At 71.9% G+C, this 55,781-nt stretch carries 54 protein-coding genes and 1 pseudogene (2 of these 55 only partly in view); 23 read left to right on the forward strand and 32 right to left on the reverse strand.

The window, feature by feature from the left end:
• The 3 genes in view from ACFV88_RS11745 to ACFV88_RS11755 are tightly spaced (each overlapping or abutting the next) and all read right to left on the reverse strand, a layout consistent with a single transcriptional unit that may run on beyond the window.
• A protein-coding gene (locus ACFV88_RS11745) for a putative T7SS-secreted protein (protein WP_385488905.1) crosses the window boundary here: on the reverse strand, positions 1-530 show its start. It extends 1,138 nt beyond the left edge of the window; the window shows 530 of its 1,668 coding nt (coding positions 1-530); it begins with the start codon at positions 528-530; its stop codon lies beyond the left edge, outside the window.
• Entirely contained in the window at positions 530-1,150 is a 621-nt protein-coding gene (locus ACFV88_RS11750; protein WP_385488908.1) for a hypothetical protein, read from the reverse strand. Before ACFV88_RS11750 ends, ACFV88_RS11745 begins: the two co-directional genes overlap by 1 nt.
• Complete coding sequence (locus tag ACFV88_RS11755; RefSeq protein ID WP_385488911.1) at positions 1,134-1,592, reverse strand: SseB family protein; 459 nt, start codon at positions 1,590-1,592, stop codon at positions 1,134-1,136. The genes ACFV88_RS11750 and ACFV88_RS11755 overlap by 17 nt, the downstream gene beginning before the upstream one ends.
• A gap of 341 nt (positions 1,593-1,933) precedes the next feature.
• Between ACFV88_RS11755 and ACFV88_RS11760 the strand changes: the two genes are divergently transcribed.
• A complete protein-coding gene (locus tag ACFV88_RS11760) occupies positions 1,934-2,476 on the forward strand; it encodes a cupin domain-containing protein (protein WP_385488914.1) in 543 nt (180 codons plus the stop codon).
• Complete coding sequence (locus tag ACFV88_RS11765) at positions 2,473-4,350, forward strand: NHL domain-containing thioredoxin family protein (protein ID WP_385488917.1); 1,878 nt, start codon at positions 2,473-2,475, stop codon at positions 4,348-4,350. Before ACFV88_RS11760 ends, ACFV88_RS11765 begins: the two co-directional genes overlap by 4 nt.
• A gap of 13 nt (positions 4,351-4,363) precedes the next feature.
• Here the strand turns inward: ACFV88_RS11765 and ACFV88_RS11770 are convergent, their stop codons facing one another.
• The 5 genes from ACFV88_RS11770 to ACFV88_RS11790 all read right to left on the reverse strand — a co-directional run bounded on the left by ACFV88_RS11770 (position 4,364) and on the right by ACFV88_RS11790 (position 8,720).
• Positions 4,364-4,585 (reverse strand): DUF6458 family protein, encoded by a 222-nt coding sequence (locus tag ACFV88_RS11770; RefSeq protein ID WP_385488920.1) that lies wholly within the window; start codon positions 4,583-4,585, stop codon positions 4,364-4,366.
• A gap of 348 nt (positions 4,586-4,933) precedes the next feature.
• Positions 4,934-6,118, reverse strand: a complete 1,185-nt coding sequence (locus tag ACFV88_RS11775; protein ID WP_385488923.1) for a methyltransferase domain-containing protein — start codon at positions 6,116-6,118, stop codon at positions 4,934-4,936.
• Entirely contained in the window at positions 6,115-6,720 is a 606-nt protein-coding gene (locus ACFV88_RS11780) for a hypothetical protein (RefSeq protein ID WP_385488926.1), read from the reverse strand. Before ACFV88_RS11780 ends, ACFV88_RS11775 begins: the two co-directional genes overlap by 4 nt.
• 90 nt (positions 6,721-6,810) lie before the next feature.
• Complete coding sequence (locus ACFV88_RS11785) at positions 6,811-7,956, reverse strand: methyltransferase domain-containing protein (RefSeq protein ID WP_385488929.1); 1,146 nt, start codon at positions 7,954-7,956, stop codon at positions 6,811-6,813.
• The gene (locus ACFV88_RS11790; RefSeq protein ID WP_385488932.1) at positions 7,953-8,720 is read right to left on the reverse strand and encodes an ATP-grasp ribosomal peptide maturase; all 768 of its coding nucleotides are present in this window, start codon (positions 8,718-8,720) and stop codon (positions 7,953-7,955) included. The genes ACFV88_RS11785 and ACFV88_RS11790 overlap by 4 nt, the downstream gene beginning before the upstream one ends.
• Positions 8,721-8,748: 28 nt before the next feature.
• Between ACFV88_RS11790 and ACFV88_RS11795 the strand changes: the two genes are divergently transcribed.
• Positions 8,749-8,928, forward strand: a complete 180-nt coding sequence (locus ACFV88_RS11795; protein ID WP_385488935.1) for a hypothetical protein — start codon at positions 8,749-8,751, stop codon at positions 8,926-8,928.
• Positions 8,929-9,011: 83 nt separating this feature from the next.
• Here the strand turns inward: ACFV88_RS11795 and ACFV88_RS11800 are convergent, their stop codons facing one another.
• Positions 9,012-9,383, reverse strand: a complete 372-nt coding sequence (locus ACFV88_RS11800) for an ATP-binding protein (RefSeq protein WP_385488938.1) — start codon at positions 9,381-9,383, stop codon at positions 9,012-9,014.
• Positions 9,384-10,212: 829 nt separating this feature from the next.
• Here ACFV88_RS11800 and ACFV88_RS11805 point away from each other — a divergent pair.
• Positions 10,213-10,389, forward strand: a complete 177-nt coding sequence (locus ACFV88_RS11805) for a hypothetical protein (RefSeq protein ID WP_385488941.1) — start codon at positions 10,213-10,215, stop codon at positions 10,387-10,389.
• Positions 10,390-10,613: 224 nt separating this feature from the next.
• Here ACFV88_RS11805 and ACFV88_RS11810 read toward each other — a convergent pair whose 3' ends face one another.
• Entirely contained in the window at positions 10,614-11,906 is a 1,293-nt protein-coding gene (locus tag ACFV88_RS11810; RefSeq protein ID WP_385488944.1) for a M18 family aminopeptidase, read from the reverse strand.
• Positions 11,907-12,056: 150 nt separating this feature from the next.
• The gene (locus ACFV88_RS11815) at positions 12,057-13,883 is read right to left on the reverse strand and encodes an acyl-CoA dehydrogenase (protein WP_385488946.1); all 1,827 of its coding nucleotides are present in this window, start codon (positions 13,881-13,883) and stop codon (positions 12,057-12,059) included.
• 195 nt (positions 13,884-14,078) lie between these two features.
• Between ACFV88_RS11815 and ACFV88_RS11820 the strand changes: the two genes are divergently transcribed.
• Positions 14,079-14,561 (forward strand): SseB family protein, encoded by a 483-nt coding sequence (locus ACFV88_RS11820; protein WP_385488949.1) that lies wholly within the window; start codon positions 14,079-14,081, stop codon positions 14,559-14,561.
• A 112-nt stretch (positions 14,562-14,673) separates the two neighbouring features.
• Positions 14,674-14,934, forward strand: a complete 261-nt coding sequence (locus tag ACFV88_RS11825; RefSeq protein WP_385488951.1) for a hypothetical protein — start codon at positions 14,674-14,676, stop codon at positions 14,932-14,934.
• A gap of 77 nt (positions 14,935-15,011) precedes the next feature.
• Here ACFV88_RS11825 and ACFV88_RS11830 read toward each other — a convergent pair whose 3' ends face one another.
• On the reverse strand, positions 15,012-16,526 hold the full coding sequence (locus ACFV88_RS11830) for an MFS transporter (protein ID WP_385488954.1): 1,515 nt from the start codon (positions 16,524-16,526) through the stop codon (positions 15,012-15,014).
• Between the two features lie 241 nt (positions 16,527-16,767).
• Positions 16,768-17,367, reverse strand: coding sequence for a TetR family transcriptional regulator (locus ACFV88_RS11835; protein ID WP_385488957.1), 600 nt, complete (start codon positions 17,365-17,367; stop codon positions 16,768-16,770).
• A 331-nt stretch (positions 17,368-17,698) separates the two neighbouring features.
• Here ACFV88_RS11835 and ACFV88_RS11840 point away from each other — a divergent pair, with 331 nt between their 5' ends.
• Together ACFV88_RS11840 and ACFV88_RS11845 are read left to right on the forward strand one after the other, a co-directional pair.
• On the forward strand, positions 17,699-18,595 hold the full coding sequence (locus tag ACFV88_RS11840) for a Scr1 family TA system antitoxin-like transcriptional regulator (protein ID WP_385489394.1): 897 nt from the start codon (positions 17,699-17,701) through the stop codon (positions 18,593-18,595).
• On the forward strand, positions 18,480-18,722 hold the full coding sequence (locus ACFV88_RS11845) for a DUF397 domain-containing protein (protein WP_385488960.1): 243 nt from the start codon (positions 18,480-18,482) through the stop codon (positions 18,720-18,722). The genes ACFV88_RS11840 and ACFV88_RS11845 overlap by 116 nt, the downstream gene beginning before the upstream one ends.
• Here the strand turns inward: ACFV88_RS11845 and ACFV88_RS11850 are convergent.
• Positions 18,700-19,041, reverse strand: a complete 342-nt coding sequence (locus ACFV88_RS11850) for a hypothetical protein (RefSeq protein ID WP_385488962.1) — start codon at positions 19,039-19,041, stop codon at positions 18,700-18,702. The two genes, ACFV88_RS11845 and ACFV88_RS11850, sit on opposite strands and share 23 nt — an antisense overlap.
• 179 nt (positions 19,042-19,220) lie before the next feature.
• Here ACFV88_RS11850 and ACFV88_RS11855 point away from each other — a divergent pair, with 179 nt between their 5' ends.
• A complete protein-coding gene (locus tag ACFV88_RS11855; protein WP_385488964.1) occupies positions 19,221-19,646 on the forward strand; it encodes a hypothetical protein in 426 nt (141 codons plus the stop codon).
• A gap of 45 nt (positions 19,647-19,691) precedes the next feature.
• Here ACFV88_RS11855 and ACFV88_RS11860 read toward each other — a convergent pair whose 3' ends face one another.
• Positions 19,692-20,957 (reverse strand): PP2C family protein-serine/threonine phosphatase, encoded by a 1,266-nt coding sequence (locus ACFV88_RS11860; protein ID WP_385488967.1) that lies wholly within the window; start codon positions 20,955-20,957, stop codon positions 19,692-19,694.
• Positions 20,958-20,982: 25 nt separating this feature from the next.
• Positions 20,983-21,432, reverse strand: coding sequence for a hypothetical protein (locus ACFV88_RS11865; RefSeq protein ID WP_385488969.1), 450 nt, complete (start codon positions 21,430-21,432; stop codon positions 20,983-20,985).
• 289 nt (positions 21,433-21,721) lie between these two features.
• On the opposite strand from ACFV88_RS11865, the gene ACFV88_RS11870 reads away from it, so the two are divergent.
• The 8 genes from ACFV88_RS11870 (at position 21,722) to ACFV88_RS11905 (ending at position 29,540) form a co-directional block, all read left to right on the forward strand.
• Complete coding sequence (locus ACFV88_RS11870) at positions 21,722-22,798, forward strand: ATP-binding cassette domain-containing protein (RefSeq protein ID WP_385488972.1); 1,077 nt, start codon at positions 21,722-21,724, stop codon at positions 22,796-22,798.
• The gene (locus tag ACFV88_RS11875) at positions 22,795-23,646 is read left to right on the forward strand and encodes an ABC transporter permease (RefSeq protein ID WP_385488975.1); all 852 of its coding nucleotides are present in this window, start codon (positions 22,795-22,797) and stop codon (positions 23,644-23,646) included. Before ACFV88_RS11870 ends, ACFV88_RS11875 begins: the two co-directional genes overlap by 4 nt.
• A 159-nt stretch (positions 23,647-23,805) precedes the next feature.
• On the forward strand, positions 23,806-24,927 hold the full coding sequence (locus ACFV88_RS11880) for a hypothetical protein (RefSeq protein ID WP_385488977.1): 1,122 nt from the start codon (positions 23,806-23,808) through the stop codon (positions 24,925-24,927).
• 70 nt (positions 24,928-24,997) lie between these two features.
• The gene (locus ACFV88_RS11885; protein WP_385488980.1) at positions 24,998-26,023 is read left to right on the forward strand and encodes an endonuclease/exonuclease/phosphatase family protein; all 1,026 of its coding nucleotides are present in this window, start codon (positions 24,998-25,000) and stop codon (positions 26,021-26,023) included.
• A gap of 63 nt (positions 26,024-26,086) precedes the next feature.
• Entirely contained in the window at positions 26,087-27,139 is a 1,053-nt protein-coding gene (locus ACFV88_RS11890; RefSeq protein ID WP_385488983.1) for a Gfo/Idh/MocA family protein, read from the forward strand.
• Between the two features lie 162 nt (positions 27,140-27,301).
• Complete coding sequence (locus ACFV88_RS11895) at positions 27,302-27,550, forward strand: hypothetical protein (RefSeq protein ID WP_385488986.1); 249 nt, start codon at positions 27,302-27,304, stop codon at positions 27,548-27,550.
• Entirely contained in the window at positions 27,547-27,948 is a 402-nt protein-coding gene (locus ACFV88_RS11900) for a DNA-binding protein (RefSeq protein WP_385488989.1), read from the forward strand. The genes ACFV88_RS11895 and ACFV88_RS11900 overlap by 4 nt, the downstream gene beginning before the upstream one ends.
• 152 nt (positions 27,949-28,100) lie before the next feature.
• Positions 28,101-29,540 (forward strand): WGR domain-containing protein, encoded by a 1,440-nt coding sequence (locus ACFV88_RS11905; RefSeq protein ID WP_385488992.1) that lies wholly within the window; start codon positions 28,101-28,103, stop codon positions 29,538-29,540.
• 102 nt (positions 29,541-29,642) lie between these two features.
• Here the strand turns inward: ACFV88_RS11905 and snpA are convergent, their stop codons facing one another.
• Positions 29,643-30,347: a snapalysin gene (snpA, locus tag ACFV88_RS11910; protein WP_385488995.1), complete on the reverse strand. Its 705-nt coding sequence runs from the start codon at positions 30,345-30,347 to the stop codon at positions 29,643-29,645.
• Between the two features lie 309 nt (positions 30,348-30,656).
• On the opposite strand from snpA, the pseudogene ACFV88_RS11915 reads away from it, so the two are divergent.
• Positions 30,657-31,607: pseudogene (locus tag ACFV88_RS11915) on the forward strand (LysR family transcriptional regulator); the annotation flags it as partial.
• A 221-nt stretch (positions 31,608-31,828) separates the two neighbouring features.
• Here the strand turns inward: ACFV88_RS11915 and ACFV88_RS11920 are convergent.
• Positions 31,829-33,928, reverse strand: a complete 2,100-nt coding sequence (locus tag ACFV88_RS11920; protein WP_385488998.1) for a PhoX family protein — start codon at positions 33,926-33,928, stop codon at positions 31,829-31,831.
• A 234-nt stretch (positions 33,929-34,162) separates the two neighbouring features.
• Here ACFV88_RS11920 and ACFV88_RS11925 point away from each other — a divergent pair, with 234 nt between their 5' ends.
• A complete protein-coding gene (locus ACFV88_RS11925; protein ID WP_385489001.1) occupies positions 34,163-35,713 on the forward strand; it encodes a VWA domain-containing protein in 1,551 nt (516 codons plus the stop codon).
• 210 nt (positions 35,714-35,923) lie between these two features.
• Positions 35,924-37,642, forward strand: a complete 1,719-nt coding sequence (metG, locus tag ACFV88_RS11930; RefSeq protein ID WP_385489003.1) for a methionine--tRNA ligase — start codon at positions 35,924-35,926, stop codon at positions 37,640-37,642.
• A 177-nt stretch (positions 37,643-37,819) separates the two neighbouring features.
• On the opposite strand, the gene ACFV88_RS11935 is transcribed toward metG, so the two are convergent.
• From ACFV88_RS11935 to ACFV88_RS11945, 3 genes are all read right to left on the reverse strand, one after another.
• The gene (locus ACFV88_RS11935; RefSeq protein ID WP_385489006.1) at positions 37,820-38,407 is read right to left on the reverse strand and encodes a Uma2 family endonuclease; all 588 of its coding nucleotides are present in this window, start codon (positions 38,405-38,407) and stop codon (positions 37,820-37,822) included.
• A gap of 199 nt (positions 38,408-38,606) precedes the next feature.
• On the reverse strand, positions 38,607-39,374 hold the full coding sequence (locus ACFV88_RS11940) for a GntR family transcriptional regulator (RefSeq protein ID WP_385489008.1): 768 nt from the start codon (positions 39,372-39,374) through the stop codon (positions 38,607-38,609).
• A gap of 1 nt (position 39,375) precedes the next feature.
• Positions 39,376-39,918, reverse strand: a complete 543-nt coding sequence (locus tag ACFV88_RS11945) for a GntR family transcriptional regulator (RefSeq protein WP_385489011.1) — start codon at positions 39,916-39,918, stop codon at positions 39,376-39,378.
• A gap of 186 nt (positions 39,919-40,104) precedes the next feature.
• On the opposite strand from ACFV88_RS11945, the gene ACFV88_RS11950 reads away from it, so the two are divergent.
• Positions 40,105-40,614, forward strand: a complete 510-nt coding sequence (locus ACFV88_RS11950) for a hypothetical protein (RefSeq protein ID WP_385489013.1) — start codon at positions 40,105-40,107, stop codon at positions 40,612-40,614.
• A gap of 213 nt (positions 40,615-40,827) precedes the next feature.
• Here the strand turns inward: ACFV88_RS11950 and ACFV88_RS11955 are convergent, their stop codons facing one another.
• Positions 40,828-41,370: a dihydrofolate reductase family protein gene (locus tag ACFV88_RS11955; protein WP_385489016.1), complete on the reverse strand. Its 543-nt coding sequence runs from the start codon at positions 41,368-41,370 to the stop codon at positions 40,828-40,830.
• A gap of 211 nt (positions 41,371-41,581) precedes the next feature.
• Positions 41,582-43,345 (reverse strand): aspartate--tRNA ligase, encoded by a 1,764-nt coding sequence (gene aspS, locus ACFV88_RS11960; protein WP_385489019.1) that lies wholly within the window; start codon positions 43,343-43,345, stop codon positions 41,582-41,584.
• 210 nt (positions 43,346-43,555) lie between these two features.
• On the opposite strand from aspS, the gene ACFV88_RS11965 reads away from it, so the two are divergent.
• Positions 43,556-45,742, forward strand: a complete 2,187-nt coding sequence (locus ACFV88_RS11965; protein ID WP_385489021.1) for a SpoIIE family protein phosphatase — start codon at positions 43,556-43,558, stop codon at positions 45,740-45,742.
• A gap of 11 nt (positions 45,743-45,753) precedes the next feature.
• On the opposite strand, the gene ACFV88_RS11970 is transcribed toward ACFV88_RS11965, so the two are convergent.
• The 7 genes from ACFV88_RS11970 to ACFV88_RS12000 form a co-directional block, all read right to left on the reverse strand.
• Complete coding sequence (locus ACFV88_RS11970) at positions 45,754-46,635, reverse strand: GNAT family N-acetyltransferase (protein ID WP_385489024.1); 882 nt, start codon at positions 46,633-46,635, stop codon at positions 45,754-45,756.
• Positions 46,636-46,861: 226 nt separating this feature from the next.
• The gene (locus ACFV88_RS11975; protein WP_385489026.1) at positions 46,862-47,953 is read right to left on the reverse strand and encodes an AI-2E family transporter; all 1,092 of its coding nucleotides are present in this window, start codon (positions 47,951-47,953) and stop codon (positions 46,862-46,864) included.
• 88 nt (positions 47,954-48,041) lie between these two features.
• Positions 48,042-48,989: a hypothetical protein gene (locus ACFV88_RS11980; protein WP_385489029.1), complete on the reverse strand. Its 948-nt coding sequence runs from the start codon at positions 48,987-48,989 to the stop codon at positions 48,042-48,044.
• Positions 48,986-50,320 (reverse strand): protein phosphatase 2C domain-containing protein, encoded by a 1,335-nt coding sequence (locus tag ACFV88_RS11985; protein ID WP_385489031.1) that lies wholly within the window; start codon positions 50,318-50,320, stop codon positions 48,986-48,988. Before ACFV88_RS11985 ends, ACFV88_RS11980 begins: the two co-directional genes overlap by 4 nt.
• Positions 50,321-50,328: 8 nt before the next feature.
• On the reverse strand, positions 50,329-50,994 hold the full coding sequence (locus ACFV88_RS11990; protein WP_385489034.1) for a VWA domain-containing protein: 666 nt from the start codon (positions 50,992-50,994) through the stop codon (positions 50,329-50,331).
• A 116-nt stretch (positions 50,995-51,110) separates the two neighbouring features.
• The gene (locus ACFV88_RS11995; protein ID WP_385489036.1) at positions 51,111-51,611 is read right to left on the reverse strand and encodes a hypothetical protein; all 501 of its coding nucleotides are present in this window, start codon (positions 51,609-51,611) and stop codon (positions 51,111-51,113) included.
• The gene (locus ACFV88_RS12000; protein WP_385489039.1) at positions 51,608-53,065 is read right to left on the reverse strand and encodes a methyl-accepting chemotaxis protein; all 1,458 of its coding nucleotides are present in this window, start codon (positions 53,063-53,065) and stop codon (positions 51,608-51,610) included. Before ACFV88_RS12000 ends, ACFV88_RS11995 begins: the two co-directional genes overlap by 4 nt.
• A gap of 296 nt (positions 53,066-53,361) precedes the next feature.
• Between ACFV88_RS12000 and ACFV88_RS12005 the strand changes: the two genes are divergently transcribed.
• The gene (locus ACFV88_RS12005) at positions 53,362-54,105 is read left to right on the forward strand and encodes a tellurium resistance protein (RefSeq protein ID WP_385489041.1); all 744 of its coding nucleotides are present in this window, start codon (positions 53,362-53,364) and stop codon (positions 54,103-54,105) included.
• Positions 54,106-54,129: 24 nt separating this feature from the next.
• Here ACFV88_RS12005 and ACFV88_RS12010 read toward each other — a convergent pair whose 3' ends face one another.
• Both ACFV88_RS12010 and ACFV88_RS12015 read right to left on the reverse strand, forming a co-directional pair.
• A complete protein-coding gene (locus ACFV88_RS12010) occupies positions 54,130-55,158 on the reverse strand; it encodes a serine hydrolase domain-containing protein (RefSeq protein WP_385489044.1) in 1,029 nt (342 codons plus the stop codon).
• A protein-coding gene (locus tag ACFV88_RS12015; protein ID WP_385489046.1) for a DUF6895 family protein crosses the window boundary here: on the reverse strand, positions 55,155-55,781 show its 3' portion. The gene runs 318 nt beyond the window's last position; 627 of the gene's 945 nt are visible here — the last part of the coding sequence; its start codon lies off the right edge, out of view; it ends in the stop codon at positions 55,155-55,157. The genes ACFV88_RS12010 and ACFV88_RS12015 overlap by 4 nt, the downstream gene beginning before the upstream one ends.

Here is a 55,781-nt window from a genome sequence, read left to right on the forward strand (position 1 = left end):
GCCCGCTGGGCCTGGTCCTGCGCCCACTGGACCACGTCCGCGTAGCGGGTCAGGGCGAGGCCCGCCCCCTCGAACGCGTCGGCGGCCCGCAGCCAGTCGGGCGGGTGCATCGCGAACTCCGCCCGGAACGCGTCGGCCGCCTCGCCCCTCCAGCGGTCCGAGCCGAGCCCGCGCATCCCGTCGCCGACCCGGTTGAAGGCGCCCTGGAAGTCGGCAAGGTGACGCGCGGTGTTCCGGATGTCGCCGGGTTTGCCGTGGACCAGTTCGCCCGCCTCCTCGGTCTCGCCGAGCCGCTGTTCGCGGACCGAGGCCCCGAGCTCGGACGCGAGGTCGTCGCCGAAGTCCTCGACGGTGTCCGCGAGGTCCTCGGCGCCGACGCGGTCCAGGCCGTCGCCGATGCGGTCGGTGGTCCAGTCGACGCCCTCGCCGACCGCCTTCTTGCCCGCGTCGATGCCGTCCTCGATGCGGCTCAGGCCCTGGTCCGCGAGGTCCTTGAGGCCGCCGAGGTTGATATCGGGTCCCCAGCCCATCAGCGGTCGCCTTCCCGGGGCGCCGGCTCGGTCGCGCGGTCCACCGCGCCCTGCACCTCGTCGCGCACGCCGACCGCGTCCAACAGCTGGTTCTGGAGCAGGTGATCGGCGCCGAAGACGTCGCGCGTCGCGCCCTTCCACGCCTCCTGCGAGGCGTGCCGTGCTTCCTCGAAGGACTCGCGGCCGTAGTCGGCGTCCCGGACGTGGGTGTACGGGTTGCTGGACAGCACCTCGCCCCAGTCCTTGCCGGTGATCTCGTCCTCGGTGGCGTACGGGTTGCCGATGCCCGCGTTGACCACGACCTTCAGGCTGCCCTGCACGTACTGGTCCACCTCGTGCAGCACGCCCGCGGACAGTCCGACGTCGGCGGCGAACTCGTTGCCCTGTTGGACGAGTCCGCGCACGCCCCACTCCCAGCGTTCGCAGAAGTTCTCCAGGGTGGAGCTGAGGCCGTCGTGGCCGGTCTGGAGTCCGGTCAGGGCCAGGTCCGAGAAGCCGCGGCCGGTGCTGGCCCGGCCGACCATGCCGAGTTCGTTCAACTCCCCCAGGACGTCGGTGATGCCCTGCGCGATCTGTCCCAACGCCGCTTTGGACGAAGCCAGATCAACGTGGTCGGTCATGCGAGTGCCCCTCCGTGGTGCGGGTGCGGTCGTGTGCGGGAGGCGGATCGGGGTGCGCGGCGTCGAGAGCGGCGCGGTCCGGCACGATGCCCCGGACCGGTGGCAGGACCCAGCCGTCCGGACCGGCCGCGTCCAGTGCCACTCCGCACGGGAACCCGGCCGCCCCCGCCACCTCGTCCAGCAGCCAGAACCCGTACGTCCTGCGGTACGGCCAGTCGCGCGTCTCCTCGCCGCGGGCCGTCGCGAACCGGCCGAGGGCCTCCTCGTCGGTGAACGCGCAGATCCAGGCCAGCCCGCCGAAGGCGAGGGTGAGCGGGTCGCCGTCCCCGTCGAGCGGGACGAGCACCAGCGACTCGCGGAACCCGGCGATCCGCTCCAGCACCGCGACCCGGGCCGTTTCCGACGACACCGATGTCGGGGCGCCGGCAAGGGCCGCGGGCACACGTGTTTCTGACGACGTCTCATCAGTGGTTCGTGGAGCGGACTGCGCGCCGGGGGGCCCGCCTCCCGGCTCCGCCGGTGCATCCGTCTTCCGTTCGGCGGTCCGTGCGCGGCGGGCTGCCGCTTCCTTCAACTGCCGCCACTCCTCGGTGAAATCCACCTGGACTCCTCGTGCCGCTCACGCGCTCCGCGCGCTCGATCGGACCGAACCTACCCGGTGGGCCGCTTCGGCCGGCGGCCAGTAACCCCGGGGCGGCCACGGACGTTGTACCTACTCGGCAGGACACCCGGGGCTCCGCAGCCCGTCCGGAGCGGGGGCCGCCACGATCCCGGGAGGGCACCGTGCGCACGGCACAGCACTGGATCGACGCCCTCGGCCTGGAGGCCCATGTGGAGGGCGGGTACTTCCGACGGATCTTCCAAGCGGACCACCGTCCCCGGGTCCCCACGCCCGGGGGCGACCGCTACGCCCTGACCGCCATCCACTACCTCCTCACCCACGGGTCACCGATCGGCCACTGGAACCTGAACCGGTCCGACATCCTCCACTTCCACCAGCACGGCGAACCCGTCACCTACCACCTGCTCCACCCCGACGGCCGGCACCGCACCACCGTCCTGGGCCAGGACCTCCGGCGGGGCCACGCCCTCGCCCTCGCCGTGCCAGGCGGCGTGTGGAAGGCGTGCCACCTCACCGCCGGCGACCACGCCCTCATCGGCGAGGCCGTCGCCCCCGGTTTCGACTACGCCGACATGGCCCTCGGCCGACCCGGGGAACTCACCGCCCGCTTCCCCGACCACTCCGAGCTCGTCCACCGGTACTGCCGCCCGGACCGTCCGCGGGAGCAGCCGCGCCCCGGACCGAGTGGCAAGCTTGAAGCATGAACGATGCTGCCCCGGCGCCCGCCCCCGAGCCCACCGCCGCCCCTGCCCCCGCGCCCCGTCGCCGTGCCCGGGTCCGCGCCCCCGAGCTGGTCGGCGCGGGTGGCTGGCTCAACACGGGCGGCAAGGAACTCACCCTGGCCGACCTGCGGGGTCGCATCGTGATCCTCGACTTCTGGACCTTCTGCTGTGTGAACTGCCTGCACGTGCTGGACGAGCTGCGGGAGCTGGAGGAGCGGCACCGGGACACCGTGGTGATCGTCGGGGTGCACTCGCCGAAGTTCGCGCACGAGGCCGAGCACGCGGCCGTCGTGGACGCCGTGGAGCGGTACGGGGTGGAGCACCCGGTGCTGGACGATCCGGAGCTGGCCACCTGGAAGCAGTACGCCGTACGGGCCTGGCCCACGCTGGTGGTGATCGACCCCGAGGGGTACGTCGTCGCGCAGCACGCGGGCGAGGGGCATGCGCACGCGCTGGCCCGACTGGTGGCGGAGTTGGAGGCGGAGCACGGGGCGAAGGGCACCCTGCGGCGCGGTGACGGCCCGTACGTGGCGCCCGAGCCGGTGGCGACGGAGCTGCGTTTCCCGGGCAAGGCGCTGCTGTTGCCGTCCGGCGGGTTCCTGGTGTCGGACACCACCCGGCACCGGTTGGTGGAGCTGGCGGCGGACGGCGAGACCGTGGTGCGGCGGATCGGCTCCGGGGTACGGGGCCTGGTCGACGGGCCGGCCGAGGTGGCCGCGTTCAGCGAACCGCAGGGGCTCGCGGCGCTGCCGGACGGTTCGGTGGTCGTCGCGGACACGGTGAACCACGCGGTGCGCCGCGTCGACCCGGCGACCGGTGCGGTGAGCACCCTCGCGGGCACCGGGCGGCAGTGGTGGCAGGGCTCGCCCACCCGTGGCCCGGCGCGGGAGGTGGACCTCTCCTCGCCGTGGGACGTGGCGTACTTCGACGACCGGGTGTGGATCGCGATGGCGGGCGTCCACCAGCTGTGGACGTACGACCCGGCGACGGGCACGGTCGCGGTGGCGGCCGGGACCACCAACGAGGGTCTGGTGGACGGGCCGGCCGCCGAGGCGTGGTTCGCGCAGCCGTCCGGGCTGGCGGCGGGCGCCGACCGGCTGTGGGTGGCGGACGCGGAGACCAGCGCCCTGCGCTGGATCACCGCCGACGGCGCGGTGGGCACCGCCGTGGGCACCGGACTGTTCGACTTCGGGCACCGGGACGGCCCGGCGGCCGAGGCGCTGTTGCAGCACCCGCTGGGGGTGACCGTGCTGCCGGACGGTTCGGTCGCGGTGAGCGACACGTACAACCACGCGCTGCGCCGCTACGATCCGGCGAGCGGTGAGGTGACCACCCTGGCGACCGATCTGCGGGAGCCCTCGGACGCGGTGGTGGTGGACGGGGACGTCGTCGTCGTGGAGTCGGCGCGGCACCGGCTGACCCGGCTGCGGTTGCCCGAGGAGGCGGTGCGGGTGGCGTCGGTGGCGCACCGCACCCGGCGGGAGCCGACCGAGGTGGCGCCGGGGGCGTTCCGGTTGGACGTGGTGTTCCGGGCGCCGGCGGGACAGAAGTTGGACACCCGGTACGGTCCGTCGACGCGGCTGCTGGTGTCCTCGACGCCGCCGGAACTGTTGCGGGCGGGCGCCGGCGCCGGTACGGAGCTGTCCCGTGCGCTGGAGTGGGACCCGGCGGTGTCGGAGGGGGTGCTGCACGTGTCGGCGATGGCGGCGTCCTGCGACGACGACCCGGCGAACGCGTATCCGGCGTGCCACGTCCACCAGCAGGACTGGGGGGTCCCGGTCCGGCTGGTGGCGGGCGGCGCGGGGCGGTTGCCGCTGGTGCTGGCGGGCCTCGACGAGGAGACGGCCGCCGGCTAGCGGGGCCGTCCGGTCAGCGGTGGTCGCGTTCGCCGTCGACGACCGTGGTGGTGCCGCCGGGCACCACCACGCGACGGCGGCGGGCGATGCTGGTGAAGGCGACCGCGCCGATGAAGCCCACCGCCATCAGGATGAGTCCGACGACGTCGAGGTCGACGCCCTGCGCCTCCCAGTCCGTCGCGAAGGTGAGGATGGCCCCCACCGCGATGAACACGATGCATCCGCTCAGTCCCATGGATCTCGCCTCCCGGTCGGCTGTGCCCGTCAGTACGGCAGTTCCGTTCGGGCAGCGGGTACCCGGGGCGGGGGCGGTCATGCGGGGCGGGTCGGCCTGACGGTGCGCGGCGGAGCTGACCGGGCACGTGGCGCGCGGGGACGACGATGTCCGGCGGGCGGCGGGCGGCGGGCGGCGGGCGGCGGGCGGCGGGCGGCGGGCGGCGGGCGGGGCAACGGAGCCTCCTGGTTTCCGTCGTTGAGGATCTTCCGTTCGATGAGGGCGCTGAGGTTCCCACTGGCGCGCGCCGGGTTCCCAGATCGGGCGGACTCTCACGGGTTCCGATCGCCCGCGGGGACGGTATAGGCGTTACGCGCCGAGGTCCCAGACCTGGGAAGTGGGCAGGTGGCGTGCGTGCATCCGCCCGTCGTCGGCCCGGATCACGGTGAACGCGTCGGGTTCGGGGCGTCCGTGCTGGTTCCACCAGGCCCAGGTGTTCTCGACCGTCCGCCACAGCCGTCCGTCACCGCCCTCGGCCACCTGAGAGGCAGCCTCTCCGAGGGGCACGCGGGCCCACGCGCCGTCAGCGGTCTGGAGCTGGATGGACCAGAAGCCGTTGTCGTCGCAGTGGTAGACGAGTTCGGCGCGCGGGAGGGCGAAGGCGAGGAGCAGCCGGAACGGGTAGGTCTCGCGGATCGCGTCGGCTGTGACGGTGGTGGGGCGGTGGTGGGATGCGGGCAGGCGTTGGGGCCGGTCGTTCGTCTGGTCGTAGATTCGAGGGTGGTCGCGGGCGGGCATGAAGGCGCCGGTGGTGGTGGTGAAGTGCCCTTGGACGGTGCCGTCGTGGTGGGGGCGGAAGCGGACGAGTCCGCCGGCGATGCCGAGGTCGAGGTCGGTGAGGATGAGGCCACCGGGTCGGGTCTGGGTGATCCACGCTTCGGGGAGGCGGGTGATCGAGCAGGTGGCGATGATCCGGTCGAACAGAAGCCGGCTGCCGGGGTACGCGTCGCGGCCGTCCCCGACGGCCAGCGCGGGGGTGAACCCGACCAGGGCAAGGTGTTTGCGGGCGGCGTCGACGAGTGCGGGGTCGATGTCGATGGAGCGGACGAGTTTGTCCCCGAGCCGGGCGCAGAGCAGGGCGGTGTTGTATCCGGTGCCGGTGCCGATCTCCAGGATGTGGTGACCGTCGTCGACGCGGAGTTCTTCGAGCATTCCGGCCATGAGGCTGGGCTGGGTGCTGGAGGAGGTGGCGACGCCGGTCCAGGCCCGGGGGCCGACGCGGACGGCGGTTGCGGGGTCGAGGGCGGTGACCAGGGTGGTGTCGCTGTAGACCGCCTCCAGCCACGGCCCGTGCGGGTCGGTGTGGTCGCGTTCGTTCCAGACGGCGATGCCGCGGTCGTCGGTGCTCTGCTCGTACCAGCGGGGCACGAACAGGTGACGGGGAACGGCCGCGAAAGCCTGGTCCCATTCGGAGGTGCGGATGGCGCCCTGGCAGACGAGCTGATCGGTCAGGGCCCGGGTGAAGTCCGCGGCTGAGGTGTACGAGTTGGTCATGTGATGCCCTGGAGTTCGTTGGCGATGGCGTCAGTGAGAGGCAGCCCGGTCTCGTGCTCGATCCAGTCCCACTGGCCGCACGGGTTGATCTCCAGGAAAGTCCAGGTGCCGTTGGGTGAGACCACGAAGTCGAGGGCGCCGTAGCGGAGCCGTAGCCGGTCCATCAGCTGGCGGACACCGGACGCGACAGGCTTGGGGACCGTGGTGACGGTGTAGGTGAGGGCGTTGTAGTCGCTGCGCCAGTCCACGTGTCCGGCCGGGCTGTCGGTGTGGATCGCCGCCGCGAACAGCCGGTCGCCCACGACGGTCAGCCGTACCTCGTGGTCCTTGTCGGCCCACACCTGGAACAGGTGGCAGGTCAGGTCGATGCCCTGGAGGTCTGCCAGGTCCCCCGGCCCGATGCGGCGGGTGTAGACGGTCTTCAACTCGCCGCCCTCGATGAAGACGGGGCTGGCGACCGGCTTGCACACCAGGTCGCTGCCGACCTCCGCCGCGAACTCGCGGACGGCGGCCGGCTCGTTGGTGATCAGGGTGGGCGGGATGATCAACCCTGCCTCCCACGCGGTCTTGAGCTGGAAGGGTTTGTACTCGGCGCGCAGCATGCTGGCGGGATGGCTGAGCCAGCGACAGTCGAGGGAGTTGATGAGGCCGCCGATGCCGGCGCGGTTCGGCCCTCGCTGCGGTGGTGCGGGTCAGAGCCGCCATGAGGCGGTCGCGGGCTCGTCGCGTCGGAGGGTGTGCGCACCGTCGGGTTCGACGGTGAGGGTGTAGGCACCGGGCCCCGGCCGTCCGGCGGCGATCCACTGTGCTGTCAGCGTCGCCCGCTCGGCCCACAGGTCGCGCGGGCCGCCCACGGCGACGTCTGTCGTGAACTCTCCGGTCGGGGTGATGCGGGCCCAGGAGCCGGTGTCCGGGTGCACAAGCCCGTACACGTTCGTGTCGCCGGCGGTGAGGTGCATGGAGAGCACGTCGTACTGGGTCAAGGCGACTTCGAGCGCACCGCCCTCCATCAGATCCCGATAGAAGCCGCGCGAGTCCTGAACGACGTCCGAGAGGTCGATCCGGCTGGCCCGGCCAGTGCCGTTGATCACGAGCGCGGTGTACGACGCAGCGCGGTGCGCCACTTGCTCGGGAGTGGGACGGGCGATCATGAACGCGGCCGGGTCGGGCAGGAACCCGCCCGTCGCGGTTCCGTCACCGGCGGCCCGCAGGGCCACGATGCCGGTGCCGATGTTCGTGACGATGATTCCCCCGGGCCGTACCTGGCGCACCCACTCCGCGGGGATGCGGTGCACTCCGCAGGTGGCGAGGATTCCACCGTACGGGGCGCGGGCGCCGACGCCGCGGGTGCCGTCGCCGGTGACGAGATGGGGGGCGTAGCCGACGGTGGCCAGGCTTTGCCGGGCCGTGGTCGTCAGCTCGGGGTCGATGTCGATGCTGAAGACCTGGTCGTCGCCGAGGCGGTGGCAGAGCAGGGCGGTGTTGTATCCGGTGCCCGTGCCGACCTCCAGGACCCGGTCGGTGTCGGTGACGGTGAACGCCCCCAGCATCCGGGCCATGAGGGACGGCTCGCTGGAGCTGCTGACGGCGGTGCCGCCGGAGTCCCACCGGGTGATCAGCGAGGTGTCCTGGTAGACCGCCGTGTAGAAGCTGGGGTCCTGCGCGGTAACGGTGTCGACCTGGCCCCCGTGGCGGACCTGGAAGCTGGGTACGAACGCTTCCCGGGGCACGCCGCGGAACGCGTCCGTCCAGCCCGGAGAAGTCAAGGCCCCGGTGTCGGTCATGCTCCGGACCAGGTGGGCGCGGGCCTTCTCCGAAGCGGTGGAGATGGTGGTCACTGCATTCCTTCCAGAACATCGGCAAGCGCGTGGGTGATGGGCACGCGAAGGTCGGGGACGAACCCGAACTGGCCGCCCGGGTTGACGTCGATCAAGTGCCAGTCGCGATCGTCCTGATCAACGAGGAAGTCCATGGCCACGTAGCGCAGTCCGAGGGCTTCCATCAGCCGGCGGACGCCGCGCGCGACGCTCGCGGGCACGCGGCAGGTCCGGTAGGTGAGCGCGTCGTAGTCACGGCGGAAGTCGATCCGGGCGGCGGGCGAGCCGGCGTGGATCTCGGCGGCGAACAGCTGCGCGTCTACCGCGGTGAGTCGGACCTCGTGGTCCTTGTCGATCCACTCCTGGAACAGGTGGGCCGTGCGCGCCACGTCGTCGGTGATGTCGTCGGCTTCCACTCGGCTGGTCCACACCGCCACGGGTTCGCCGCCCGCACCGGTCGGCCCCGATGTGCCGAGGGTCTTGTACGCCGCGGACTTCCGCGGCAGGCTGCGGATGAACTCCCGGGCCGTACCCGCGTGGTTCGTGATGAGCGTTCGGGGGACCCGCAACCCACACCGCCGGGCCGTCGCCAGCGCGACGGGTGCGGTGCCGGCCACCGCGTTGTTGTGCGGGTGGTTGACCCAGGTGCACCGCAGCGACGCCAGGACTCCGCCGAAGCCCGCACGGGCCTCGTCGAAGGCCCATCGGGCGTCCTCGGCGGAGAGCCCGGGGTGCAGGGTGAACGGGCTGGGACGCCGGTAGTAGACCGCCCTCACGTCCCGCAACCGCAGGTCCCGGTGCCGACCGCGCCACGTGCCCGACCACTCCACCCTGGCCGGCGCCGAGCGTGGCGCTGAACTCCGTCCGCTCCGGGAAGTCCCCCGGATCGGCGCGGTGCACCGGGACGCCCCGGTCGTTGAGTTCGGCAATGACCAGATCAGCGGTCGCGTCCAGGTCGGGGCGGGTCAGCACCAGGACCGTCACGGCGTCTGAGGGGAAGGCAGGCAGTGCGAGCTTGCTCATCTGCGTTCTCCTGATCGGCTGGGTGGAACGTCTCCCCGGGCATCGGCGTGGGTTCAGTGGGTCGCGGGCAGGACTGCGCGGACCGTCTTGCCGTTCCTATCCGGGGCCCACGTCAACGACGCGACGCAGCGAACGAGCACCAGCCCGTAACCGCCTTCGCGGCCGACATCGACGCCGTCCTCACGGCGCCCCGGCATCGGGTCACTGACGTCGACCATGAGGCCCCCGTCAGCCTGTGTGGCGAGCTTCAGCCGAAGGAGCCCCGTGGGAATGCTGGGGCGTGTGTGCAGAATCGCGTCCGTCGTCAGCTCGGACACCACCAAGACGGCCGCGTCCTGATCTCCGCCCCAGTGCAGAAGTTCCCTTGCGCGATTCGCTTGCCGACGGATCACCCGGACGATACGAGGCGTCATGGTGAAGCTCATCGACCATTCATCGACTATGCGTGGGTATACCGCGTGCTGTGGACTTGTTGCCCTGATGGGGAAGAAGGACGAGCGGGCGCGCAGGTCCATGTACAGACTCCGTGTTGGATGCCGGGACCGAACGGATGACGGGGTGATTCAGTGCGGCAACTCAACGCCACGCCTCAGGGTCCTGGGTAGGGTGTTGTGGAGCATCAACTCCACACGTTCTTAGGGGTATTTGACTGCCGCTTTACTGTTCTTCTGGGGTCGAACTCCGCCTACCCTGAACAGGTGTCTCCCTCACGAAACGTGCAGCTTGTTACTTGGATGACCAAATACGGGGTTAGTTCGAACAGTCTTGCGGAAAGGGCCAACGAGGCCATCGGTGACCTCACAGGAAGATCTGGAGGAATTGACGGCTCGCGTGTATGGCTCGGCCACCTGCGCGCCATCCACCAGGCCAAGCCTGCTTGATGTCCAGCGAGCTCATGGAAGGCCACCCGCAATGACCAACGCCGACCCTGCGGCACGGAAGCCGCGCCCGGACTACCCACCGAAGACGCCGCCGCCACCGAAGCGGCCGCCAAGCCCGCCTCCGCCGCAGACCGAATGCAGCCCAGGCCGCCTCACGCCCCCACGATCGAGCCTGCCCGGCCGAAGGGTTCTGATGCGGAACAGGCGCGGCGCGACATGGCCCTTGGAAGCACAGCCCTGGTCGGCTGGCCGGGCGTCGGCCGAAGTGAGCGGCCGACTGAAGGAATGGGGGCTAGCTCGGCCCGACAGCTTGGACGAGCTGGTGCGGTACCTGGTCAACACGGCGGTAGCCGACGGAGGTCGACGGGTCAGTTTGCACCTCGCAGAGGAGAACAACCGCGCGCTGATCCTCGCTCTCAGTCACCAGGTCTCGGGCCACCTGGACGACTCCGTGCTCCCGCATCTGCGTGCCCTCGGCGCGGAGAGCTGTGGCACGGAGACCACGACCGATGGGCGCCAGGTCTGGGCCCTGCTCGACCTTGCTTCCTAGCTCGCCACGGTTCGCAACGTCGGGTTCGACGCTGCCGCGCTGGGCTCAGTGCGGGCCTTCGTCAGCGCCCGTCCGGCCGGGCCCGACCCCGCGCCGGCACCGCGGGTGGAAGATCGACCACCCCGCCGTCTCCTCCACGCTGCGGACCGTTCGGGCAGCGGGTACCCGGGGCGGGGGCGACCATGCGGACGGGTCCGCCGCCGGGCGGGCCGGGTGGTCGGGGGTCAGCCGGTGAGGAAGGCGACCAGGGCGTTGGCCAGTTGGTGCGGGTCGTCGGCCGCGCACAGTTCCCGGGCGCTGTGCATGGAGAGGATGGCCACGCCGATGTCGACGGTCTTGATGCCGTGCCGGGCCGCGGTGATCGGGCCGATGGTGGTGCCGCAGGGCATCGCGTTGTTCGAGACGAAGGTCTGGAACGGGACGCCGGCCTTCTCGCAGGCGGCGGCGAACACGGCGCGGCCCGAACCGTCGGTCGCGTAGCGGTTGTTGACGTTGACCTTGAGGATCGGTCCGCCGCCCGCGCGCGGGTGGTGCGTTGGATCGTGCCGCTCGGCGTAGTTGGGGTGCACGGCGTGGCCGGTGTCGGAGGAGAGGCACACCGTCGCGGCAAGGGCGCGGGCCCGGTCCTCGACGGAGCCGCCGCGTGCGAACACGCTGCGTTCCAGGCAGGAGCCGAGCAGCGGGCCGTCGGCGCCGGTGTCGGACTGGGAGCCGTTCTCCTCGTGGTCGAACGCGGCGAGGACGGGGATGTAGGGGAGGTCCTCGGTGGCCGCGGCGGCGGCGAGGGCGGCGACCCCGGCGTGGACGGAGAGCAGGTTGTCCATCCGGGGGCCGGCGACGAGTTCCTTGTCCCGGCCGAGGTAGGCGGGGGCCTCGACGGGGTGGGTCATCAGGTCCCAGCCGGTGACCGAGTCCGGGGCGAGGTCGTACTCGTCCTCCAGGAAGTGGATGAGGTCGCCCTCGTGGGCGTCGCCGAAGCCCCAGACGGGCTGCATGTGGCGCTGGGGGTCGAGCTTGAGGCCCTCGGGGGTGACCTTGCGGTCGAGGTGGATCGCGAGCTGCGGTACGCGGGCGAGCGGGCGGTCGACGTTCACGAGTCGGTGGGTGCCGTCGCGCAGCGAGAGGCGGCCGGCGATGCCGAGGTCGCGGTCGAGCCAGGAGTTGAGCAGGGGGCCGCCGTAGATCTCGACCGCGAGTTGTCGCCAGCCGTGCGCGGAGCTGTCGGGCTGGGGCTTGATGCGCAGGTTGGGCGAGTCGGTGTGGGCGCCGACGATGCGGTACGGGGTGTGGGGGGACGCCGCCTCGGGGACGTACCAGGCGATGATCGCGCCACCGCGCAGGACGTACTTCCCGCCCGCTGTTCCGTCCCAGGCATCGGTTTCGGCGAGTTGCCGGAATCCGGCCTTCTCCAGCCGCTCGGCGGCGTTCGCCACGGCGTGGTAGGGGGAGGGGCCGGCCGCGAGGAACGTCATCAGGTCGTCGGTGTGGCCGCGGTCGAAGCGGGGGGGTTGGCTCATGGGTTCACCTTAACGACGACCGGGGGCCCGCTCCCGTGGGCGGGAGCGGGCCTCAGCTGAAATGTACATGCCTTTGGCAGATGCCGACGGTACCGATCCTGCGGGGGCCGGTCGAGACGGCATCGCGTCCGGAACGCGCGCGGCCAAAGGTCAGAACGCCGCTTCGTCGAGGTCCATCAGCCCGAGGTCGACGCCCTCGGCCATCCGACGCTCCGCACCCACGCCGGGCAGGACGTTCGCCGCGAAGAACCGGGCCGCCGCGATCTTGCCGGTGTAGAAGGCGCGGTCCTTGGCGGACGCCGACTCCCGCTTCTCGGCGGCGACCGCGGCCCCGCGCAGCAGCAGGTAGCCGATGACCACGTCGCCCGAGGCGAGCAGCAGCCGGGTGGTGTTGAGGCCGACCTTGTAGATGGAGCGGACGTCCTGCTCGGTGGCCGCGAGGTCGGTCAGCATCACGCCGACGATCGCTTCGAGGTCGGCCGCCGCGCGGGCCAGCTGTTCCCGGGCGCCGGCCAGCTCCTCGCCGCCGGAGCCGATGGCGAGGAACTTCTTGATCTCCTCGGCCAGCGAGTTCAGTGCGGCGCCCTGGTTGCGGACGATCTTCCGGAAGAAGTAGTCCTGGCCCTGGATCGCGGTGGTGCCCTCGTAGAGGGTGTCGATCTTGGCGTCCCGGATGTACTGCTCGACCGGGTACTCCTGGAGGTAGCCGGAGCCGCCGAGGGTCTGGAGCGACTGGGCGAGCTGCTCGTACGCCTTCTCGGAGCCGTAGCCCTTGACGATGGGCAGCAGCAGGTCGTTCAGCGCGTGTTCGTGTGCGGCGTCCTCGCCGGCCGCCTCCTTGGCGACGATGGCGTCCTGGACGCTCGCGGTGTGCAGCACCAGCGCGCGCATGCCCTCCGCGTACGCCTTCTGCGTCATCAGCGAGCGGCGCACGTCGGGGTGGTGGGTGATGGTGACCTTGGGGGCGGTCTTGTCCATGAAGTGGGCCAGGTCGGTGCCCTGGACGCGCTCCTTGGCGTACTCCAGGGCGTTGAGGTAGCCGGTGGAGAGGGTGGAGATCGCCTTGGTGCCGACCATCATCCGCGCGAACTCGATGATGCGGAACATCTGGCGGATGCCGTCGTGCTTGTCGCCGATCAGCCAGCCCTTGGCGGGGTGCCGGTCGCCGAAGGTGATCTCGCAGGTGTTGGACGCCTTGAGGCCCATCTTGTGCTCGACGTTGGTCGCGTAGACGCCGTTGCGCTCGCCGAGCTCGCCGGTCTCGAAGTCGAAGAGGAACTTCGGGACGAGGAAGAGGGACAGGCCCTTGGTGCCGGGTCCTGCGCCCTCGGGGCGGGCGAGGACGTAGTGGAGGATGTTCTCCTCCAGGTCGTGCTCGCCCGAGGTGATGAACCGCTTCACGCCGTCGACGTGCCAGGAGCCGTCCTCCTGCTGCACGGCCTTGGCCCGGCCGGCGCCCACGTCGGAGCCCGCGTCGGGCTCGGTGAGGACCATGGTGGAGCCCCAGGTGCGCTCAACCGCGATCTCCGCGATCCGCTGCTGCTGGGGGGTGCCCTCCTCGAAGAGGATGCGGGCGAACGCCGGCCCGGAGGAGTACATCCAGATGGCCGGGTTGGCGCCCAGGACCAGCTCGGCGTACGCCCAGATGAGGCTGGCGGGGGCGGTGGTGCCGCCGATCTCCTCGGGGATGCCGAGGCGCCAGTACTCGGAGTCCATGAACGTCCGGTACGACTTCTTGAAGGACGCGGGCAGGGGGGCTGCGCCGGTCTCCGGGTCGAACACGGGCGGGTTGCGGTCGGCGTCGGCGTACGACTCGGCCAGCTCGTTCTCGGCGAGGCGGGCGATCTCGGCGAGGACGCTGCGGGCCGTCTCCACGTCCATCTCGGCGAACGGTCCGGTTCCGTAGATCTTGTCGCGCCCGAGCACCTCGAAGAGGTTGAACTCGATGTCGCGGAGATTCGACTTGTAGTGCCCCATGGCGACGGCTCCGTAGGTAGCTCGGGTATGACACACGTACTGACGAGTAGCGGGTACCTACGATGATGCTACCCACGGGTAATAACGGCAACCCCCGACCGGTGGACGTCTAGGAAACCCTCCGCGGCCGGGCCGTACCGGACGGTATTGCGGGCGGGGCCCGCCGCGGGGCCGCCGCTCGGTACGCTTGCGCCCATGTACGGCTACGACCAGCACGCAGGCGGCGCCGCCCCTGGGCAGAGTTACGCGCAGCCGCAGTCCCCGCCCCCACAGATGGCAGGCGGGTACGCGGGGCAGCCCCCGCTGTATCCGGAGCCGTCCCCACCCTCGCTCGCGGACGCGGTGCGCGCGTTCACCACGGGCTCGATGGCCGCCGAGGACTTCCAGCAGATCTTCGCGACCTCGAAGGTCTACTGCCCCCGCGGCGACAACCCCGGGTTCCTCGCCCTGCACAACACCCAGCAGCCGGTGATCCCGATGTTCACCACGCTCAAGGAGCTGCGCCGGTACGCGGGCAAGGAGTCCAAGTACTTCGTGATCACCGGCGCCGAGGTCATCGACCTGCTGCCCACCGGGTACGGGTTCGTGCTCGACATGGAGGGCGACCACCGGATGGTCTTCGACGCGAAGGCCGTCGAGCAGATGGTCGACTTCGCGATGCGCCGCATGTACGGATAGCCCGCCGGTCCGCGCGTCCCCGTCACTACGGGCGGTCCGCGGGCCTTCGCCTTTCGCGGCGCCCGGGTCACAATGGGCGGGATCAGCCGCAGGGCGGGACGGGAGGCACCGGGTGAGTGACAGCGGACGCGGTTTCAGGTTCGGCAACACGATGAGCCGGCTCGCCGACTGGGCGGGACTGCTCGGCGCGGGCTTCCTGCTGGTCCTCGGGTCCGTCTCGTACGCCCAGGGGCGGGGCCCGCTGTGGTTCGTCCTCGGTCTGGTGGTCCTCGCCCTGAACCTGTTCACCTTCGGCCCGCGCCAGCGCAAGCGCCGCGAGGCCAAGGAACGGGTGGAGCAGGCGCGGCTCCGACGCGAGCGGGAGACCGCGTAGGCACCCTGCCGTCGGACGCCGACCGGGCGGCACGGACCGTGTCCGTACCGCCCGGATCATGACCGCCGGCTCCCTGATCAGCCCAGGTGCGCCGCGGGCGGGGCGCCGGCCCCGTCCGTGGGCCGGGTGTCGCGCAGCGCGATGACCGTGATGACCAGTCCCGCCACGAACAGGCCCGCCGCCACCAGGTACGCCGTCGCGTACCCCTCGGTCAGCGCCTCGGCCGCACGGCTCATCAGGCCCGCGTCACCCGTGGCCGCCGCCCGGTAGAAGGTGGCCGAGGCGTCCGGCACCAGGTCGTCGGCCGTCATCATGGCGACCGTCGTCAGGGCCGCGAGACCCAGCGCGCCACCGATCTGCTGCGCGGTGTTCAGCAGGGCCGAGGCGATGCCGGAGTCCTGCGCGGCGACCCCGCGCACCGCGCCCAGGGTCATCGGGACGAAGCTCGCGCCCAGGCCCAGCGCGGTGACGAACATCGCGGGCGCCAGGTGCCAGGCGTACGAGGAGTCCGGCTCCAGGGTCGCGAACCACAGCATGCCGAGCGCGCCGACCAGCAGTCCGGGGCCCGCGATCCGACGGGCCGACCAGCGGGAGATCAACCGGGAGCCGAGCGTGGCCGAGATGCTCATGCCGATGCTGAACGGCAGGTACGCCAGGCCCGTCTTGACGGGGCTGTAGCCGAGCACCTGCTGGAGGTAGAGGGTCAGGAAGTAGAAGGTCGCGAACATGCCCGCGCCCAGGAACAGCATGGTCACGTACGCGCCCGCACGCCCCCGGTCACGCAGCAGCCGCAGCGGCAGCATGGGGTGTTCCACCCGGGACTGGAAGACCAGGAACAGCGACAGCAGCACCAGCGCCACGACGAACGAGCCGAGGGTGAGCCCGTCGGTCCAGCTGTGCTCGCCGCCGCGGGTGATCCCGTAGACGAGCGCGATCAGACCGCCGGTGCCGGTGATGGCGCCGGGTATGTCCAGCCGCCCGTGCTCCGGCCGGCCCTCGGCCAACAGCCGGGTGCCCAGGAGCACCGCGATGCCGATCGGGACGTTCACGAAGAACACCCAGCGCCAGTCCAGGTAGTCGGTCAGGACGCCGCCGAGCAGGAGGCCGACCGTCGAGCCGATGCCGGCCATCGCCGCGTAGACGCCCATCGCCTTGTTGCGCGGGGCGCCCTCGGGGAAGTTGGTCGCGATCAGCGACAGCGCGGTCGGGGCGGCGACCGCCGCGCCCACGCCCTGGAGCACCCGGGCGGCGATCAGCAGGACCTCGTTGGTCGCGAAGCCGCCGAGGATCGAGGCGACCGTGAACACGACGATGCCGAAGCGGAACATCCGACGGCGCCCGAAGAGGTCGCCCGCCTTCCCGCCGAGGAGCAGCAGACCGCCGAAGGCCAGCGCGTACGAGTTCACGATCCAGGCGAGCGTGGACGCGGAGACGCCCAGGTCGGTCTGGATGCTCGGCAGGGCGATGTTCGTGATCGTGCCGTCCAGCACCACCATCAGCTGGGCCGCGGCGATCACCACCAGGGCCCAGCCGAGGGATCTGCCGGCGGGTGGCGCTCCGCTGGCGTGCGCGCTCGCTGCTGTCGTCGTCATGGGGGAGCTCCTCGTCAGGGCGGACCGGTCCGCCCGGACACGCCAAGGGAGAAAACTATACGCACGTTGATTTTTATTTCTCACCACCTGGTGAGAAACGCATCACACCGCGCGCAGCGCCCCGTGTCCCGTCGCGCCCCGCCCAGCTCTGCCCCGGCACCCGGACGCACGGAAGCCCGCCGCACGGGGGTGCGGCGGGCTTCGGCTACGGGGTACGTACGGGCTACGGGCTACGTACGGGTTAAGGCTCGGGGGCGACCAGTTCGCGGAGCACGGGGACGGCGAGGCGCAGGACGTCGTCGAGGTCCGCCTCCGCGAGGTCCGGCATCCGCAGCACGTGGCGGTGCGTGGCGATGCCCATCATCATCGCGCCCACCAGGGCCGCCCTCAGCCGGGCGTCCGGGTCGTCGCCGAGGCGCTCCGCCAACGGGTCCACCGCCTGCTCGGTGATCCGACCGCGCAGCAGCTCCGCGGTCTCCTCGCTGCTCATGCTGGCCCGCAGCAGTGCGGTCGGGGTCTCCGGGGCCTTCGCCCAGGCGCCGAGCATGCTCCGCAGGTAGTTCCCGACGGACTCACCGAGGTCGTCGGTCGTCAGCTCCGCCACCGGGATGCGCCACTCCACCGCCTCCCGGAAGAGGTTCAGCTTCGTCCCGAAGTACTGGATCACGGACGCCTTGTCGACCTCCGCGTCCGCCGCGATGGCGCGGATCGTCGTCCGCTCGTAGCCCGACTGTGCGAACTGGCGCCGGGCCGCCTCCAGGATGCGGCGCCGGGTGCGTTGCCCCTTGCGTTCGGGGGCCGGGTCGGCGTCCTGCTGGTCCGGGGCGTCGCCGCTGGTCACGACGGGGCTCCTCTCGGGGCGGGCGGGGGGACCCCGATGCTACGCGCCCGCCCGGGCGGACCACGACGTCGCTCGGCCGCTCCCGCCCGGGGCGCTGCCCCTCGCCCACCCGTGACTGGAGCCCGCCTCGAACGCACCCGGCATGTGCAGGTCGCTCGCTCGATTCCCTCTTTCCTGTGCACTTTGCGGGCAAGCGCTCCGGCCGACGAAGGCGACAACTAGCTTGGGCCCGCTGACGTTGAACGGGTGGCCGGGTCCACTGCCACGGAAGGGACGTCCTGTGAGCCGGAGCATCGCAGCAGGGGACAAACAGGTGGTCACGACCGCGCGGATGTTCGGTGAAGTGCTCCGCCACTTCCGCCAGACCGCGGGCCTCACCCAGGACGACTTGGCCGCCAGGGTTCCCTGTGACCGTTCGTTGGTCGCTCGGGTGGAGACCGGCACGCGGGTACCGCAGGACGACTTCGCCCGCACGTGCGACACCGTGCTCGGCACGAAGGGCGTCCTCTTCGAACTGTGGGGACGGATCGACTGGTACGAGTCCGTAGAGCACCCCGACTGGTTCAAGCGACGTGCCGACATGGATGCGACGGCGACCGTCCTGTACGAGTACCAGACACAGGTGATCCCCGGGCTGTTGCAGACCGAGCCTTACATCAGGTCGCTCTACGAGCACACGATGGCGGGTGACCTCCTTGAGGAGAACGTCCGGGCACGGCTGAGCCGTCAGCAGCGGTACTTCACGACCGGGGGCCCGTTCTACCTCGTGATCCTGAACGAGAGTTGCTTGTACACCGCGGTCGGAAGCGCACAGGTCATGCGCGGGCAGTGCGCACGGCTACTGTCGGCCGGCCGCCTCCCCAACATCTGCGTCCAGGTCGTACCGAGCGACTACACGGGGTTCCTGCGCCCCAAGACGTCCATGTCGCTGATCACCCTGCCGAACGGGGAACGCTGGGCCTACTCCGAGTCGATGGAGCGCGGCCACTTCGAGTGCGATCCGGCCGTGTTGGAGCGTCAGAGCCGTCTCTATGATGTGCTCAGGGCCAATGCTCTGTCGGCCTCGGATTCCGCCGCTCTGATCAGCGATGCGCTGGAAGGACATGGCCACCATGAACAGGCATGGGCTCCTCGGTACAACGTGGGTGAAGAGCAGCCACAGCGACTACGACGCCGGAAACTGCCTCGAAATCGGCTCCGATATCCCCGGCTTCGTCCCGATAGGTGACTCCAAGACACCGGACGCGCCCGCGCTGAGGGCCGGCCACGGCGCATGGTCGGCGTTCTTGGCCGGGGTCAGGGACGACGCCTTCGCGGTCGGCCCCCGCTGCGTCAAGCGGGCAGGGCGATCATGAGGGTGATCGACGGGGCGAGTGCGGTGAGGGCGCTGACCGGCCAGTAGACCCGGGAGCGGGTGCGCACCCTGCGCCGCAGGGGGAAGTTGATCAGCCACCAGAGCAGCAGGGACCCCAGCACGATCGGCCCCCCGAACAGCATCCAGAGCAGCATCCCGTCGTTCTCCGTGGGCTCCCGCACCGTCATGCCCAGGTCCGCGAGCGGCCAGTTGGACAGGAAGTACCAGAAGAGCCACACCGGGACGATGCACGGAACCCCGAGAAGGAGGTTCGCCCCGAGCGCCGCCGCCCACCACCTTCGCAAGCCTTCGGTAGCCATGCCGCCGATTCTCCCGGAGTGCGGGCGGGGCCCCCTTCGCACAGGGCTTCGCTGATGTCCTGCCCGCCCGCACGGGAACCGGGCCGAGCGTGCGTGCCCTCTACGAGGCCAACCGCGCGAAGGACGTCAAGGCCGCACGGGCGCGCGGCCCGCGGCTGATTGAAGGGACCTTGTCATCAGTGAACGCTGTTTCGGTAACGGCCGCCGTGGTGCTTCCCCCGTTCCTGCTCGCCGCTGTCGTCCTGAGCGTCTGGAAGACCGCCCGTGGACTGCCCGCACGTCAATGGCGGCAGCCCCGTTGGTGGGTGTTCCCCGCCGTTCTCCTGGTCGCCGCCGGATGCGTCACCTGGTTCATCGGGACGTTTTCGAGTGGTTTCGACGCCAGGGAAACTTGCCTGGAGCGTGGATTCGACTACGACGACGCCTATCGACGCGATCCCGCACAGGGGTTTCCCCTGCACCACTGGTGCAACGCCGATCAGGACCTGGTCCCGGCCTTCGTCAACCCCTCGCTCCTCACCATCGCGGTCGCACTTCTCGGCTGTGCCGCAGGATCAGCCGCCGCCGCGGTCGTCGGAAGGAAGAAGGGTGAGGAACGGGTGTGACCGACCCTGCGTGGTGCGAGCGGCGCGGCGCCCGCCCGGGGGAGGTCACCGGTCCTCCGGGTCGGGTGGGGGGTCCGGGGTGCGGGGGCCGTCGAGGGAATCGGGGGTGGCGGGGACGCCGTCGAGGGGGAGCACCGGGCCCGCCGCCCGCACCGCGAAGATCGTGGTGTCGTCCCCCAAGTGCCCCCCGCCGTGCCGCAGCGTCGCGTCCCGCACGAAGGCCACCAGGCGATCGGGCCGCGCGGTGGTCGGATCGTCCGCGAGCGCCTGGGCGACGGCCGCGGCCAGCGGGAAGAACGTCCCGTGCGCGTCCCGTGCCTCGGTGACCCCGTCGGTGACCAGGAGCAGCGTCTCCTCGGGCCCGAGGGCGACCTGTTGGACGTGGACGCGGCTTTCGAAGAGGTCGCCCAGACCGAGCGGGAGCCCGTCGCCCGGCGGGAGTTCGCGCACCCCGGCCGGGCCGACCACCAGGGGCGGCTGGTGGCCGAAGTTGACGAAGGTGACCGGCCGGCCGGGCACCGCGAGCGGCGGGAACCCGAGCAGGACCGCGGTGGCGAACCGGTCGCTGTCGTCGCGCCCCACCTGCATGCAGTAGAAGCGGTGCCGCATCATCCGCGACTCCAACCGTTCGGCCACGGTGCTCAGTTCCGGTTCGTAGTAGCCGGACTCACGGAACGAGCTGAGCAGCACCGCCGCCCCGTCGACCGCGCCGAGGCCCTTGCCCTGGACGTCCCCGATCAGCACCCGGGTGCCGTGCGGGCTGGGTTGGATGTCGTAGAAGTCGCCGCCGACCTTCGCCGCCCGGTCCGCCGCCAGGTACACGGCGGCGTGCTCGAGTCCGCCCCAGCGCGCGGGCAGCGGGCGCAGCACGGTCCGCAGGGTCGTCTCGACCACGTCGCGCATGTGCAGCGCGCGCCGTTCGTTGCGGATGCGGACCCAGGAGGCCGCCACGGCGAGCACCCCGCCGGCCGTGACGAGGATGAAGTCGGGCAACCCCGTCTGGTACTGGTGCGGCCAGGTGTTGTCCATGCTGAGGTAGGTGACGATGGCGAGCACCGCGAAGACGGCGGTCGTCCACACTCCGCACAGCGCGGCGGAGATGCCGGGGACCATCACGATCCAGGAGATCACCCGGAACTCGCCGGAGGTGTTCAGGTCGAAGAGGAGCAGTCCGACCAGCAGGACCAGGGGCGCCACCCACGCCACGCTGTAGCCCCTGATCCGTAGCAGGGAGGACGCGCCAAAGCCGCCGGACAGCCGGTCCACGGGGCCGTCCGGCAGGTCGGGCGGAGTGAGCTCGGGCGAGGGCATGGGGCGCGCCGGACGGCCGGTGGGCTCAGTCCTCGGTCGTGTAGTAGTGGTAGAACGTCGCGACGCCGGTGCCGAAGGCCGCGCCGAGGGCGATCCCGGTGGCCAGCAGGACCGAGTGACCCGTTTGGCTGTAGCAGAAGCCGACCGCGAGCCCGGCGAAGACCGCCCAGGCCAGCGCGCGGGCCTCCTTGGGCAGTGCGGGGCCGACGCGGTGCAGCGCGAAGGCGATCCCGGCGAAGAGGATGCCGCTGACGAAGCCGAGCAGGATGTTCCAGCCGGTGACCTGGTAGCCGCTGGCGTCGCGGCTGATGCCCGCGACCCAGAAGCCGTAGACGATGCCCGCCAGGACGGGCAGCCAGGTGCCCGTCGCCCTGGGGTCGACACCGGTGCGGGTGCGCGGGGCGCGGTGGCGTCCTGTGGTCGGGGTTCCTCCGGGTGTCGCGGGGGTGCCGGGGGCGGGTGCCGCATGCGTCATGGGACCACTCCTCTCGGGGTGCCGGTGGGCCGCGGCGGTCCGCGCCGTGCGCCCCACCTCCTCCAGGGCACACCCGAGGCCGCACCCCGGCAACTCGTGACCCCGACGGCGCACGCCGGCCCGGTCACCACCGCCTCACCCCCTTGATCGCTCGAATGTTCGAGAAAAGTGCCGTAGAAGCGATGAGTTTCCGGGTGCGGGTCGGTCTTCCCCTTGACCCGTGCTCCACGGACCATGGAACGAAGGGCAGCAAATGCCCCAAGACAATACATTTCACGGCGAGGCGGATATGAGCAGCAGAAAAGGCGGGCGGGCGACAGCGCGGCCCGGTGCCCCGGCGATCGAGACCGCGGGCCTGGTGAAGACCTTCGGCGACAACCGGGCGGTCGACGGCGTCGACCTGACCGTCCCCACCGGCACGGTGTACGGCGTCCTGGGGCCCAACGGCGCCGGCAAGACCACCACCGTCAGGATGTTGGCGACCCTGCTGCGCCCCGACGGCGGCGAGGCCCGGGTGTTCGGGCACGACGTGGTCCACGAGGCCGACGCCGTGCGCTCCCGGGTCAGCCTCACCGGCCAGTACGCCTCCGTGGACGAGGACCTCACCGGCACCGAGAACCTGGTGCTGCTGGCCCGGCTCACCGGCCACGGCCGCAGGGCGTCGTACGGGCGGGCCGATCAGCTGCTCGGCGCGTTCGGACTCACCGAGGCGGCCGGCCGGCAGGTCAAGAGCTACTCCGGCGGGATGCGGCGCCGGATCGACATCGCCGCCTCGATCCTGAACACCCCGGACCTGCTGTTCCTGGACGAGCCCACCACCGGGCTCGACCCGCGCAGCCGCAACCAGGTGTGGGACATCGTGCGGGCGGTCGTCGCCCAGGGCACCACCGTGCTGCTGACCACGCAGTACCTCGACGAGGCCGACCAGTTGGCGTCCCGGATCGCCGTGATCGACAAGGGCCGGGTCATCGCCGAGGGCACCAAGGGCGAACTGAAGGCGTCCGTCGGCGCGGGGGCCGTGCACGTACGGCTGCGCCACGCCGACCAGCGCCCCGAGGCCCGGGACCTGCTCGGCCGGGTGCTCGACGCGCCCGTCACGCTCGAATCCGACCCGGTCGCCCTCACCGTCCGGATCGGCCAGGACCCCGTCGACGGCCAGGACCCCACCGGGCAGGCGTCCCGGGCGCTCGCCGAACTCTCCCGGGCCGGGATCAAGGTCGACAACTTCGCCCTCGGCCAGCCGAGCCTGGACGAGGTCTTCCTCGCCCTCACCGACCGCCCCGCCGGTCACCCCGCCGGTCACCCCACCGACGGCTCCGCCGACCGCCCCACCACGGGCACCCCCGCGAAAGAGGCCCTCACATGAGCACCGCGACCACGACCACGGACGCCCAGGACCTCGCGCCGGTCAGTACCGACTCGCTCGCGGAACTCCTCGTCCCCCGGGAGCGCCCGCACCGGCCCGGGCCGCTGTCGGCCTCCCTCACCTTCGGGTGGCGGGCCATGTTGAAGATCAAGCACGTTCCCGAACAGTTGTTCGATGTAACGGCCTTCCCGATCATGCTCATCCTGATGTACACGTACCTCTTCGGCGGGGCCCTCGCCGGCTCGCCCGAGGAGTACATTCAGTACCTTTTGCCCGGAATGCTCGTGATGTCCATCGTCATGATCACGATGTACACGGGCGTCGCCATCAACACCGACATCGACAAGGGCGTCTTCGACCGCTTCCGCACCCTGCCCATCTGGCGGCCCGCCGCGATGGTCGGCTACCTCCTCGGCGACATGCTGCGCTACGTCATCGCCTCCGTCGTGATGATCACCGTGGGGCTGATCATGGGCTTCCGCCCCGACGGCGGCCTGCTCGGCGTCCTCGCCGGCGTCGCCCTGCTGATCGTCTTCTCGTTCGCGGTGTCCTGGGTGTGGACGATGTTCGGACTGCTGCTGCGCACCGAGAAGTCCGTGATGGGCGTCAGCATGATGGTGATCTTCCCGCTGACCTTCCTCAGCGACATCTTCGTCGACCCCAAGACCATGCCCGGTTGGCTCCAGACGTTCGTCAACCACAACCCCATCACCCATGTGGCCACCGCCGTGCGCGACCTCATGGCCGGCAAGTGGCCGGCCGCGGAACTCGCCTGGTCACTGGGGTGGTCCGTGCTGCTGGTCGTCGTCTTCGGCACGCTCACCATGCGCATGTACAACCGCAAGTAGCACCAGGCGGCATGCCGGGGGGCGCGGGCCCCACCACCCCTTCGACCGGCAGCACACGTCTCCCGGCCCCGCCACGCAGCACGCGCCGCTCGGGTGCAGGTCCACCCGAACACCACCCCCCGGCTCGCGCCGGACGCCCGCGCGCCGTTGCGTGGAACCGTGCCCCCCACCAGACGCGGCCGACTGCGCCGCACGGCCTCCGCGACGCTGATCGTCGCGGCCTGTGCGCTGCTGCCCCTCGCCACCGCCGCCGTTTGGGCCCGCAGCGAAATCGGCGACGCCGACGCGTACACCGCCGCGATGGCGCCCCTGGCCACCGAACCGGGCGTACGGGACGCCCTCGCGGACGCCGTCACCGCCGGCATCATGCGCGAGGTCGACCCCGACGCCCTCCAGGAGGGCACCGTACGGGTCTTCGTCCGGGACGCGGTGGGCTCCTTCACCGCCACCGACGCCTACCGCGGCAGCTGGGACACCGCCAACCGCACCGCCCACGACGTGGTGATGCGCGCCGTCCGCGAACAGCACGGCGAACGCGTCACGATCGACCTGGCCGCCGTCACCGCGCAGGTCAAGCAGAGCCTCGTCGACGACGGGGTGCCCTTCGCCCGGCGCATCCCCGTGCAACCCACGGTCGTCACCGTGCTCAGCGGCGAGGAACCCGAACGACTCCGCAAGGGGGTCCACATGCTCGAACTCGCGGGTCTCTGGCTGCCCGTCGGCTCCGTCCTGCTCGCCCTCGGCGGCATCCTGCTGGCCACCCTCCGCCGGCGCGCCGTCACCGCGACGGCCCTCGGCACGGCAGCGGCGGCGGCGGTGCTGGCCATCGCCATCGCCGTGGTCCGCGAGGTCACCCTCGGCGACCTCCCGCCGCACGTGTCCCGTGCGGCGGCCGGCGCGGTGTTCGACGCCCTCACCGGCTCGTTGCGCACCGCGGTACGGGTGATCCTCGTCCTCGGGCTCGCGGTGGGCCTCGCGGGCTGGGCCGCCGGACGGTTCTCCGGAGTGCGCGGAGCACGCGCCGCGCCGCCCGCACCCGTGGCCGAACCCGCCGGGCGCACCCTGACGGTCACCCCGTTCACCCACCCCGCAGGACACCCCACCGGACGCCCCGCCGGAACCACCGCCGGAAGCCCCACCGGAACCCCTGCCGGGCACCCTGTCGGCCCGCCCCTGCTCGCCGCGGAAGCCGCGCCCCGCACCCACCGACCGCCCGCCCGGGCAACCGTGACCGGCCGGTCGCCGTCGTCCTTGGGAGAGGATGCAGACGACGACACGTAGCCCACGGATCCGCGCGGAACCGCCGGACAGCACCGGAAGCGGGCCGCACGGCCGGAAGGAACAGCGGGACATGGCAACGCCCACGCGGACCGACGACGACACCCTCCCCGGCCCGCCGCCGCCCGCACCCCGGCGTCGACGCGGAGCCAGGGCCTGGCTCGCGGGCCTGCTGCTCCTCGGCGTCAGCGTGGTGATGGGCTGCCGACTCCTCGACAGCGACGGCTTCACCCCCGTACCGCAGCTCCTCGCGTTCCTGCCCTGGCTCGCCGTCCCGACCGGGGCGGCCCTGCTGCTCGCCGCGTTCGCCCGCTGGCGCACCGGCCTGGTCTGGGGCGTGCTCGCGCTGGGCCTGGTCGCCTGGTACTCCGAGCCCTACGGCAAGACCTCCACGCCCGACGGCCCGCCGCACGCCGAGCTCCGGGTGATGACCTCGAACGTCGAGTACAGCGTGGCGACCGGCACCCTGATCGACGCGGTCCGCCGGGAGCGCCCCGACCTGCTGTTCGTCCAGGAGTGCGACCCCGGCTGCCTGGCGGAGCTGCGCAAGGAGATCGGCGCGGACTACCCGCACCGCACCGCGGTCGAGGCGTACGGCGCGGAGGGCTCCGCGATCCTCAGCCGCACCCCGCTGCGGGCCACCGCGGGCCTACCCGGCAGCACCCTCGGCATGCCGGGCGCCACCACCGAAGTCAAGGGCGAACGGGTCCGCCTGCAACTCGCGCACCCCATGCCCCCGCTGCCCGGCGGACTCGGCACCTGGCGCCGCGAACTGGACGCCCTGCACGACCTCGCCGCCGCCGATGACGGGGTCGCGGCCGGCCCGATGATCGTCGCGGGGGACTTCAACGCCACCCAGGACCACGCCGCGTTCCGCCGGCTCGTCGATGCGGGCCTGCGCGACGGCGCCCGGCTCGCCGACTCCTCCCGCACCGCCACCTGGCCCTCCTCCACCGCCGCACTGATCGGCGCGCAGATCGACCACGTGCTCGTGTCCCGCGACTTCGCCGCCCGCGACGCCCGCTTCCTCGACCTGGGCGACACCGACCACCGCACGGTCGTCGTCGACCTGACCCTGCACAAGACGCCGCGCGGATAGGGCGCTGGTCCGCGCCCCCGAAATCGGCTTGCACGACGGCCCGACGCCCCTGACGTTGGAGCCATGCGGATACGTGTGGGAGTCGTCGGGCTGGGCATGGGACTGCACCTGGCGCACTGGTGCCGACGGGTCGGGATGGACGTCGTCGCCCTGTGCGACCGCGACCCCGAACGCCGCGCCGCAGCCGCCGCGGAACTCCCCGACGCGGACCTGACCGAACGCTGGGAGGACCTGCTCGAACGCCCCCTGGACGCCGTGGTCCTGGCCAATGACTTCGACGCGCACGCACCGCTCGCCGTCGCCTTCCTCGACCGCGGCGTGCACGTCCTGTCCGAGTCCGCGGCCTGCACCGACGAGTCGGAGGGCCGGGAACTGATCGCCGCGGCGGACCGCTCGACGGCCACGTACTCGTTCGCCGAGAACTACGTCGTCCACCCGCACGCCCGACTGATCCGGGCCGCTGTCGACGCCGGTGAACTGGGCCGGATCTCCCTGATCGAGGCGGACTACCTGCACGGCATGGCACCCGGAACGGTCACCTCCCTGATCGGCGACCCGAACCACTGGCGGGGCCGCATCGCCCCCACCGCGTACTGCACCCACACCCTCTCCCCCGTCCTGGCGCTGACCGGCGCCCGCCCGGTCGAGGTGGCGGCGTTCACCGTCGACGAGCGGGACCCGCGCAGTGCGGTGGTGATGACGGTCCGCCTGTCCACCGGGGCGCTGGCCGTCACCCGACACGGCTTCCTCCAGGGCGAACCCGACAGCCACTGGAGCTGGCTGTCGGTGCGCGGCACCCACGGCCTCGCGGAGTCGCTGCGCGCACCCGGCGACCGCGCCTACGCGGTACGCGTGCGCAACGAGGGCTGGACCACGCCCGACGGCGCGGTGCGCGACGAGGAACGCGACCCGCCGCACGTCCTGGTGGACGGCTCCCCCGTCGAACGCCGCGCCGAGGGCACGGTGTTGCTGCTGCGCGCCTTCCGCGACACGGTGGAACGGGGCGCCCCGCCACTGGTCCCGGTGCGGGACGCGGTCGCCGCTTCCCTGGTGGGCGTCGCGGGCGCCCGCTCCCTGGCGGAGGGCTCCCGCCCGGTGCCGGTGCCGCAGCTGTGACGGGCTGCGGCTCGGCCTGCGGCGCACGTACGTGGTGACGACTGACACGCCCCAGAGGGCAAGGGTGCACCCTCGGCCACCTCCGCACGCTCCGGGATGCTCAGTGCGTTCTCTCTGCGGCAACACCCACCTTCGATGCGCATACTCCAGTATGCTTGCCGCATGGCCTCAACGACTCGCATCACTGTCACCCTGCCCAGCGAGCAGGTGGCAGAACTCCGCAAGCTCACTGACAACGTTTCCGGCTACGTGGCGGAAGCGGTGGCCCGCCAGATTCGGCACCAGTTGTTGGGCGACGACCTGCGACGCTATGAAGAAGAGCACGGCAGCTTCAGCGACGAGGAACTGGCGGAGGCCCGGTCGAAGATCTTCGGCGCTAGCAACACGTCCGAGAACGCGGACGCAGCATGAACGAGCGCTTCGAGACCGTCGTCCTGGACTCGGAGGGCCTGTCGACCTGGATCGCCCAGGACCGGAAGGTCCTCGCCATGCTGAGGGTGTTCCACGAGATGGGCGCCGACCTCGTCATCGGGGCGAACACCATCGTGGAGGTCAGCCACGCCCGCACCAACATTCCCCGTCTCAACTGGACCCTGTCGCGGGTCAAGGTGGAGCCGGTGACCGAACAGGCGGCGAAGGCCGCTGCACAGCTCCTCAAGGAAGCCGGACTGCACGGTCACAAGTACGCCATCGACGCCACCGTGGCAGAAGTGGCGCTTCGCCAACCGGGGCCCGTTGCCCTGCTGACGTCCGACAGGGACGACATGACGAAACTCTGCGGAGATCGGGTCCGCATCATGGCTCTCTGACCTCACTGCCCCCTCTGACGCGTCGGCCTCTCCAGACTGAACGTACCGTGCGACCCGTCCCCCGGCCTCGTTGTCAGTGGGGCGCCCTACTGTCCGAGGTAGTGGGAACGGGCCGACGGAACGGCCGGTTCCATCCTGGGGAGGGGTCTGCCGTGGCGCGTTCGACGACGTATCTGGAGCTGTCGCAGGAAGGCGACGGCGCGCACAAGTTCTACGAGGTGACCGTCGACGGCACCGTGGTCTCCGTGCGGTACGGGCGGATCGGCGCGGACGGCCAGACGACCGTGTCCTCGTTCCCCACCGAGGTCAAGGCGCGGGCCGCCGCGGCGAAGAAGGTCGGAGAGAAGGTCCGCAAGGGCTACGCGACCGCCGTGCAGGGGGCCAGGGCCGCCCGACCGGTGACCCGCCGCCAGGTGAGCTCCGCCCCGTCGACGGCCCGCTCCACCGCGCCGGTGCTGTGGCGACTGCGCACCGGCTCCGCGGCGTTCGGCATCCACATCGACCAGGACCGCTGCTGGGTCGGCAACCAGGCGGGTGACGTCTACTCACTCAGCCACGGCGGTGAGGTGCTGGCCCGCTACTCCCTGCCGGACGGCGTCAAGTGCCTGGTCGCCGACGACTTCTGGATCTACGCGGGCTGCGACGACGGCACGGTGTACGACCTGTCGTCGAAGCTGCCGTTCGGTGCGTACACGATCGCCCCGGACGTCGACATCTTCTGGCTGGACATCCACGAGGGCGTCCTCAACGTCTCCGACGCCCGCGGCGGGCTCACCGTGATCGACCACGAGGACGAACACCAGTGGTCCCGCAAGTCGCAGGGGCAGCACGGCTGGATGGTCCGGGCCGACGCACGGGGCGTCTACCACGGGCACGGGGCGGGAGTGACGGCGTACGCCCAGAACGGCACCGGCGAGCTGTGGCACACCCCGACCCGGGGCGGGGTGCTGTTCGGCTGGCAGGAGGACGACTCGGTGTACGCGGGCACCGCGCGGCACGTGGTCCAGCGGCTGGCGAAGTCCACCGGTGAGGTCGTCGCCGACTACCGCTGCGACACCTCGGTGTACTCCTGCGCCACCGCGCCCGGCGGCGCCTACGTCTTCGCGGGCGACTCCTCGTCCTCGGTGTACTGCTTCGACGCCGCGGGCAACCGGCTGTGGAAGCTGGGCACCGGCAGCGGTTCGGCGCTGTCCATGCAGTACCTGGACGAGCGGCTGTACATGGTCACCACGGACGGCTCGCTGGTCTGCATCGACGCCTCGGACGCCGCCATCGCCGCCGCCCAGCAGGGCACCGTGCCGGTGGCCAGGGACGTCAAGTCGGCCGCCGCGCTGCCCGCGTACACGCCGGTGAGTTCGGTGTCCGCGCTGGCGACCGTCTCGGCGGCGCCGGCGGGCGGGATCGTCGTGGAGTGCGTCCAGACGGGCTCCCGGATGCGGGTGCACGTCGTGTCGGACGGCTACGACCCGCGGTGGAACGTCCAGTTCCCGCGCGGGATGCGCGAACCGGGCGCCCGGTACGTGGTGGACGGGCTGCACACCTCCGCCGGGGGCTTCTACCGGGTGCGCGGCGAGATACGCCGACTGGTGTGAGGCACCCCGCGCCGGGGGAAAGGGTGGTGCGGGCCGCCCGGCGAGAGGGGCGGCCCGCACCTGTGGGGGGTGAGCGGACGTACCTGGTGTGGGGGTGGTGCGTCAGCCGTTCTTGGCGGTGCCGAGCGTGGCGCCCGCCTTCTCCAGGGCCTTGGCGAAGCCGTTGACCCAGAGCTGGTTGACCCGCGCGCGCTCCGCCGCGTTGGGGTAGGCGTTGCGGCACGAGGTGCCCGGACCGCCGCCCGACATCAGCTCGCTGCACGGGCCGCGGTAGTTGTCGTACAGGCCGAGCACGTGGCCCGTCTCGTGCGAGGTGACCCGGGTGGAGTCGTACTGCTGGTTCTGGCGGTAGTCCAGGAAGATGAACCCGCGGCCGTGCATGTTGGTCGAGGCGTACGAACCCCGCGGGTCGTTGCCCTCGCGGTAGGTGAAGTCCGCGGCGCCGGTGACCTCCTGGAGCCGCACGTTGGACACCGAGCCGTTCCAGATGGCGGTGCTGCTGGCTATCTGGCCGCGGAAGGACGGGGCGCTGGAGGCGTTGTAGCGGACGGTCACCAGGCGGGCGCCGGGGTTGGCGGCCCGCTTCTCCGCCACCGACTTCACGACCGCCTCGAAGAACCTCTTGGTCGCGGCGGAGTCCTCCTTCGACCCCTCGTAGCGGGCGATCGACTCGGTGGTGGAGGCAGTTCCGGTGGCCTCGGCGGCGCGGGCGTCCGCAGCGGCGGCGGGGAGGGTGGCCGCGGCGGCCGTCACCGCGGCGATGCCGAGGCCCAGGGCGGCTGACAGGAAGCGTGTGGGGGGCTTCATGGTGCGCTCCTCTTGTGTGCGATCGGGTCCGGGTGGGGCCCCGGGGAGCGGGGTCCCGAGGGAGGGTGGGGGGTGGGAACCGGTTCGACTGCTAAGGAGTTTCAGGGAGGAACGCGAGTTCGGGATGATGGCAAGTGGTGATAGCCCGGCCCTATCACTTCCTTGACGCACCCCGTTACGGACGCGTCAGCAACAGCCCCCGTACGGCTCCCGTACGGCTCCCGTACGGCTCCGGAATCCCTGGAGTCCCGGCAGTGTGACGAGGACCGTCTGGTGCGGGTGCCCTGAGCGGGCCTACGCTCACTTGTCATGGACCTCGAAGTGAGGCACCTCCGCGCCCTGTGCGCCATCGCCGACACGGGCAGCCTGCACAAGGCGGCCCGGTCCCTGGGCGTCGCTCAGCCCACCCTCAGTACACAGTTGCGCCGTATCGAACAGGCCGTGGGCGGACGGCTGTTCACCCGGGAGCGGTCCGGTTGCCGCCCCACCCCGCTCGGCCGGGTCCTGCTCGGGCGGGCCCGCCCCCTGGTCGCGGAGATGCGGGCCCTGGTCAACGACACCCGGGCCGCCGCGGCGCGCGCCACGGACGGCACCCAACTGCTGATCGGCTCCACCGCGAGCCGCGCACTGCCCGGTTGGTTGCGCAGGCTGCGCCAACGGCACCCGGGTACGGAGCCGACGCTCCAGATGGACGTGTCATCGAACGCGCTGCTCGGCATGGTCGCCGACGGCCAACTCGACGTGGCGTTCGTGCACGAGGTGGAGGGCAGTCCGCTGCGGTTCCCCGCCGAGCTGCGCAGCCGCGTCCTCGTCGAACGGGAGCCCCAGTTCGTGACGTTGGCGGCCGACCACCCGGCGGCGGCCCTGCGCTCCGTACCGGTCGACGCCCTGGCGCACGACCGCTGGATGGTCGACTCGACCGTGGACGGGGAGTGGGACGCGGTGTCCCGGGTGCTGCGGGAGGCCGGCCTCAATCCGCGGGTGCTGCACGGGGACTACCTCACCGCGTACACCCTGGTCGCCACCGGCGAGGTGGTGACGGTGTCCCAACCGACCACGCTGCCCCGACCGGACACCGTGGTGCGCCCCCTGGAGGGCGACCCGATCGGGGTGCGGCTGCTGCTGGTGGCCCGGACCTGCACGGAGTTGGACGCGGCCTTCGACGATCTGGCCGCGGCGTATGCGGAGGCGGCGCAGGAAGCGCCGGCCTACGCCCGGTGGTTGGCGGACCGGGGCCGCAGCAGCGCCGTCCGGCCCGCCGCCGCTCCCGCCCCCGCCCCGGCCCCGGCCCTGGCAGTCGAACGCCCCGCTGAACATCCCGCCGAGCGCCCGGCCGAACACCCCGCCGCGCCGGTCCGTCTACCGGGGCACGGCCGGGTATCCGTAACGGGGTCAGTTCCCGTAACGGGGTCGGTTCCCGTGGCGAGTGCGGGGCCGGAGCCCGGGCCGGTGCCGTCGCCCCGGCGGCCGAGCCGGTGGGGTCAGGTGCCGATGGCGTGACCGTCGGTGCGCCAGACCGCGACCACCGAGGGCCGCACCATCCGCCCCGGACCGTCCGGCCAGGTGCTCGCCGGCCGCTCCACGCTCGCCCCGTCCACCTCGCCCGGGTGCTGCACGGCGACCAGTACCCGACGGTCCTGGACGATCGGGCCGCAGGTCTCCGCCCCGGTCGGCACGGTCAGGAACTGTTTCAGTTCGCCCCGGCGTTCCCCGCGGGTCGCGACGCCGAACAGTCCGTCGTGGGTGCCGAGCGCATTGCCGTCCGTGGAGATCCACAGGTTGCCGTGCGGGTCGAAGGCGAGGTTGTCCGGGCAGGAGATCGGCGAGACCCGGTCCTTGGGGAACCCCGCGAAGTACGTCGCCGGGTCGTCCGGGTCGCCCGCCACCAGGAACAGGCTCCAGCCGAAACGGGTGGCCTCGGGGCGGTTGCCGTACTCGGTGAGTTCGAGGATCTGACCGTGCTTGTTGCGGTTGCGCGGGTTCGCCTCGTCCGCCCCGGGCTTGCCGGGCTTGCCGCGGTCGGAGTTGTTGGTGAGGGCCACGTACACCCGGCCGGTGTGCGGGGACGGCTCCACGTCCTCGGGGCGGTCCATCTTGGTGGCGCCCGCCTGGTCCGCGGCCTGCCGGGTGAAGACGTACACCTCCTCGGCGGTCATGCCCGGCACGTGCGAGACGGCGCGTCCGCGCGGGCCCGCGGTCGCCAGCGGAATCCACTGGCCGCCGCCGTCGAACTCCCCGTCCGAGGGGAGCGTTCCGGTGCCGTCGAACTCCGCCGCCGGGGAGTCCCCGGTCAGCTTCGCCACGTAGAGGGTGCCCTCGTCCAGCAGGGTCAGGTTGTGCGCGTGCGCGGTGCGGCTGTTACCGCGCACGCGCCTCTTCGAGGAGACGAACTTGTAGAAGTAGTCGAAGCGCTCGTCGTCGCCCATGTAGACGACGGGCCGGCCGTCGGCGGTGAGCCGGGGCTGCGCCGCCTCGTGCTTGAACCGGCCGAGCGCGGTCCGCTTGCGCGGCGTCGAGTCGGGGTCGTACGGGTCCAGCTCCACGACCCAGCCGAACCGGTTCGCCTCGTTGGGCTCCTTCGTCAGGTCGAACCGGTCGTCGAACCGCTCCCACTTGCGCTCCGACGCGCCGCCCGTCAGCCCGTACCGCTTCAGCCGGGCCGCCGTCACCGGGTCGGTGACCCGGTCGGCGTGACCGAAGTACTGGTTGAAGTTCTCCTCGCCGTGCAGCGTGGTGCCCCACGGGGTCTCACCGCCGGCGCAGTTGTTGAGGGTGCCGAGCACGGTGACGCCCCGCGGGTCGGCCCCCGTGCGCACCAGCCGGTCACCCGCGACGGGGCCGGTCAGCCGGAACTCGCTGGTCATGGTGAGGCGCCGGTTCAGGTGGTGGCGCGGTACGGCGGTCAACCGCCCGGTGCGGCGCTGGTCCGCCACGACCACGACCGACAGTCCGTGCGCGGCCCAGGCGATCTCCACCTGTTCGCGGGTCGGGTTCTCGGGGTCGTAGTCCCGGAACATCAGGACCTCGTCCGTGTACTCGTGGTTGGCCACGAGCAGCTGACGGCCGTGCTCGCGGGGCAGCGGCAGCAGGCTCAGGAAGTCGTTGTTGTAGCCGAACTGACCGGCCTGCGCCGCAGCGCTCTGCCGCTCGGGGTCGAAGGCCGGGGCGCCCCGCAGGATCGGGTCGCCCCAACGGATCACCAGGTTCTGCCCGTACCCCTCGGGGACGGTCACCGCGTCGTTGCGGTTCGGGGCGACCGGAGCGAACCGCAGCCCGCGGGCCGCCCGGTCCCGCGGCGGGCGGTGCCGACCGGCCGCGACCCCCTGCGCCGGGGCGGCCTGCGCCTCGGACGCCCCGGGGCCGAGCAGCGCGCCGCCGGCCGCGGCGGTGACGGTCACCACGGCCGCCGAGCGCATCAGCGAACGACGGCTGACGGCTCCGGCGATGATGTCGCCCGCGTACGCGTTGTCGCTGGTGTTGGGCACCTCGCCGAAGCAGGCGTCGCCGCAGCGGAAGCGGCAGGTGAGGGCGGAGCGACCGCCCGGGTGAGAGGTGGTGGTCATCGGCAGCAGTCTGCGCACGTCTCGTCCCCTTGTGGGTGTGTTCGGCTCGGTGTGCGTACGGCGCGAACCTAGGGCGTTCCCCTCGCGAAGGGAGGGACGAAACGTGAACGCGGAGTGAACCCGGCAGGGAGAGCCGGGGTGCCGTTGGGCCGTCGGGGTGGGTCGGCCGCTGATCGCCGGGGCGTTTGGCTAACCTTACGTGGCCATCCTGGCCAGGGATTGACAGAACAACTCATCTGAAGGGTTGCGCACATGGGCATTCTGAGTCGGCTGCGGGGCGTTTTCGGTCGGTCGAAGAAGTCGGAAGGCCCTGCGCAGGGTGCCGAAGGCGAATCGCCGCAGGTCACGGAGGGGGCTGAGGCGGCGGAGCCCGCCACGGAATCGGCCGCTCCCGCCGCCACGGCCACGGCCGAGGCATCTGCTACGGCTACGGCGTCGGCGTCGGCCCCGGGCGAGCCGTCGAGCAAGGGCACCGGCACGGATTCCGGTTCCGGCACCGGTTCCGCCGATTCCGCAACGTCGGACACCACGTCCGGTACGACCACGTCCGGTACGACCACGTCCGGTACGGACACGGACACCGGGGGGCGGGTACCGGCACAGTCGTCCGTCGCGGACGACCTGGTCTCCGCCGCGTTCGACCGGGTGAGCGTGCCCCGGCCCGCGGAGCCGGTGCGGGACCCGTCCCCGGTGGTCCCGGCCCAGCCCACCGCGCCTTCCGCGTCCACCACGTCCGCCACGTCGTCCGAGCCGGGGTCGTCGGCCTCGGAGCCCGCCGCGTCGGCAGCGGCGACGGCCCCGACGGCCTCGGTCACCGAGGTCGAGACCAAGCCGGTGATCCCGGCCCCCGCCACGGAGCCGGACCCGACCCCCGCACCGGTCGCCGAGGCGGTGACCGAACCGGTGACCGAGCCGGTCGTCACCGAGGTCGCGCCCACGATCCCCGCGCCCGCGGAGCCGATCACCGCACCGGTCACCACGCCGGAGCCCGAGGCCGCCGCGCCCGCCCCCGTACCCGAGCCCGCCCCCGTACCGGAAGCCGAGGTCGTACCGGAGCCCCAGGTCGTACCGGAGGCCGAGCCCGCCGCCGAACCGGAACCGGCCGCCGCGCCCGTACCCGCCGGGAAGCCCGCGTGGAGTCTGGCGCGGGTGCGGACCAGGGCGCCCGGCCTGGTCACCGGGTACAAGGCGGCGGGCGCCGCGCTGCGCAAGCGGGACCTCACGGGCACCCGACTGCGGGTGTACCTGGTGCTGGACCGTTCCGGCTCGATGCGCGGCTACTACAAGGACGGCTCCGCGCAGGGGCTCGGCGAGCAGGCGCTCGCCCTTTCCGCGCACCTGGACGAGGCGGCGACCGTCCCCGTCGTGCTGTTCTCCACCGAGGTGGACGGCACCGGGGAACTGGACCTCACCACGTACGAGGGACAGGTCGACGAGCTGCACGCCGCCGCCGGACGCATGGGCCGCACCAGCTACCCCGCGGCGATCGCGGAGGTCGTGGCCCACTACGAGAAGTCGGGCTCCCAGGACCCCGCACTGGTCGTGTTCCAGGTCGACGGCCCCCCGGACGTCAAGGGCGCGGCCACCGAGGCGCTCGCCGAGGCCGCCCGGCTGCCGCTGTTCTTCCAGTTCGTGGCGTTCGGCGAGCACGAGGCGAAGGGCTTCGACTACCTGCGCAAGCTGACCGCCGACAACGCGGCGTTCTACCACGCGGGCCCCGCGCCCCGGGAGCTCACCGACAAGGAGCTGTACGAGGGGCTGCTCGCCGCGCTGCCCGGCTGGCTGGCCGCCCGGCACGGCTGAGCGACATGCCGGAGCGGCACGGCCGAGCGGCCGGCGCGGCCCGGCAGAGGGGTCCCACAGGGGCGCCCCCCGCGGAAAAACTCCGCGCGGGGCGCCCCTGCCCGTCGGATACGATTTGTGGATTCCGCACCCGGCGGGGCGGGGCCGCGAGCCCCGGTCACCGGCCGGCACGGACCATCACCGCACACCGCGAACTGGGAGCAGCCCCCGATGGCTCGACACCTCATCACCAGCGCCCTTCCGTACATCAACGGGATCAAGCACCTGGGCAACATGGTGGGGTCCATGCTTCCGGCGGACGTGTACTCCCGGTACCTCCGCCAGCGCGGCCACGACGTCCTGTACATCTGCGCCACCGACGAGCACGGCACCCCCGCCGAGCTGGCGGCCAAGGAGCGCGGGCTGCCGGTGGACGAGTTCTGTGCGCAGGCGCACGACGCGCAGAAGGCCGTGTACGACGGCTTCGAGCTGGCCTTCGACTACTTCGGCCGCAGCTCCTCGGCGCAGAACGCGGAGATCACCCAGCACTTCGCCCGCAAGCTCAACGAGAACGGGTTCATCGAGGAGCGGGCGATCCGCCAGGTGTACTCGCCGACCGACGGCCGCTTCCTGCCGGACCGGTACGTCGAGGGCACCTGCCCGTACTGCGGCTACGACAAGGCGCGCGGCGACCAGTGCGAGAACTGCACCCGGGTCCTCGACCCGACGGACCTGATCGACCCGCGCTCGGCGATCAGCGGGTCCACGGACCTGGAGGTCCGCGAGACCAAGCACCTGTTCCTCCTCCAGTCGAAGCTCCAGCAGGAGGTGGAGGCCTGGATCGACGAGGTCGGCGACGCCTGGCCGCAGCTCGCCTCCTCCATCGCCCGCAAGTGGCTGACCGAGGGCCTGCACGACCGCGCGATCACCCGCGACCTGGACTGGGGCGTGCCCGTACCGGCGGACACCTGGCCGGAGCTGGCGGCCGAGGGCAAGGTCTTCTACGTGTGGTTCGACGCGCCCATCGAGTACATCGCCGCGACGAAGGAGTGGGCCGACGCGGCGCCCGCCGATGAGGTCCGGGACTGGAAGTCGTGGTGGTACGAGGCCGACGACACCGTCCGGTACACCGAGTTCATGGCGAAGGACAACGTCCCCTTCCACACGGTGATGTTCCCGGCGACCGAGCTGGGCGTGCGGGAGCCGTGGAAGAAGGTCGACTACGTCAAGGCGTTCAACTGGCTGACGTACTACGGCGGCAAGTTCTCCACCTCGCAGAAGCGGGGCGTGTTCACGGACGCGGCGCTCGACGTGCTGCCCGCGGACTACTGGCGGTACTTCCTGATCGCCAACGCCCCCGAGTCCGACGACTCCTCGTTCACCTGGGAGCACTTCACCGCCACGGTCAACAAGGACCTGGCGGACACCCTGGGCAACTTCGTCAACCGGGTGCTGTCGTTCTCGAAGAAGCGGTTCGGGGACGAGGTCCCCGCCGGCGGTACGCCCGGCGCGGCCGAGGAGAACCTCGGTACGGAGATCGCCCGGCTGCTCGCCGAGTACGAGGAGCAGATGGAGGCCCTCCAGTTCCGCAAGGCCGCGGCTGCGCTGCGCGCGCTGTGGTCGGCGGGCAACTCCTACCTGGAGGAGAAGTCCCCCTGGCTGGAGATCAAGACCGACCCGGAGGCGGCGGCGCTGACGCTGCGCACGGCGATGAACCTGATCCACCTGTACGCGGTGATCTCCGAACCGTTCATCCCGGCCACGGCGAAGACGATGCGGGGCGTGTTCGCCCTGGAGGGCGACACGGCGCCGTGGGTCACGCCGGCTGAGGCGTCCGCGTTGGTCACCGTGCCGGTGGGGACGTCGTTCACGGTGCCGCCGGTGCTGTTCGCGAAGATCACGGACGAGGACCTGGAGGCGTTCCGGGTGCGCTTCGGCGGCGGCGAGTAGTTCGTCGCCGTTCCAGCTTGACGAAGGGCCGCGCGGTTCGTCCGGCGCGGCCCTTTCCGTACGTCCACCTGTGCGGTGCGCTGTCCCGTGCGGGTGCACAGTGGTTGCTCGCGCAGTTCCCCGCGCCCCTGATCGGGCGCGTTGCGGCCGGGGTGCGCTGTCCGGTGCGGGCCGGCCTCAGGTCACCCAGTGGGTCAGGGGCTCCGTGTCGAGGTCGAAGCCGACCGGGTCGGGCAGCGGCACCGTCTTGCCGAAGGGGACGGTGAGCACGGATTCGTAGCGCACTCCGTCCGGCAGGGAGTGGACCTTGACCTCATGCGTGCCGCGGTCGATCAGCAGGTAGACCGGGATGCCGGTCTCGGCGTACGCACGGGGCTTCTCCACCCGGTCGCGGTTCGTGGTGTCCGAGTCGGAGGAGGTGACCTCCACGACCATGAGGACCCCGTCAACGGAGGCCCACTCGCCCCGTTCCAAGAAGGTCCCCGTCGGCGCGAGCAGTCCATCGGGGCGGGCATTGCCGTTGCGGTAGGTCTCGACCCTGATGCCCTGGTCCGGGTACAGCCACCAGCCCAAGTCCGCCTGGATGCACAGGCGCGTCAGCCACTCGATGATCCGTCCGTGCGCACCGTCCGGCACTGCCTTCTCCCCGATCCTTCCGTTGATGAACTCCAAGCGCAGGGCTTCGTCCACACGGTCGCCCAAGCGGGCGAGTTGCTCGAACTTCTCCTGGTTCAGGACACCCGGGCCCTGTTCAGCGCCGCTCATGCTGGACTCCTGGATCGGTGGTGACTCCCAGGGTAGGGCTCTAGCCCCGGTCGGGGGAGAACTCGTGACGAGTGGTGACATGACCGGGAGTGTAGGAGCGCCCCATGCCGTGCGACGTGCGGATCGGCGGATCGTCGCACCATGTGATGAAGGGGAGTGGAAGGGGCTTGCGGGGGCGTACGGGGTGTGAACCCTGGGACTACTCGAACTCGTATTGCAGTTCGTACAGATGGCCCGCTTTCGCCGTCACGGTCACCTCGATCGGTCGTTCGTCGTCGCTGTACACGACCCGCAGCGTGCGCAAGATCGGCAGATCCGTCGGTAGACGCAACGCCTCGTACTGGGCTTGGGTGGGCACGCGAGCCGACACGCGGTCGACGGTGAGCCTCGGCGGATATCCCATTCCGGCCAGAAGAGCCGGTGTCCCTCCCCGGATCTTCCGGGCTTCCGCCAGAGCGGTTCCCCGCGCGAGGTCGAGAGGGTAGTACGACGAGACCAGTTCGACGGGCTCCCCGTCGTGCAGCAGGAGTTGCTTCCGTTCCACCGCCGTTCCGGTCCCGGCCAGGCCCAGCCGTTCGGCCACGTCGTGCGGTGGCCGCACCTCGAACACACCCAGGAGTCGGACGCTGCCGCTCCTACCGCGCCCGGCGGCCTCGGCGAGCCACGGGTAGGGCTTGCCCGGGCCAGCGGGCCTTCCGAAGTCGGCCGGGCGGATCGTCTCCTGCCGGTGTTCGCGGACGGTCACCCCCGAGCCCGCTCGACCGATGACCAAGCGTTCGTCCTTCAGTATCCGCAACGCCTTCTGCACGGTGGCGTTCGACGCCTCGAACCGCTCCTTCAGTCGCTGCGTGGAGGGCAGGTTGGCGGCGGGCGCCAGGACACCGGACATGATCTCGTCGCGTAGATCCGCGGCGATGCGCTCGTGGAGGGGACGCCGGTCGAAGGTGTCTTCATGGGTCTCGGGCATGTCAGTCCACCCTCCTCTCGTAGCTGAGTTCCTGGGTGGCGGCCGGGAAGACCGACACGTCGACCTGGAACGGGACGCCCCGATCGTCCGCCGTGACCCGGGTCAGGGTCAGTACGGGGGCGTCGGCGCGCATCGCCAGCGACTCCCGTTCCTGAGCGTCCGGCATCCGCGCGCGCACCACTTCACGTACGACGTGAGCGACGTGTCCGAGGTCCGCCAACAGTGTGACGGCGCCACCGGGGATCTTCGAGGTCTCCGTCAGACGGGTGCCCCGGGCGATGGCCGCCGGGTAGTAGGTGTCCGTCAGCTCCGTGGGCTCTCCGTCGAGGAACATGACCCTTCGGCGGACGATCACCTCCACCGCTTCGTCGAGCTCCAGCAGCTCCGCCACCTCACTGGAGGCCCGGACTTCCCCGGCCCGGACGACGCGCTGCGTCCCCTTGCGCCCCTTGGCGGCGGTCTCGGTGGTCCAGGCGTCGGCCTGACCCGCCGCAGGGGGCCTCAGATACGGCGCGGAAGCGTGCGTCCACCCGCCTTCGGGCACGGGTCCTCCCTCTTCACCAACGTCCCAGAACCTTGCCGCTCTACACAGTAAAGCGTTCCCCCCATGGACATCTTGCTGCTTTTCGCGAAAAGCGATACGTTCGCGGACGCTGATCACCGCTGGGACGTGAAGGAGAGCCGACATGCCACAGAGTTCGAGCGTCAGCAGGGACGGGGGAGAACGCGCGTGAACCACCGTCCCCCAGCGACCGGAACCACGCCCCGGCCGGACACGGAAGCCCTCGCCCGTTGGCTCCTCCTCGCCGCCGAGAACCCCTCCACCGCTCTCACCGAGTGGGCGTCGCGCGGTGTGGCGCTGCTCGCCTGTGGGCGGACCTTCGACGCCGTCCGCATCCCCTGCGACCTGGTGCGCGTCGCGACCGGCGCCGACGACGACGCGCGGGCCGCTGCCATCCTGCGCACCGCCCTGAACGGCGGACCCGTCTTCCTCGACCGCATCACCCGGCGGACCTATGCCCTGACCGCCTGCGGCGCCTGGGCCACGGACCGGATGCCCCAGGTCGAACACCTGGGAGTCGACTACTACCTCGGCGTGCCCCGGCTCGACCTCACCGCCGGACGGAGACGTTCCCATTGGGCCGGGCCGGTCGACCGGTACGCCTGCCCCACCGCACCCCTCCACACCCTGCTCGTACGCGGCCTGGAACGGCTGCAAGCACCCCCGGTCGTTCCCTGAGCCCCCTGCCCGCGGGAACCAGCGCACGGGTCGCACCCGAAGGGGCGCGGCCAACCGCAGCGCACCCGCACGGGACAGCGCACGCACAGCGGGGCGTACCCAAGGGGCGCGGGGAACTGCGCGAGCAACCACCGCGCACCCGCACCGAGCAACGCACCAGGTGAGAAGCGCCGCCCAGGCGCCCGGAGTCGCACCCCGGCGCAGCGGCGACCGTCACGCAGGGGTGTAGGTGAGGAGGACCACGCCGGAGGCGAGCGTGGTCGTGGACTTGAGCTTCAAGTGCGCCGTGCTGACCCCGTCGAGGATGCGTTCGCCGCGCCCCGCGATGACCGGGAACATCCAGAACTGGTACTCGTCGACGAGCTTGTGCTCCAGCAGCGTGCGGTCGAGCTCACCGCCGATGCCGAACTTCACGATGTCCTTGCCCGGCTGCCGCTTCAGCGCGGCCACCTCCTCGGCGACGTCGCCCTCGATCAGCGTGGCGTTCCAGGTGGTCTCGGTCAGGGTGCGGGAGGCCACGTACTTGGGCAGGGTGTTCATCCGCACCGCGTAGTCGCCCTCCACCTCCTCCAGCGAGGGCCAGGTCTCGGCGAAGCCCTCGTACGTCTTCCGGCCGAGCAGCAGGGCGTCGGCGGAGAACAGGAGCTCACGGGCGTGCCCGGAGTACTCCTCGTCCCAGTACGGTCCGCTCCACTTGTCGGGCGCGCTGACGTCTCCGTCGAGCGAGATGAACGTGGTGGCGACGAGCTTCCTCATGGTGATTCCCTCTCAAGTCCCGCTCGGGCAGCGGAAGCAACAACAGGAGTTGCTGCTGGTGCGTGTGTGCTTTCACAGGTAAGACGGCGTCGCGGCCGAGGAATCATCCCTCGGCGAAAGTGACCTGGGTCACCACGCTTCGTGCGGGGCGGTCCGGGCACGCCGAAGGGCCCGCGACCTCGGGGGAGGTCACGGGCCCTTCGGGAGGGGACTACTTCGGCTGGGGCTTGCGGATCGTGAGGTGCAGCTCCCGCAGCCGGCTCTCGTCCAGCTCCGTGGGCGCACCCATCATCAGGTCCTGCGCGTTGCCGTTCAGCGGGAAGGCGATGGTCTCCCGGATGTTCGGCTCGTCGGCGAGGAGCATGACGATCCGGTCGACGCCCGGGGCGATGCCGCCGTGCGGCGGGGCGCCGAAGCGGAACGCGCGGAGCATGCCCGCGAACTCCTGCTCCACGGTGTCGCGCTCGTAGCCCGCGATCTCGAACGCCTTCAGCATGACCTCGGGCTCGTGGTTGCGGATCGCGCCGGAGGACAGCTCGACACCGTTGCACACGATGTCGTACTGCCAGGCCAGGATATCGAGGGGGTCCTTCTCCTCCAGGTCCTTCATGCCGCCCTGCGGCATGGAGAACGGGTTGTGGGAGAAGTCGATGCGGCCGGTCTCCTCGTCCTTCTCGTACATCGGGAAGTCGACGATCCAACAGAAGCGGAAGACGCCCTCCTCGAAGTGGCCGGAGCGCTTCGCGGCCTCGACGCGGACCGCGCCCATGATCTTCGAGACCTCGTCGTACTCGCCCGCGCCGAAGAACACGGCGTGGCCGGGGGCCAGGGCCAGACGCTTGGTCAGCTCGGCGACGTTCTCCTCGGTGAGGAACTTCGCGATCGGGCCGGTCAGCGAACCGTCCTCGGCGACCCGGACCCAGGCGAGGCCCTTCGCGCCCTGCTCGACGGCGTAGTCACCGAGCTGGTCGAAGAACTTGCGCGACTGGCCGGAGACGTCGGGCACCGGCAGGGCCCGTACGTGCTTGCCGGCGAACGCCTTGAACGCGGAGCCCTCGAACACGTCGGTGATGTCGACGAGCTCCAGCTGGGCCCGCAGGTCCGGCTTGTCGGAGCCGTACTTCGCCATGGACTCGCGGAACGGGATGCGCGGGAACGGCGAGGTGACGGGACGGCCGCCGCCGAACTCCTCGAAGAGCTCCGTCATCAGCTTCTCGATGGGCCGGAACACGTCCTCCTGCTCGACGAAGGACATCTCCACGTCGAGCTGGTAGAACTCGCCCGGCGAACGGTCCGCGCGGGCGTCCTCGTCCCGGAAGCAGGGGGCGATCTGGAAGTAGCGGTCGAAGCCGGAGATCATCAGCAGCTGCTTGAACTGCTGCGGGGCCTGCGGCAGCGCGTAGAAGCGGCCCGCGTGCAGCCGGGAGGGGACCACGAAGTCACGGGCGCCCTCGGGGGAGGTCGCGGTGAGGATCGGGGTCGCCATCTCGTTGAAGCCGAGGGCGACCATCTTGTGGCGGATCGCGGAGATCACGGCCGTCCGCAGCATGATGTTGCGGTGCATGCGCTCACGGCGCAGGTCGAGGAAGCGGTACTCCAGGCGCCGCTCCTCGTTGACGCCGTCCTCGGCGTTGATCGTGAACGGGATCTGCTGGGCCGCGCCCAGCACCTCGACCGCGTCCGCCTCGATCTCGACCTCACCGGTCGGCAGCTCGGCGTTGACGTTGTCGGCGCCGCGGGACACGACCTTGCCGTCGATGCGGACGACGGTCTCCTTGGTCAGCTTGTCCAGGACCTCGGCCGCGGCGGTGCCGGGGCGGGCGACGAGCTGGGTGATGCCGTAGTGGTCGCGCAGATCGATGAAGAGGATGCCGCCCAGGTCTCGACGGTTGTGCAGCCAGCCGCTCAGCCGGACGTCGGCGCCGACGTCAGAGGCGCGGAGCTCGCCGCAGGTGTGGGACCTGTACCGATGCATCGTGGTTCATCCAGTCTTGACGGAGTGCAGTGCCGGGCCCGTCAAGGTTACCGCCCGCCCCCAAGATCCCCCGCCCCGTTTGTGCGCCCGTCCCGGCCGCCCCGCGCACCCCGGCCGCCCCGCGCGTTCCCCGCGTTCCGTTGCCCCGCCGGCCGGCGCCGCCCCCGGACGCGGTGGCCTTTTCCGGTCCGATATTCCTACAGTGGGGCAATGCGTACCGAAGAGCCCCCGCCCTCCGCACGGGCCGGGGCGTCCGCGCTGCCCGGCGCCGAGGAGGCGCTCAGGGCGCTCCGCACCGGACTGTGGCACTGGGACACCGCCGCCGGTGTCGTCACCGTCGACGCGGAGGCCGCCCGGCTGCTCGGTCTGCCGACGGGCGCCGGCGAGGTCACGGAGGCCCGGGTGCGGGCCCGCTTCCACCCGGTCGACTGGAACGAGATCGACGGGGTCGTCCGGCTCGCCGTCGCGGAGGACTCCCTCGCCGAGGCCCGCCTGCGGATCATGGACGAGCGGGGTCGGGTGGTCCGCACCGTGCGCAGCCGCTCCAAGCCCACGTACCACCGCGAGACCGGTTCGTACGAGCTGCTCGGCGTGCTCCAGGAGATCGGCGAGCAGCCGCCGGGCGCCGCCGCGCACTCCCCCGTCACCGGTGACTGGCGCCGCTCCCGGGAGGCGTTCCTGCTGGACGCGGGGCGCGCGCTGGCGGAGGCCCGGTCGACGGCGGAGGTGCTGCGGGTGGCGGCCCGGCTGTCGATGCCGGGCTTCAGCCCCGACGGCCTCGCCGTGTTCGGGTTGGCGGGCGACCGCCTCACCGTCATCGGCCACCACGGGCACTCCCCGGGCGCCGAGGGCCCCTTCACCGCGATGCCGCTGGACACCGACTACCCGGCGGCCGAGGTGGTGCGCACCGGACGGGCCGTGTACCTGTCGTCGCCCGGTGACTACCGGCACGCCTACCCGACGGCGTGGCGGCTCGCGGAACCCTTCGAGCGGCAGTCCTGGGCGTTCCTTCCGCTGGTCGTCGCGGGCCGCACCATCGGGGCGTGGATGGCGGCGTTCGCGTACCGGGTGACGTTCACCCCGGACGAGCGGGCGGTCCTGACGACCGTCGCGCGGATGCTGGCCCAGGCGTTGTCGCGGGCGGGCGCCGCCGAGAGCGAACGGGAGCTCACCGACGGCCTCCAGCGCTCGATGCTGCCCACCCTCGGACCGGAGATCCCCGGCGTGCGGCTGGCCGCGCGGTACGTGCCGACCGGCGGCGGACTCCAGGTCGGGGGCGACTGGTACGACGTGATCCCGTTGCCGTCCGGCCGGATCGCCCTGGTCATCGGGGACGTCCAGGGGCACGACGTCCGGGCCGCGGGGCTGATGGGTCAGCTGCGGGTCGCGCTGCGCGCCTACGCCGCCGAGGGCCACCGCCCGGACGCGGTGCTGTCCCGCGCCGGACGGTTCCTCGCCGGGCTCACGGACGCCGTCCCGTACGGTGCCACCGGCCCCGCGCCGCCCGGGGAGGCCGCCGAGACGCGTTTCGCGACCTGTCTGTACGTGGAGGCCGACCCGCTCACCGGGGTGTTGGAGATCGCTCGCGCCGGGCACCCGGAGCCGGCGATCCGGCTGGCCGACGGCACGGTCCTGCTCCGCTCGACGGCCGGCGGGCTGCCGTTGGGCATCGACCCGGACACCGACTACCCGACGACCCGGTTGGTCCTGGAACCCGGCGAGACCATGCTGATCTGCACGGACGGCCTGATCGAGACGGGCGGCCACGACTGGGACACCGGCTGGGCCCGCATCCGCAGCACGCTGGAGGAGCACCCGGGCGACAGCCTGGAGGAGCTGGCGGACGGCCTGGTCCAGGCGGTGCACGGACCGTCCTCGCACCACACGACGGGACCGCTGGCGGACCGCCGCGAGGACGACATCGCCTTCCTGCTGCTGCGCCGCGGTGAACGTCCCGCACCGGTGGCGCCGACCCGGCGGACCCTGCTGACGGTGGCCCAGGCGGAGCCGCACCGGATCGCCGCGGGCCGCCAGCAGTTGCGGGAGCTGCTGCACGACTGGGCGGACCGCGAACAGGTCGACGCGGCGGTGCTGATGGTGTCCGAGACGCTCACCAACGTCCTCGTCCACACGGACGGCGATGCGCTGATGACGGCCGCGGTGACCGGTGAGCCGGGCCGGCGCCGGCTGCGGGTCGAGGTCACCGACGCCAGCGACGACCTGCCGCACCGGCGCGAGCCCGGCGAGTTGGCGTCCTCCGGGCGGGGCCTGGTGCTGATGGACCTGCTCGCCGATGCGTGGGGCGTGGACCCCCGCGGCGAGGGCAAGAGCACCTGGTTCGAGGTCGCCGAATCCACGAAGCCCAGCGGGTCCACGAAGCCCAGCGGGTCCGCCTAGCCCCGCCGTTCCTAGAGGTCGAGCTGGTACGTGAACGTCGTGTGCGTCGGGGCGTATCCGAGCGCGTCGTTGATGTGCCTCATGTACGGGTTGTCGGCTGCGGTGTCGGTCAGCAGGCCGCCGAGATCCGGGTACTGCTCGACGGCCCGCCGGATCGAGGCGGCTTTCATCCAGCGTCCCAGGCCGTGCCCCCGGTGCTCGGGCAGGACGCCGGTGCCGTAGTGCTGGCCGTCACCCCGGCCGTCGCCGGGGACCACCAGTTCGGTGAAGCCGGCGATCGAGCCGTCCGACTCGTCGACGGCGACGACGGTGTGGAGCAGGTCCCCCCGCTTCTCGATGGCCGCCGCCGCGACCCGCACCCGGTCCAGGTCCCAGACCACCGTGCCGAGGTCGGAACCGCCCATCGGCATGTCGTCCATGGCGCGGCGCGAAGCGACGAACGTGTCGGCCAGACCGTCGGGGACCGTGCCCGTCCACGCGGCCAGTCGATAGCCGGGACGGGGCCGTTCGGTGATCCCGGCGAGGGCCTTGACGTCCGCATCGGCCAGTGGCAGCCGGGCGAAGGTCAGCGTCAGGACCTTGCGGAAGCCCCGGGCCGTCAGGAACCTGTCGCCGGGGGAATCGGCCTCGGCCTGGCTGACGACACAGCGTCGGCCGTCTCGGCGCGCACCGGCCACGGCCGCCTCCAGGAGCCGGGAGCCGGTGCGGTTTCGCCGCTCGACGGGATGGACGCGCAGGTCCAGCTCGGCGAGGTGGTCCTGCCCGGGCCGGGTGAGCAGACGCAGGAACGCCGCCCCGACGGGGTGTCCGTCGAGGTCGGAAGCCAGCCACACCAGTCGGTGGCTGGACAGGTCGCCGTCGGGGTCGGTCAGTGCGGTGATGCGAACGGACAAGGTGTCTCCGTCGTGAGGAGGGGGAAGCTGCCAGGGCCTGGGTTCGACAACTGACCGTTCGTGCGCATCTGCTGCACACCTCCTCGGCGACGGCGTCGGCCCGGGGCGGCCGACGGCCCGGCGAAGATAGCCGCTCCACCCCGCGAGGGGCAACGGCTTTACCGGTGCCGCCCCGGCCGGACGCGCCCTGAGACGCACCGTGACCGGGTACCCGGCGCGCCCGCGGTCAGCCCGCTGCGGGGGCGGCCGGGGTGTCGGTGCCGTCCGGGGGCGCCGCACCGTCAGCGCCGCCGCCGTAGTGGATGCGCAGCTCCGAGATCACGCCGAACGCCGCCGCCGTGAGCGGCACCGCCAGCAGCATCCCGAGGATGCCGGCCACCGAGGCACCCGCGGTGATCGCCAGCAGGACGATCGCCGGATGCATCTGCACCGTCCGGCTCTGGATCATCGGCTGGAGCACCTGGCCCTCCAGCACCTGCACGGCGAGCACCACCCCGAGCGCCCAGAGCGCGATGACGAACCCCCGGTCGGCGAGGGCGACGAGGACGGCGACCGCACCGGAGATGAACGCCCCCAGGTAGGGGATGTACGCGCCGACGAAGACCAGGGCGCCCAACCCGATCGCTCCCGGCACCTTCAGGACCAGCAGGCCGACGGTGATGCACACCGCGTCGATGAAGGCGATGAGCGTGGTCCCGCGCATGAAGCCCTCCACGGCCCGGAACGCCCGGCGGGCCATCGCCTCCAGGGTGTGCCCGGAGCCGCCGGGCGCCAACGAGTGCAGCGCGGCGAGCGCCCGCCCGGAGTCCCGGAGGAAGAAGAAGATCAGCAGCAGGGCCAGTACCGCGGTCGCGATCATCGTGCCGACGACACTGATCCCGGCGAGCACCCCGGACGCCGCGGTGCTCCCGAACTTGCTCAGCAACTGCTTGGCGTTGGCCGCCAGGTCGTCCAGGGAGGTGCCGGCCGCCCCGAAGTACTCGGTGATCGACCGGCCGGCCACCCGCAGCGAGGTGATGATCTGCGGGCCCGAGTCGATGAGCGCGGCGACCACGATGTACACCGCCCCGCCGACCACCGCGACGACGGCCACGCAGGTCAGGCCCGCCGCCAGCGAGGCGTTCACCTTCGCCGCCACCAGCCGCCGGTACAGCGGTCGCAGCAGCGCCGTGCCCAGCAGGGCGAGCAGCACCGGGGTCACCGCCGTCTTGAAGACGATGCACAGCCAGATCCCGACCGCCGCGACCCCGGCGACCAGGAGGAACACGACGCACCAGGCGGCGGTCCGACGGACGGGTTCGGGCAAAAGGGTACGCACGGTCCATAGCGTACGCAGGGGGTCGGCGAACCACGGGCGCGCCCCGCGGACACCGCCGACGGGTGACGCCCCGGCGGCCCGCGGGTGCTCAGTCCCGGAGGTTGATCGTGCCGCGCTGCCGCGGACCGTCGAACTTCGAACGGTCGACCGGCGGTCGGGGCGCCGGGGCGGACGCCGTCAGCTTGATGACCTCGCGGCCGGCCAGGGCCACCCGCCACTGCCCGAGGTCGGGCCGCGCCCCGTAGGGCCCGGCGGCCTGGTCCAACAACCGCCGCACCGCGTGCTCCCGACGCTCGTCCAGCACCCCGGGCAGCGGGGTGAACGGTGCGCCCGGGGCCGCGTACGCGTCGCGCGCGAGGATGCGGCTCACCGCGAGGGCGGCCTTGTAGCGGTCGCTGTCGACGGTGACCGCACCGGGCTTCGCCCGGGGGTCGCCCCAGTCGATGGTGTCGGCCTGCGCCAGCACCGGCGCCCGACCCACCAGCCGCGCGCCGTCGCAGTCCAGCAGGTACACCGCGGGGGCGGGCCGCAGGGTCCACAGCACGTTCGCCGCCGAGAGGTCACCCAGCACCAGGCCCATGGTGTGCAGTCGGTGCAGCGCCTCGACCAGGGCCACGGCCAGCGCGTACCGCTCGGCCGGCGAGGGCTGCGCCACCGTCTGCCAGGCGGCCTTCGGCGGGCGCAGCAGGAACGCCAGCTCGGTCAGCTTGGTGTCACCGGTGCCCGTGGTCCAGGTCATCGTCTCCGGGGCCCGGCGCATCAGGAAGCCCGTCACCCGGCCCGCGCTGACGACCCGGCACAGCGGCCACGCGGCCTCGGTGTCGAGGCGGCCGCGGTGCACCGGGTCGAGGACCCGGCGCACGCCGACCAGTTGGGCGAGCGCCTCCCCGTCGACCTGCCGCGGATCGCGGTAGCTCTTGTACAGCACTGCGGGCAGGTCGGCCAGGGTGAACACCTCGCCCTGGCCGCCGTCCCCGATGCGGTCCCGCACCGCCAGTGCGCCGAGGGGGACGTCCGCGCCGTCGTCCACGCTCATTCCTCGGGGCCCTCCCACAAGCACACGGCGGTGCGGTCGTCGTCGTAGGACTTCACCCGGTACTGGAGTTGCCAGAGGAAGTCGACCGGTCCGGGCACCTCGGCGGAGCCCCAGGCCCCGGCGAGGAAGTCCCGCATCCCGGGGTCCCCGGCGAGCGGGGTGGACAGGCCGTCGGTGCACAGCACCAGGAGGTCCCCCGGCAGGGCGGGACCGTAGATCAGCGAGCGGGCGAACCGCGAGCCGGGCAGCGCCTCGGTGCCGGTGTCGATGACCCCGGAGCCGCCCTGCCCCTCACCGAACACGTCGACGGTCCACACGCCCTCGCGCAGCAGCGCCCCGCCGCCGTCGCCCACCGCGAAGAAGCCGCGGTGGCGCACCTGCGGGTCGAGGGGCACCAGCAGTCCGCGCAGGGTGGTGGCGTGGTCGGCGGGGTGCCCGCCGCGTTCGGCCACGCTGCGGGCCAGTCCTTCGGCGGCACTGCCGACCGCGGAGTTCACCAGCGCGCTGAACGTCGGCTCCTCGCGCGCGCGCAGCGATTCGGCGAGTTGCTCGGCGTACCGGTCGAGGAAGAGCGCGACGCTGCGGCTGACCTCGTGCGAGCCGATGTGCGAGCGGGCGGCGGAGCCCACGCCGTCGGCGACGGTGAGCAGCAGCAGTCCGTTCGTCGGGTCGGGGCCGCCGAGCCGGGTGACGCACAGCGCGTCCTGGCGCGGACCGCCCTCGTAACGGTGCGAGTCCCCGCGGATCGAGGCGGCCCGTACCGTCAACGCCCCGTGGGTGGCGCCGTCCACGACGATGTCCGCAACCACCGCACCGTCGAGGTCGTCGCGCACGGACGGCAGGGTGCCGGGGTGCGGCGCGTACAGCGGCGGCTTGGGCCCGCTGTGCCGCGGGGGTCCCAGCAGCGGTACGGCGACGGGGGCCCGAACGGCCTCCGCGGCGACGCCCGGCGGAGTCGGTTCCCCCGCGGGCGCACCCTCCGCCGCCGGTACGGGCGCCGGAGCCAGCACGGGGGCGGACTCCGGTACGGGGGCGTGCGGTACGGGAGCGGTCTCGGGGGCCGGTTCGGGGAGGGCGAACGGTTCGGGGGCGGGCGGCGGCGGGGGAACGGGACGGTAGGCCACCGCGCCGACGCCGGACGGCAGGCTGTTCCACGCCTCGTCGAGCGCGTCCGCGCGTGCCTGCCCCGCCTCGGGGGTCTCCTCGGGACCCGACGCGGGGGGCGGCCACTCCTGAGGCGCACCCGGCTGAGGCGCGCCCGGCTGGTGCATGTCCGGCTGATGGATGTCCGGCTGGTGGATGTCCGGCTGGTGGATGTCCGGCTGGTGCACGGCCGGCCTCAGAGCTTGTCGATGGAGACGGAGGTGAAGCCGGGCACGGTCTCGTCCACGGCGAGGTTGAACCCGCCGCTGCCGTCCGCCGGGATGCTGCTCGCCGAACGGACGATCGACCGGGTCAGGCTGGCCGCGAACTCACGCAGCGCCTGCGCCGCCGACACGCTCTGGTCCTGCTGCATGAACGCCCGGAAGTTGGCGACGTGACCGATCGTCGCCCGGTCCGCCTCGCCGATGCCGAAGGCGATGATGTTCGGCCGGTAGCGGGCGTCGATCAGCTCCTTGTGCGCCTGCTGCCAGTCGTCGTCGGTGGGCCCGCCGTCGGAGAGGAAGAACACCACCGGCCGGTACACGTCGTGGCCCTCCGCCTTCAGCGTGGTCACGTCCGCCTCGATGCAGGTACGCAGGGTGCGGAACGCCTCCCCGTACGCGGTGAGTCCCCCGGCCGCGAGTCCCGGCAGGGTGTCGATGTCGCTGAGGTCCACCAACGGTTGCAGCACCTTGGCGTCGTTGGAGAAGCCGATCAGGCAGAACCGGGTCTTGTCCGCGACGGTCGGGTTGGTGCTGATCTCGCGGTGCAGCTCCGGCAGCGCGCTGTTGATGCTGTCGAGCGGGTCACCGTTCATGGATCCCGACTCGTCGCACACGAGATAGAAGGGAAGGATCTGCACGGTTCTCGTACCTCCGGGCGGTGCTGTCAGGGTGGTGGGGCGGGGCGAACGTCCGCCGATCCGGGAACGATCGCTTCGGAACGATCGCTTCGGACGGTTCGCTTCGGACGGTCGCTTCAGTAGGTGTAGAAGTAGATCTCCAGATCGGCGGAACCGGCGGCCCCGCCCTTCCAGAAGTCGCGGGTCGTCGCCCCCTTGAACATGCCCGGACGGGCCTTCGTCAACAACGAGTTGACCCGGTGCGCGTAGTCACCGCCGGCGCCCGGTTCACCGTGCCGCCCGAAGGTGAGGACGAACGCGGCTTGCCGGCCCCGGTGCTTCGCGGTCACCGCCCGCAGTTGGCGCACGATGCGGGCCCCGTCGCCGCGGGCCGCCGCGATGGAGACCCGCACCGGTTTGCGGTTGACCGCGCGCGGACCCTTCGGCTTCGCCGGCGACTTGCCGTCCGCCGACGCCGAGGGGCCGGGCCGCTTGCCCTCCGCGGCCTTGACCGGGTCGCCCTGGTCGCCCATCGCGACCAGCGCGAGGACCAGCAGCAGGTCCGCGAAGAGCCAGCCCGCCAGGTGCAGGGCGTTGAACCGGCGGGGACGCGCCGGCCGCCTCCCCGGGGGCCTCACCGGTGGCCCGCCGGGGGCAGCGCACCAGGCGCGGGCGTGTCACCGCCGTCGACGGGACGGGCGTCCTGCGGCTCGTCGTCGACCCACGGGCCGTAGGGGGCGGCGCTCTCCACTCCGGTGCCGGTGCGGCCCTCGGTGCTGCTGGAGCCGGGCGGCGGGTTTGCCGAGGTGGGCTTGGTCAACGTCTGGTTGACCACGGTCGCATCGCCCGACGACGAGTTCACCGACGTCCGACCGATCGATGCCGAAGCGCCCTGCTCCGGGTGGCCGGCCGGGCCCGGCACCCTGGGGCGGAACGCGCCCTCCCGGGCCGCCTCCGCGACCACCGCGACGAGTTCCGCGAACCGTTCGGCGGTCTCCCGCAGGGCCCGGGCCTCCTCGGCGAGCCGCTTCGCCGCCTCCTGGGAGCCGGCGACCGCCCGCGCCGTCTCCTCGGTGACCTCCCCCAGCCGGTCCAGTACGCGGGCCGACACGTCCGTGGCCACCTCCGTCGCCGTGGTGAACGACCGTTGGGCGGCTCCCAGGGTGTGGACCGAGTCCTCCACCCGTTCCCCGGCCTGCCCCAGCGCGTCCCGCACCTCGCCGTTGACGGTGCGAACGCCGTCCAGGGCCTTGCCCACGTCGCCGCCCGTGGTGCGGACCGCCGTCTCGATGCGGTTCGCGGCGTCCTCCAGGGGCCGGGCCGCGGCCTCCACCCCCGCGAGCCGCTGCTCCGCGCTGTCCACGGCTTCCCCCACCACGGACGCGGCGGCCGTCAGCTCCTTCTGCGTGGTGGCCGACCGCCGCACCAACGAACCCAACGACCCCGCCGCCTTGCTGAGTTCACTGGTGAACCGGGCGGGCGAGGTCAGCTTCTCCTCGTTGAGCAGGAGTTGGGCCTTGGTGAGTACGGGGACGAGCCGGGCGAGCAGGTCGTCGGCCGTGCGCTGCTCCTCGGCCTCCCGGCGGTCCTCGCGGGCGCGCCGGATGCCGTGCACGGTGGTCAGCACCAGCAGGACGACGATCGCCCCGGTCGCCAGCATCGCCACGTTCCCGAAGGTGGACCAGCCGGTCAGTCGTCCTTCGAAACCGGTCTGCCACAGCTGGAGGAACGGTCGGGCCGCCATCTTCGGGTCCGCCCCGATCAGCGCCTCGTACGCGCTCGACGCCCGGGTGAGCCCGATCCAGGTGAGCAGCAGGGGAACGAAGACCAGGGCACCGAGCACCGCCTCAAGCAGGCCCCAGAACCCTCGTCGCCCCTCGTCGCCACCCGATACGTGGACGCTCTCCGGACGGGCGTAGGCGTCCAACAGGTCCAGTTCCGTCCAGGGTTCGAGATCGCTGTCACCGACGCCCTGGAGCGCATCGGCGAGCGTGCTGAGCTCGTCCCGTCGTCGCGCGAGCCCGGGCTGGTCGGCCAGGTACCTCAGCTGCCCGGCGACCGCCGAACGGTCGGCCAGTACCCCAACGGGCATGAACACCCCACAGAACAGAGGACGGAGAAGACGGATCGGACGCAACGGGCAGGGGAACGGAGCGTACAAGAGGGGACACGGAAGGACACCGTGAACGGCGACAACGGTGACGGCGTCGAACGGTGGGACACCGCACCGCGGCCCTTCCGGATCGAGCCGACCGCCCGCCCCCGCGCGCCGGTCGCACTCACCCCCGTGACCCCCGCGCGCAGCCGCCGATACTAGCGCACAAGGCACGGACAGGGCATATGATCCGGCTTGTTTCCAAGGGAGTTGGGGACCGCAGAGGGGGCCCGATGCACACCAGTGAACACCGTCCGGGGGACGACCGCAGACGTCAGGTGATCGATCTGCGCGGGCCCACCGCGCCCATCACGCCCGCCGCGCCCGCCCCGACGCCGTCCCGGCAGCAGGAACGTCCGCGCCCTCCGACCCGGTTGCGCACACCGGAGCCCGGAGCACCGGCGCCGCTGGTGCTGTCCGCCGCGCGACCGCAGACCCGGATCGCCGGGCGGGGCGTTCTCCAGGCCAACCTCAACTGGCGGCCCGGGGTGGACGCCGACCTGGACCTCGGCTGTCTGGTCGCCTGCCGGGAGGGCGACGGTACGGCGGTCCAGGCGCTCGGCGACGCGTACGGGTCCCTCACCGCATGGCCGTACGTCAGCCTCGACCAGGACGACCGCACCGGTGCCAGCTCCGACGGCGAGACCCTGCGCGTCAGCCTGGACCACGCCCACCTCTTCGAACGGCTGCTGCTCTACGTGTACGTGTACGAGGGCGCCGTCGACTTCCGCAGTCTGGGTGCCACGGTGACGGTGTCCGCTCCGGGTCAGCAGGACGTCCGGATCGACCTCGACGATTCACCGACCGGGGCGACCGCGTGTGCGATCGCGCTGGTCCGTCCGGCCGTCGACGGCTTGTCCCTGCGCCGGGAGGTGCGGTGGTTCCGTCCGACGCCGGAGCTGTGGCTCCACCAACAGATCGACGCGGCCTACGGGTTCGGCTTCGAATGGGTGTACGCGACGAAGGGCGAACGCTGAGCCGAGCGTCCCGCGCGGGGGCGGTCAGGACGTTGCGGCATCCCGGGCCTCCAGCGCGCACAGGGTCCCGTACGCGGACTGCACGAAAGGGGCCAGGGGGCTGGGCGCGCTGTTCGCGAGGGCGGCGAGCGCGGTGCCGGAGCGGGGGAGGAAGCCCACGAAGGCGGTGAACCCCCGGGTGCCACCGGAGTGGTGCAGGAGCGGGCGACCCTGCCGGGGCCGGAGGTTCCAGACCAGACAGAGGCGGTTGTCGGTGCGGGGGAGCACCAGCCGCGGGCGCTGCACGTCGGCGAGGGCGGCGCGCAGGCTCGGGGGCACCGTGCTGGCCGCGGGGTCGAGCAGGGCCGTCAGCGTGGTGAGCAGGTCCCGGGCGCTGGAGCGCAGGGCGCCGGCGGCGGGCAGGCCGGGGATGCGCCAGGCCTGCCGGGGGCGGCCGTGCCAGTGCCCCCGCGCCTGGGGACGGTGGGGGTCGCAGTCGGAGTCCGTCAGGCCCAGGGGGGTCAGGACTCGTTCGGCCAGCAGTGCGGGGTAGCCGGCCGTGTCCCCGTCGTCACGACCACCGGCGGCCCGGACCAGTGCGTGACCGAGGAGCCCGGCCCCGAAGTTGGAGTAGCGCACCCGGGCGCCGGGGCGGTGGTGCAACCGGGTGCGGGAGAGCGAGTCCAGCAGGTCGGTGGTGGTGAAGTCGGCGTACGGGTTGCTGAACCAGGCGCGCCGGGCCGAGCCGGTGAGCAGGCCCGGGGGCAGCCGGGGCAGCCCGGAGGTGTGGGTGGCCAGGTGCAGCAGGGTGATCGGGGGGCCCGGCACCCGACGGGGCAGGTAGCGGCTGACGGGGTCGTCGTAGCGGACCTCGCGTCGGGCGGCGAGCTCCGCGAGCAGCAGCGCGGTGAACGTCTTGGTGACCGAGCCGGTCTCGAAGCGGGTCTCCGGGGTGCTCCCCCGGGTCAGCAACAGGCGTTCGTCGCCGTGTCCGGCCGCCACGGCCACCGCTGTCGCGCCCTTGGCGGCGTGGAGCAGTGGCCGTAGCCGGGCGTCGAGGAGCGGGTCGGTCACCGGGCGCCCGCCCGGTCCCCGACGGCCCGGTCCCCGGCCGCCCGGGCGAGGGCGACGGAACCGGCCACGGCGGTGACGACGACGGTGTGTTGGTGGTCCCCGAAGCGGAGCGCCGGATCGTCGTCGACGGGGCCGCCGTCGCGGGGGACGAATCCGTCCTCCTGTTGGAGGTCGGCGAGCATCTGCCAGTCCTCGGGGTTGCAGTAGGGCTCGTCCAGGCTGGCGCCGACGATGAGGAGTTCGCCCACCAGGTCCCATTGGGCGACCTCGCGCCAGATGTCGATCCACACCGGTAGCCAGGTGCGCAGGTACGCGGTGATCTGCGGGGACAGGCCCTGGGGACGGCTGCCCCAGTCGGTGAGGTGGAAGACGGTGTGGGTGACCGCGTAGCCGGTGATCCAGTTGATGGCCCACGGTTCGGGCAGAGCGCCGAGCCAGGTGTCCCGGGTGAGAGCGGCCCAGTCGTCCCGGCGGTCCAGGCCCACGACCCGGGCGGCGTTGGCGACCGCGAGCTTGCGGTTGGGCAGGTGTTCGATGCCCCCGACCGAACGCAGCCCGGTGAGGTGGGTGAGCAGCCGGTGCAGGTCCGCGTGACGGTATCCGCAGCGGGCGAAGGTCGCGTA

The sequence above is a fragment of the Streptomyces sp. NPDC059816 genome, assembly GCF_042732055.1.
Classification (GTDB): domain Bacteria; phylum Actinomycetota; class Actinomycetes; order Streptomycetales; family Streptomycetaceae; genus Streptomyces.

Coding starts and splice junctions, on each gene's coding strand:
- ACFV88_RS11885 (WP_385488980.1), top strand. CDS start 24,998: ATGGCAACGCCCACGCGGACCGACGACGACACCCTCCCCGGCCCGCCG.
- ACFV88_RS11820 (WP_385488949.1), top strand. CDS start 14,079: ATGTACGGCTACGACCAGCACGCAGGCGGCGCCGCCCCTGGGCAGAGT.
- ACFV88_RS11865 (WP_385488969.1), bottom strand. CDS start 21,432: ATGACGCATGCGGCACCCGCCCCCGGCACCCCCGCGACACCCGGAGGA.
- ACFV88_RS11955 (WP_385489016.1), bottom strand. CDS start 41,370: ATGAGGAAGCTCGTCGCCACCACGTTCATCTCGCTCGACGGAGACGTC.
- ACFV88_RS11900 (WP_385488989.1), top strand. CDS start 27,547: ATGAACGAGCGCTTCGAGACCGTCGTCCTGGACTCGGAGGGCCTGTCG.
- ACFV88_RS11830 (WP_385488954.1), bottom strand. CDS start 16,526: ATGACGACGACAGCAGCGAGCGCGCACGCCAGCGGAGCGCCACCCGCC.
- ACFV88_RS11845 (WP_385488960.1), top strand. CDS start 18,480: ATGAACAGGCATGGGCTCCTCGGTACAACGTGGGTGAAGAGCAGCCAC.
- ACFV88_RS11860 (WP_385488967.1), bottom strand. CDS start 20,957: ATGCCCTCGCCCGAGCTCACTCCGCCCGACCTGCCGGACGGCCCCGTG.
- metG (WP_385489003.1), top strand. CDS start 35,924: ATGGCTCGACACCTCATCACCAGCGCCCTTCCGTACATCAACGGGATC.
- snpA (WP_385488995.1), bottom strand. CDS start 30,347: ATGAAGCCCCCCACACGCTTCCTGTCAGCCGCCCTGGGCCTCGGCATC.
- aspS (WP_385489019.1), bottom strand. CDS start 43,345: ATGCATCGGTACAGGTCCCACACCTGCGGCGAGCTCCGCGCCTCTGAC.
- ACFV88_RS11940 (WP_385489008.1), bottom strand. CDS start 39,374: ATGCCCGAGACCCATGAAGACACCTTCGACCGGCGTCCCCTCCACGAG.
- ACFV88_RS11850 (WP_385488962.1), bottom strand. CDS start 19,041: ATGGCTACCGAAGGCTTGCGAAGGTGGTGGGCGGCGGCGCTCGGGGCG.
- ACFV88_RS11840 (WP_385489394.1), top strand. CDS start 17,699: ATGTTCGGTGAAGTGCTCCGCCACTTCCGCCAGACCGCGGGCCTCACC.
- ACFV88_RS11895 (WP_385488986.1), top strand. CDS start 27,302: ATGGCCTCAACGACTCGCATCACTGTCACCCTGCCCAGCGAGCAGGTG.
- ACFV88_RS11925 (WP_385489001.1), top strand. CDS start 34,163: ATGGGCATTCTGAGTCGGCTGCGGGGCGTTTTCGGTCGGTCGAAGAAG.
- ACFV88_RS11965 (WP_385489021.1), top strand. CDS start 43,556: ATGCGTACCGAAGAGCCCCCGCCCTCCGCACGGGCCGGGGCGTCCGCG.
- ACFV88_RS12005 (WP_385489041.1), top strand. CDS start 53,362: ATGCACACCAGTGAACACCGTCCGGGGGACGACCGCAGACGTCAGGTG.
- ACFV88_RS11770 (WP_385488920.1), bottom strand. CDS start 4,585: ATGGGACTGAGCGGATGCATCGTGTTCATCGCGGTGGGGGCCATCCTC.
- ACFV88_RS11935 (WP_385489006.1), bottom strand. CDS start 38,407: ATGAGCGGCGCTGAACAGGGCCCGGGTGTCCTGAACCAGGAGAAGTTC.
- ACFV88_RS11875 (WP_385488975.1), top strand. CDS start 22,795: ATGAGCACCGCGACCACGACCACGGACGCCCAGGACCTCGCGCCGGTC.
- ACFV88_RS11775 (WP_385488923.1), bottom strand. CDS start 6,118: ATGACCAACTCGTACACCTCAGCCGCGGACTTCACCCGGGCCCTGACC.
- ACFV88_RS11780 (WP_385488926.1), bottom strand. CDS start 6,720: ATGCTGCGCGCCGAGTACAAACCCTTCCAGCTCAAGACCGCGTGGGAG.
- ACFV88_RS11980 (WP_385489029.1), bottom strand. CDS start 48,989: ATGAGCGTGGACGACGGCGCGGACGTCCCCCTCGGCGCACTGGCGGTG.
- ACFV88_RS11870 (WP_385488972.1), top strand. CDS start 21,722: ATGAGCAGCAGAAAAGGCGGGCGGGCGACAGCGCGGCCCGGTGCCCCG.
- ACFV88_RS11800 (WP_385488938.1), bottom strand. CDS start 9,383: ATGAGCTTCACCATGACGCCTCGTATCGTCCGGGTGATCCGTCGGCAA.
- ACFV88_RS11810 (WP_385488944.1), bottom strand. CDS start 11,906: ATGAGCCAACCCCCCCGCTTCGACCGCGGCCACACCGACGACCTGATG.
- ACFV88_RS12000 (WP_385489039.1), bottom strand. CDS start 53,065: ATGCCCGTTGGGGTACTGGCCGACCGTTCGGCGGTCGCCGGGCAGCTG.
- ACFV88_RS11750 (WP_385488908.1), bottom strand. CDS start 1,150: ATGACCGACCACGTTGATCTGGCTTCGTCCAAAGCGGCGTTGGGACAG.
- ACFV88_RS11765 (WP_385488917.1), top strand. CDS start 2,473: ATGAACGATGCTGCCCCGGCGCCCGCCCCCGAGCCCACCGCCGCCCCT.
- ACFV88_RS11815 (WP_385488946.1), bottom strand. CDS start 13,883: ATGGGGCACTACAAGTCGAATCTCCGCGACATCGAGTTCAACCTCTTC.
- ACFV88_RS11890 (WP_385488983.1), top strand. CDS start 26,087: ATGCGGATACGTGTGGGAGTCGTCGGGCTGGGCATGGGACTGCACCTG.